69 protein-coding genes and 1 pseudogene (2 of these 70 only partly in view) are annotated in these 56038 nt (G+C 61.8%); 34 read left to right on the plus strand and 36 right to left on the minus strand.

Annotated features, from left to right (window positions below):
• Together R2855_04645 and R2855_04650 are read left to right on the plus strand one after the other, a co-directional pair.
• On the plus strand, positions 1–12 hold the end of the coding sequence (locus tag R2855_04645; GenBank protein ID MEZ4530301.1) for a hypothetical protein. It extends 210 nt beyond the left edge of the window; 12 of the gene's 222 nt are visible here — the last part of the coding sequence; its start codon lies off the left edge, out of view; the stop codon is at positions 10–12.
• Positions 13–897: 885 nt separating this feature from the next.
• A complete protein-coding gene (locus R2855_04650; protein ID MEZ4530302.1) occupies positions 898–1170 on the plus strand; it encodes a formate--tetrahydrofolate ligase in 273 nt (90 codons plus the stop codon).
• A 200-nt stretch (positions 1171–1370) separates the two neighbouring features.
• On the opposite strand, the gene R2855_04655 is transcribed toward R2855_04650, so the two are convergent.
• Positions 1371–1862 carry a hypothetical protein gene (locus R2855_04655; protein ID MEZ4530303.1) on the minus strand — a complete coding sequence of 164 codons (492 nt, stop codon included), beginning with the start codon at positions 1860–1862 and terminating at the stop codon, positions 1371–1373.
• Between the two features lie 2125 nt (positions 1863–3987).
• Here R2855_04655 and R2855_04660 point away from each other — a divergent pair.
• From R2855_04660 to R2855_04680, 5 genes are all read left to right on the plus strand, one after another.
• Positions 3988–4197 (plus strand): thiamine pyrophosphate-binding protein, encoded by a 210-nt coding sequence (locus R2855_04660; GenBank protein ID MEZ4530304.1) that lies wholly within the window; start codon positions 3988–3990, stop codon positions 4195–4197.
• Between the two features lie 418 nt (positions 4198–4615).
• On the plus strand, positions 4616–5149 hold the full coding sequence (locus R2855_04665; protein ID MEZ4530305.1) for a thiamine pyrophosphate-dependent enzyme: 534 nt from the start codon (positions 4616–4618) through the stop codon (positions 5147–5149).
• A complete protein-coding gene (locus tag R2855_04670; GenBank protein ID MEZ4530306.1) occupies positions 5125–5358 on the plus strand; it encodes a hypothetical protein in 234 nt (77 codons plus the stop codon). The genes R2855_04665 and R2855_04670 overlap by 25 nt, the downstream gene beginning before the upstream one ends.
• 1296 nt (positions 5359–6654) lie before the next feature.
• Complete coding sequence (locus tag R2855_04675) at positions 6655–6987, plus strand: hypothetical protein (GenBank protein ID MEZ4530307.1); 333 nt, start codon at positions 6655–6657, stop codon at positions 6985–6987.
• A 70-nt stretch (positions 6988–7057) separates the two neighbouring features.
• Positions 7058–7291 carry a hypothetical protein gene (locus R2855_04680; protein MEZ4530308.1) on the plus strand — a complete coding sequence of 78 codons (234 nt, stop codon included), beginning with the start codon at positions 7058–7060 and terminating at the stop codon, positions 7289–7291.
• Positions 7292–8404: 1113 nt separating this feature from the next.
• On the opposite strand, the gene R2855_04685 is transcribed toward R2855_04680, so the two are convergent.
• From R2855_04685 to R2855_04705, 5 genes are all read right to left on the minus strand, one after another.
• A complete protein-coding gene (locus R2855_04685) occupies positions 8405–9520 on the minus strand; it encodes a hypothetical protein (GenBank protein MEZ4530309.1) in 1116 nt (371 codons plus the stop codon).
• Positions 9521–9913: 393 nt separating this feature from the next.
• Positions 9914–10159, minus strand: coding sequence for a hypothetical protein (locus R2855_04690; protein ID MEZ4530310.1), 246 nt, complete (start codon positions 10157–10159; stop codon positions 9914–9916).
• Positions 10156–10479: a hypothetical protein gene (locus R2855_04695; GenBank protein ID MEZ4530311.1), complete on the minus strand. Its 324-nt coding sequence runs from the start codon at positions 10477–10479 to the stop codon at positions 10156–10158. Before R2855_04695 ends, R2855_04690 begins: the two co-directional genes overlap by 4 nt.
• Before the next feature lie 552 nt (positions 10480–11031).
• Positions 11032–11322, minus strand: coding sequence for a hypothetical protein (locus tag R2855_04700; GenBank protein ID MEZ4530312.1), 291 nt, complete (start codon positions 11320–11322; stop codon positions 11032–11034).
• A 1877-nt stretch (positions 11323–13199) separates the two neighbouring features.
• Positions 13200–13370: a hypothetical protein gene (locus tag R2855_04705; GenBank protein MEZ4530313.1), complete on the minus strand. Its 171-nt coding sequence runs from the start codon at positions 13368–13370 to the stop codon at positions 13200–13202.
• 39 nt (positions 13371–13409) lie between these two features.
• Here R2855_04705 and R2855_04710 point away from each other — a divergent pair, with 39 nt between their 5' ends.
• Positions 13410–13766, plus strand: a complete 357-nt coding sequence (locus tag R2855_04710; GenBank protein MEZ4530314.1) for a WYL domain-containing protein — start codon at positions 13410–13412, stop codon at positions 13764–13766.
• Positions 13767–13829: 63 nt separating this feature from the next.
• On the opposite strand, the gene R2855_04715 is transcribed toward R2855_04710, so the two are convergent.
• On the minus strand, positions 13830–14330 hold the full coding sequence (locus R2855_04715) for a 3-keto-5-aminohexanoate cleavage protein (protein ID MEZ4530315.1): 501 nt from the start codon (positions 14328–14330) through the stop codon (positions 13830–13832).
• A gap of 197 nt (positions 14331–14527) precedes the next feature.
• On the minus strand, positions 14528–14812 hold the full coding sequence (locus R2855_04720; protein MEZ4530316.1) for a hypothetical protein: 285 nt from the start codon (positions 14810–14812) through the stop codon (positions 14528–14530).
• Between the two features lie 872 nt (positions 14813–15684).
• On the opposite strand from R2855_04720, the gene R2855_04725 reads away from it, so the two are divergent.
• From R2855_04725 to R2855_04735, 3 genes are all read left to right on the plus strand, one after another.
• Positions 15685–16014, plus strand: coding sequence for a hypothetical protein (locus tag R2855_04725; GenBank protein ID MEZ4530317.1), 330 nt, complete (start codon positions 15685–15687; stop codon positions 16012–16014).
• A 167-nt stretch (positions 16015–16181) separates the two neighbouring features.
• Positions 16182–16499, plus strand: coding sequence for a hypothetical protein (locus R2855_04730; protein ID MEZ4530318.1), 318 nt, complete (start codon positions 16182–16184; stop codon positions 16497–16499).
• A 15-nt stretch (positions 16500–16514) separates the two neighbouring features.
• Positions 16515–16664: a hypothetical protein gene (locus R2855_04735; GenBank protein MEZ4530319.1), complete on the plus strand. Its 150-nt coding sequence runs from the start codon at positions 16515–16517 to the stop codon at positions 16662–16664.
• Between the two features lie 344 nt (positions 16665–17008).
• Here R2855_04735 and R2855_04740 read toward each other — a convergent pair whose 3' ends face one another.
• On the minus strand, positions 17009–17254 hold the full coding sequence (locus tag R2855_04740) for a hypothetical protein (protein MEZ4530320.1): 246 nt from the start codon (positions 17252–17254) through the stop codon (positions 17009–17011).
• Between the two features lie 936 nt (positions 17255–18190).
• Positions 18191–18394 carry a 2TM domain-containing protein gene (locus R2855_04745; protein MEZ4530321.1) on the minus strand — a complete coding sequence of 68 codons (204 nt, stop codon included), beginning with the start codon at positions 18392–18394 and terminating at the stop codon, positions 18191–18193.
• A 24-nt stretch (positions 18395–18418) separates the two neighbouring features.
• Between R2855_04745 and R2855_04750 the strand changes: the two genes are divergently transcribed.
• The gene (locus R2855_04750; protein MEZ4530322.1) at positions 18419–19051 is read left to right on the plus strand and encodes a hypothetical protein; all 633 of its coding nucleotides are present in this window, start codon (positions 18419–18421) and stop codon (positions 19049–19051) included.
• A gap of 265 nt (positions 19052–19316) precedes the next feature.
• Here R2855_04750 and R2855_04755 read toward each other — a convergent pair whose 3' ends face one another.
• Positions 19317–19658 (minus strand): hypothetical protein, encoded by a 342-nt coding sequence (locus tag R2855_04755; protein ID MEZ4530323.1) that lies wholly within the window; start codon positions 19656–19658, stop codon positions 19317–19319.
• A gap of 589 nt (positions 19659–20247) precedes the next feature.
• On the opposite strand from R2855_04755, the gene R2855_04760 reads away from it, so the two are divergent.
• Positions 20248–20403: a hypothetical protein gene (locus R2855_04760; GenBank protein MEZ4530324.1), complete on the plus strand. Its 156-nt coding sequence runs from the start codon at positions 20248–20250 to the stop codon at positions 20401–20403.
• Between the two features lie 298 nt (positions 20404–20701).
• On the opposite strand, the gene R2855_04765 is transcribed toward R2855_04760, so the two are convergent.
• Entirely contained in the window at positions 20702–20938 is a 237-nt protein-coding gene (locus R2855_04765) for a hypothetical protein (protein ID MEZ4530325.1), read from the minus strand.
• Between the two features lie 1308 nt (positions 20939–22246).
• Here R2855_04765 and R2855_04770 point away from each other — a divergent pair.
• Positions 22247–22573 (plus strand): hypothetical protein, encoded by a 327-nt coding sequence (locus R2855_04770; protein ID MEZ4530326.1) that lies wholly within the window; start codon positions 22247–22249, stop codon positions 22571–22573.
• 421 nt (positions 22574–22994) lie between these two features.
• Here R2855_04770 and R2855_04775 read toward each other — a convergent pair whose 3' ends face one another.
• Together R2855_04775 and R2855_04780 are read right to left on the minus strand one after the other, a co-directional pair.
• Positions 22995–23204, minus strand: a complete 210-nt coding sequence (locus R2855_04775) for an SH3 domain-containing protein (GenBank protein ID MEZ4530327.1) — start codon at positions 23202–23204, stop codon at positions 22995–22997.
• Between the two features lie 792 nt (positions 23205–23996).
• Positions 23997–24431, minus strand: a complete 435-nt coding sequence (locus R2855_04780) for a low temperature requirement protein A (protein ID MEZ4530328.1) — start codon at positions 24429–24431, stop codon at positions 23997–23999.
• 544 nt (positions 24432–24975) lie between these two features.
• On the opposite strand from R2855_04780, the gene R2855_04785 reads away from it, so the two are divergent.
• The 4 genes from R2855_04785 (at position 24976) to R2855_04800 (ending at position 26565) form a co-directional block, all read left to right on the plus strand.
• A complete protein-coding gene (locus R2855_04785; GenBank protein ID MEZ4530329.1) occupies positions 24976–25146 on the plus strand; it encodes a hypothetical protein in 171 nt (56 codons plus the stop codon).
• 313 nt (positions 25147–25459) lie between these two features.
• Positions 25460–25657 (plus strand): hypothetical protein, encoded by a 198-nt coding sequence (locus tag R2855_04790; GenBank protein MEZ4530330.1) that lies wholly within the window; start codon positions 25460–25462, stop codon positions 25655–25657.
• The gene (locus R2855_04795; protein MEZ4530331.1) at positions 25593–26012 is read left to right on the plus strand and encodes a PQQ-binding-like beta-propeller repeat protein; all 420 of its coding nucleotides are present in this window, start codon (positions 25593–25595) and stop codon (positions 26010–26012) included. Before R2855_04790 ends, R2855_04795 begins: the two co-directional genes overlap by 65 nt.
• A gap of 328 nt (positions 26013–26340) precedes the next feature.
• Positions 26341–26565, plus strand: coding sequence for a hypothetical protein (locus R2855_04800; GenBank protein ID MEZ4530332.1), 225 nt, complete (start codon positions 26341–26343; stop codon positions 26563–26565).
• 311 nt (positions 26566–26876) lie between these two features.
• On the opposite strand, the gene R2855_04805 is transcribed toward R2855_04800, so the two are convergent.
• The 15 genes from R2855_04805 to R2855_04875 form a co-directional block, all read right to left on the minus strand.
• Positions 26877–27653: a mannonate dehydratase gene (locus tag R2855_04805; GenBank protein ID MEZ4530333.1), complete on the minus strand. Its 777-nt coding sequence runs from the start codon at positions 27651–27653 to the stop codon at positions 26877–26879.
• A gap of 126 nt (positions 27654–27779) precedes the next feature.
• The gene (locus R2855_04810; protein ID MEZ4530334.1) at positions 27780–27959 is read right to left on the minus strand and encodes a mannonate dehydratase; all 180 of its coding nucleotides are present in this window, start codon (positions 27957–27959) and stop codon (positions 27780–27782) included.
• A gap of 34 nt (positions 27960–27993) precedes the next feature.
• The gene (locus R2855_04815) at positions 27994–28188 is read right to left on the minus strand and encodes a hypothetical protein (protein MEZ4530335.1); all 195 of its coding nucleotides are present in this window, start codon (positions 28186–28188) and stop codon (positions 27994–27996) included.
• Positions 28189–28279: 91 nt separating this feature from the next.
• Positions 28280–28579, minus strand: coding sequence for a hypothetical protein (locus R2855_04820; protein MEZ4530336.1), 300 nt, complete (start codon positions 28577–28579; stop codon positions 28280–28282).
• A 704-nt stretch (positions 28580–29283) separates the two neighbouring features.
• On the minus strand, positions 29284–30186 hold the full coding sequence (locus tag R2855_04825; GenBank protein ID MEZ4530337.1) for a PQQ-binding-like beta-propeller repeat protein: 903 nt from the start codon (positions 30184–30186) through the stop codon (positions 29284–29286).
• A gap of 858 nt (positions 30187–31044) precedes the next feature.
• Entirely contained in the window at positions 31045–31179 is a 135-nt protein-coding gene (locus R2855_04830) for a hypothetical protein (protein ID MEZ4530338.1), read from the minus strand.
• 621 nt (positions 31180–31800) lie between these two features.
• Complete coding sequence (locus R2855_04835) at positions 31801–32382, minus strand: GMC family oxidoreductase (protein MEZ4530339.1); 582 nt, start codon at positions 32380–32382, stop codon at positions 31801–31803.
• A complete protein-coding gene (locus tag R2855_04840) occupies positions 32345–32863 on the minus strand; it encodes a GMC family oxidoreductase N-terminal domain-containing protein (protein ID MEZ4530340.1) in 519 nt (172 codons plus the stop codon). The genes R2855_04835 and R2855_04840 overlap by 38 nt, the downstream gene beginning before the upstream one ends.
• Before the next feature lie 581 nt (positions 32864–33444).
• Complete coding sequence (locus tag R2855_04845; GenBank protein ID MEZ4530341.1) at positions 33445–33816, minus strand: serine hydrolase domain-containing protein; 372 nt, start codon at positions 33814–33816, stop codon at positions 33445–33447.
• A 560-nt stretch (positions 33817–34376) separates the two neighbouring features.
• Positions 34377–34547 (minus strand): hypothetical protein, encoded by a 171-nt coding sequence (locus tag R2855_04850; GenBank protein MEZ4530342.1) that lies wholly within the window; start codon positions 34545–34547, stop codon positions 34377–34379.
• Positions 34548–34551: 4 nt separating this feature from the next.
• Positions 34552–34779, minus strand: coding sequence for a hypothetical protein (locus R2855_04855; protein ID MEZ4530343.1), 228 nt, complete (start codon positions 34777–34779; stop codon positions 34552–34554).
• Between the two features lie 697 nt (positions 34780–35476).
• Entirely contained in the window at positions 35477–35767 is a 291-nt protein-coding gene (locus tag R2855_04860) for a hypothetical protein (protein MEZ4530344.1), read from the minus strand.
• Positions 35768–37455: 1688 nt separating this feature from the next.
• Complete coding sequence (locus tag R2855_04865) at positions 37456–37623, minus strand: hypothetical protein (protein ID MEZ4530345.1); 168 nt, start codon at positions 37621–37623, stop codon at positions 37456–37458.
• A 1074-nt stretch (positions 37624–38697) separates the two neighbouring features.
• Positions 38698–38931, minus strand: coding sequence for a LuxR C-terminal-related transcriptional regulator (locus R2855_04870; GenBank protein MEZ4530346.1), 234 nt, complete (start codon positions 38929–38931; stop codon positions 38698–38700).
• A gap of 579 nt (positions 38932–39510) precedes the next feature.
• Complete coding sequence (locus R2855_04875; GenBank protein ID MEZ4530347.1) at positions 39511–39723, minus strand: hypothetical protein; 213 nt, start codon at positions 39721–39723, stop codon at positions 39511–39513.
• Between the two features lie 452 nt (positions 39724–40175).
• Between R2855_04875 and R2855_04880 the strand changes: the two genes are divergently transcribed.
• The 5 genes and pseudogenes from R2855_04880 (at position 40176) to R2855_04900 (ending at position 44468) form a co-directional block, all read left to right on the plus strand.
• Positions 40176–40472 (plus strand): hypothetical protein, encoded by a 297-nt coding sequence (locus R2855_04880; GenBank protein MEZ4530348.1) that lies wholly within the window; start codon positions 40176–40178, stop codon positions 40470–40472.
• 696 nt (positions 40473–41168) lie between these two features.
• Complete coding sequence (locus R2855_04885; GenBank protein MEZ4530349.1) at positions 41169–41546, plus strand: response regulator; 378 nt, start codon at positions 41169–41171, stop codon at positions 41544–41546.
• The gene (locus R2855_04890; GenBank protein MEZ4530350.1) at positions 41533–42357 is read left to right on the plus strand and encodes a helix-turn-helix domain-containing protein; all 825 of its coding nucleotides are present in this window, start codon (positions 41533–41535) and stop codon (positions 42355–42357) included. The genes R2855_04885 and R2855_04890 overlap by 14 nt, the downstream gene beginning before the upstream one ends.
• 1473 nt (positions 42358–43830) lie before the next feature.
• Positions 43831–44132 (plus strand): annotated as a pseudogene (locus R2855_04895) (beta-propeller fold lactonase family protein).
• A gap of 33 nt (positions 44133–44165) precedes the next feature.
• Entirely contained in the window at positions 44166–44468 is a 303-nt protein-coding gene (locus tag R2855_04900; GenBank protein MEZ4530351.1) for a hypothetical protein, read from the plus strand.
• A gap of 204 nt (positions 44469–44672) precedes the next feature.
• Here R2855_04900 and R2855_04905 read toward each other — a convergent pair whose 3' ends face one another.
• Positions 44673–44912, minus strand: a complete 240-nt coding sequence (locus R2855_04905; protein MEZ4530352.1) for a hypothetical protein — start codon at positions 44910–44912, stop codon at positions 44673–44675.
• Positions 44913–45235: 323 nt separating this feature from the next.
• On the opposite strand from R2855_04905, the gene R2855_04910 reads away from it, so the two are divergent.
• From R2855_04910 to R2855_04960, 11 genes are all read left to right on the plus strand, one after another.
• The gene (locus R2855_04910) at positions 45236–45391 is read left to right on the plus strand and encodes a hypothetical protein (GenBank protein ID MEZ4530353.1); all 156 of its coding nucleotides are present in this window, start codon (positions 45236–45238) and stop codon (positions 45389–45391) included.
• A gap of 8 nt (positions 45392–45399) precedes the next feature.
• The gene (locus R2855_04915; protein ID MEZ4530354.1) at positions 45400–45789 is read left to right on the plus strand and encodes a hypothetical protein; all 390 of its coding nucleotides are present in this window, start codon (positions 45400–45402) and stop codon (positions 45787–45789) included.
• A 339-nt stretch (positions 45790–46128) separates the two neighbouring features.
• The gene (locus R2855_04920) at positions 46129–46608 is read left to right on the plus strand and encodes a hypothetical protein (GenBank protein ID MEZ4530355.1); all 480 of its coding nucleotides are present in this window, start codon (positions 46129–46131) and stop codon (positions 46606–46608) included.
• Positions 46609–46812: 204 nt separating this feature from the next.
• A complete protein-coding gene (locus tag R2855_04925; protein MEZ4530356.1) occupies positions 46813–46950 on the plus strand; it encodes a hypothetical protein in 138 nt (45 codons plus the stop codon).
• Between the two features lie 1523 nt (positions 46951–48473).
• Positions 48474–48695, plus strand: coding sequence for a hypothetical protein (locus tag R2855_04930; protein MEZ4530357.1), 222 nt, complete (start codon positions 48474–48476; stop codon positions 48693–48695).
• 141 nt (positions 48696–48836) lie between these two features.
• On the plus strand, positions 48837–49028 hold the full coding sequence (locus tag R2855_04935; protein MEZ4530358.1) for a hypothetical protein: 192 nt from the start codon (positions 48837–48839) through the stop codon (positions 49026–49028).
• Positions 49029–49189: 161 nt separating this feature from the next.
• A complete protein-coding gene (locus R2855_04940) occupies positions 49190–49312 on the plus strand; it encodes a hypothetical protein (protein MEZ4530359.1) in 123 nt (40 codons plus the stop codon).
• 30 nt (positions 49313–49342) lie between these two features.
• Positions 49343–49555: a hypothetical protein gene (locus R2855_04945; GenBank protein ID MEZ4530360.1), complete on the plus strand. Its 213-nt coding sequence runs from the start codon at positions 49343–49345 to the stop codon at positions 49553–49555.
• A complete protein-coding gene (locus R2855_04950) occupies positions 49491–49775 on the plus strand; it encodes a hypothetical protein (GenBank protein MEZ4530361.1) in 285 nt (94 codons plus the stop codon). The genes R2855_04945 and R2855_04950 overlap by 65 nt, the downstream gene beginning before the upstream one ends.
• Before the next feature lie 200 nt (positions 49776–49975).
• Complete coding sequence (locus R2855_04955; GenBank protein ID MEZ4530362.1) at positions 49976–50290, plus strand: DUF4389 domain-containing protein; 315 nt, start codon at positions 49976–49978, stop codon at positions 50288–50290.
• Positions 50291–51185: 895 nt separating this feature from the next.
• Positions 51186–51341, plus strand: a complete 156-nt coding sequence (locus R2855_04960; GenBank protein MEZ4530363.1) for a hypothetical protein — start codon at positions 51186–51188, stop codon at positions 51339–51341.
• Between the two features lie 689 nt (positions 51342–52030).
• On the opposite strand, the gene R2855_04965 is transcribed toward R2855_04960, so the two are convergent.
• The 6 genes from R2855_04965 to R2855_04990 all read right to left on the minus strand — a co-directional run.
• The gene (locus R2855_04965; GenBank protein ID MEZ4530364.1) at positions 52031–52510 is read right to left on the minus strand and encodes a nucleotide-binding domain containing protein; all 480 of its coding nucleotides are present in this window, start codon (positions 52508–52510) and stop codon (positions 52031–52033) included.
• A gap of 342 nt (positions 52511–52852) precedes the next feature.
• Complete coding sequence (locus R2855_04970; protein ID MEZ4530365.1) at positions 52853–53137, minus strand: four-carbon acid sugar kinase family protein; 285 nt, start codon at positions 53135–53137, stop codon at positions 52853–52855.
• A gap of 245 nt (positions 53138–53382) precedes the next feature.
• Positions 53383–53889 carry a 4-hydroxythreonine-4-phosphate dehydrogenase PdxA gene (locus tag R2855_04975; GenBank protein ID MEZ4530366.1) on the minus strand — a complete coding sequence of 169 codons (507 nt, stop codon included), beginning with the start codon at positions 53887–53889 and terminating at the stop codon, positions 53383–53385.
• A gap of 16 nt (positions 53890–53905) precedes the next feature.
• Positions 53906–54358 (minus strand): 4-hydroxythreonine-4-phosphate dehydrogenase PdxA, encoded by a 453-nt coding sequence (locus R2855_04980; GenBank protein ID MEZ4530367.1) that lies wholly within the window; start codon positions 54356–54358, stop codon positions 53906–53908.
• Between the two features lie 426 nt (positions 54359–54784).
• On the minus strand, positions 54785–54961 hold the full coding sequence (locus R2855_04985) for a hypothetical protein (protein ID MEZ4530368.1): 177 nt from the start codon (positions 54959–54961) through the stop codon (positions 54785–54787).
• Positions 54962–55934: 973 nt separating this feature from the next.
• Positions 55935–56038: the 3' portion of an NlpC/P60 family protein gene (locus tag R2855_04990; GenBank protein MEZ4530369.1), read on the minus strand. It continues 94 nt past the right edge of the window; 104 of the gene's 198 nt are visible here — the last part of the coding sequence; the start codon falls outside the window, past its right edge — the gene reads right to left on this strand; the stop codon is at positions 55935–55937.

Consider the following 56038-nt stretch of genomic DNA (forward strand, 5'->3'; position numbering starts at 1 on the left):
ATGATGCGGTGATCGCGGCGCACATCGTCTGGCGCCGCAGGCTTCGGTGGTGGCTGGACGGCAAATTCCACCCCGCATCTCAGCGAACGCGCTGGGGATCGAAACCAATTCTGGCCGCGGCGATCGATGGCATGAACATCCGCCGCGCGCCACGACGATCGACATCGGTCTGGAGATGTGGCGAACGGTCCTGTTATCGACCTGGCCTTCACCACGGCCGCGAGCGAGGTCGCCAGCCGATCCGGCTGGCTGCCTGGCTGGCGCGCCGATCAGATATGCCTCGGCCGGGCGGTCAGGACGGCGGACTGAAGACGGCCACCAGACATGGAGGATATCGGGATGCTGCCGGGCGATACTGGTCCGACAGGATGCGCTCAGGCCTGCAGCCCGCAGATCGGGAGAGGGTTATCCTGCGCTTTGCGCATGCGGGACCGTTCTGGAATGTGGCGCTGGCTGTCGACCACGTCATTCAGGTAGGCCTGGTCGGCAGACGATCACCAGCTGGCGCCAGGCGCCGCGCGATTCCGGATTTCCGAGAAGTCGGCGACGTGAAGGCACCATGAGCGGCCTTCGGCGCTGACGCAGCGCTGGCAGGTCAACATCTGCGCGTTGAAGCACCAACCATTATTCCGGCAGGGTTGTCCAATGACGATGAGGATCGATGACGAGCATCTTCCGAACCCACAAAGCTGGCTGCACACTTCCAGAAGACCATCATTGAAATGCCGCCCGGTCAGATTCGGCGGTGGTCGCGATTTCAACGTTTCACCACCGAGGCTACGAGCTCAGCCGCCGCAGGCTGGCCATAGCTGCAGGCGCGTTTGGGGTAGCGGTGGCCGACGTCTACGGGACGGGCGGCGAGGACGCGGAAGAACTGGCGCGGTTGGTGGATGGCTGGTGCTGTGCGATCCGTTGCCTGTGCGGCTCTATGAGCCAGATGACTCGCTCCCGGAAAAGATTGCCAAGGTCGCGGCGGCGATGTACGGTGTCGAAGAGATCGACTCACCGGCAGGAAGTGCCTGGCTGCGCTGGCGCGGTACGAAAAAGGCCGGGTTCGGGCAATTGCCAATCTGCGTCGCCAAGTCGCAGTATTCGTTTTCCGGCAATGCCAACGAGGCCGGGAAGGCACGTTCCGGCAAGCTGGTGGTGCGCGACTGCTGCTCATGCTGACCGGGCTACGTCGTGCCAGTGTGCGGCGATCAACCTGATGCCCCCGTCTGGCAAGCATCCCGGAGCGCACGACTGACCTGCTGCCCGATGGGCAACAGCTGGCGACGTAGTTGGTCTGAACCCTGGCCCAATCTGGCATCATTGCGCACGTTCGCCATACGGGCATCCGGCGAATGGGGAAGACGGGAGCATTCGATGAGCTACTTGCCACCGGCGCCTGCGCCGGCGTCTGCGCAGCCGTCGCATCTGTTCTTCGACCGAGTCGCTGGATCGGTGAAGTTGAGTCGGCCGATCTTCGATGAAGTGCGCCGCGATCCGAGCGCCATGACCCAGGCGGCCATCGTCGTCGTGCTGACCGGACTTTCCGGATCTCCCAGTTCGCAGAGCTGCGAGGCCAGACGATCGAGTTTGGCGATGGCGACTCGTACACGGTGACGAATTCGTTTTTCGGGCCGTTGCTCTCGGGTATTGGCGTCGCGATCGTCGCACTCATCTTCTGGGTCATCGCCGCCGTCATCTTCCGCGGTGAAGATGTTGAGGCCTGAAACCGAAATCCAGTGGCGGAAGTCGCTCGTCCGCTGGGGTTTGCCTCCCCGCGCCGGGATTCCCGCTGATCCGATGCCCATTCCCGTGCTCGGGTTCATCATCGGAAGCATCGGGCTCTGGTCGTTCGCGGCGCAGATCGTGGCCATGAGCAGACCTTCAGAATAAGCAAGTTGCGCGCATTTGCCACGATCCTGATCGCTTCGATTGGGCTCGGTATTTCCTGGCCCTGACCCTCCTGCATCTGCATCTTTGCCGTTGCGGCGTTCGTCTGACCGGTTTCCGGAGCGAACCAACCGCCGTTTGGCTGGGACGATTCGGGCGGCGCTCCTCGGCGCGCTCAGGTTGAACGGGGACACGTTTCGAGAGCTTCCGTTCGTGCCGAACGCCTTGCCGCAAGCGATCGCGGTGATCCGGGGCCGCTGGCGAGCGCCATCGTCTATCTTGTCGACGGCGATTCGCCCAGCCTCAGTGTGGACGTCAACTGGAACAGCTATCCAAGTCACCCGGGAGAGCGATGTCCTCGCCGCGCTGGCGGGCGCGGTGCCGATGCCGGATGGGGCCTGGATGATTTGGGCGGTACAGGCAGCCATCATCTGTTTCTTGTGGAACCGGCTTTAGCCGCAATCGGCGGACCTGGCGCTCGATCGCCGCGCCGCTTGGATTTGCCAGTGCCCCGCTCATCGTTTTCGCCCTTCTGAACTCGTGCCGACAGTCGGAAGCGCGCTGGCGTTGATCGGCCTCCTGTGGACATTCGTGGCATCGGTGGCAGCGATACGCCAGCGTCGCTCAGCACCGGGTTGTGGGCGTGCCGTCGTGTTGTTGGTCGTGTCTACGGTGGCGCTCTTCCCGATTCCGCTGGTGATTTCCTGGTTGTCAGTGACAGCGGAGCGGCCAGCCTCCAGGGCTCGAGCTGGTCTGCGAACATGCCCGTTCGAGTGCCGCCGACTGTGCTGCTAGACTGCCATCATGCGAGGACATCGGTCCAGGAGCGCATGCTTCCGCAACTGCTCTAGCAGGTTCAAACCTGTCGATAAAGACTTCCCAGCGGTGCACGCCGGCGAGCTCGAGAATCCCGTAGCGGTACCAGGGATCCGGGTCGAGACGAGCACGAACATCGGCTTCGCTTTCGGCGCGAACTACGATCATCGCGCCGCCATCGTCGGGGAACGGTCCGCCCAGCACGATTACCCAAGGGCTCGACGAGGTCATCGATGAACGCGGCGTGCTCATTCCAGAACGCTTGCTCGCGGGCGCCGATCGAAAGGTCGCGCTTGCTCCTGCGCGTGAAACGACGACGTCAGACTGGACATGGGGATGCCAGGACCAGGCTATCGAGCGGAGGAGGAGTCGCGCGTGAAGATCATTCCCAGTTCCACTCCCACGTTTCACCTCCATCGGCAGACATCGCTGCTCCCAGCGGGCAAAGATGGAGATTTGCCCAGCGGAAGAGCACTTTCACGGGTACGTCATCTTGCAGGTCGCTCCAAGAAACTCGCCGATCCCATTCTGAAAACGGCCAACTACCGGCGGAGCGAGCTGGCCGTGACGAGAATCGGCCCAATAGAGACTCCAAAGTCGGGTCGAAGGATCGAACACTCAGCACGGTCATGCCGACAAGCGGCTGGCCGTCAGGAAACACCGATCGATATTTCGACATTTCCGATTCCACCAAGCACCGCCTCGAACATCCGAAGCTGTGTTGAATTCTCCCATTTCCGGGAACCCACAAGCCTCGCAGTCGCTGAAGACATTCCACGTCCCCAGATAGCACCGAAGTCGTGGCGTCCGTCATTTTCCTGGTCGATTGTGGCGTCCATACCGCTGCAGGTCTCCGGTGATCGCTGGTGGTTTCGCGATCTCCAACTTACGTCGATTTCCTGGACAGAATGTGTCGTGATTCTTCAGCCGAGATGCACGCTGACCACCGAGGATCGACGGCTGGAAACAATCGCACCACCATTACAGCGCCTACCTGTTGAAACGGCCGCATGAGCTCGGAATTGGGCACATCTTCGCGTGCCGGGCGATTGCGGCTCGGATTCATGACTGAGATCGAGTCCAGCCCAATCGAGCTGATCAATACCTGCGACGAGCAGGGAGCCGGGTTCGCGGCGGAATGCGCCGCGCGGCTGCGTGGCATCGGCGTGGCGTGTGTGACAGCTATGGGGTGGGCGGTCTCAAGCTTGCAAATACCACAGGCCAAGCCTATGCCGAACGAGTGCCGGTGGTGGTGATCAGCGGCGGCTCCGAGCATGGCCGAGGCTGCCGGCGCTGCAATCCGATCCACCACAAGGTCCGCTCCTACGACACCCAGCCTGGGTCTTCCAGCAGCTCACGGTGGGGTGGACGGTCTTGGACGATCCGGACGACGCGCGCCGCGAGATCGACCGCGTGCTCGCTCGTGCAAGCGCTACAGCCGGTCCGGTCTATATCGAGCTGCCGCGTGACATGGTCGATGCAGAGATCGAGATCGATGGCTGACGGTCGACGACCGGCAGTTGAGCGATCCGCGCACACTGGCCGCGCGCACCTGACGAGGTGTCCTGGATCAATCGCGCCAATCAGCCGGTCATTTTCTTCGGCGTGGAGCTCTATCGTTTCTGGATTGGAGGGCGAGGCGTTGGCGCTCATCGAATCGAGTGGCATTCCAGCCGTGGTCACCTTTGCTGGACAAGGGCGCGATCGAGGAACGTGCCCACAGTTTGTGTCTACGCTGGAGCGCTCGGGCGGGACGATTTCGTGCGCCGCTACGTCGAGGAGAGCGACTGCCTGATCATGTTGGGCACATTGCTGACCGACATCAACCTGGGTATTGCCACCGCGAAACCTGATCCGGCCAAATGCATTCACACTACGCGCGATCGGTTGTCGGTTGGTCTGCACACCTACGAGAACGTGATTGGACGATTCCTGTGCGGGGACCGGCAGTGGCCGCATCACGCCACGCTTCGACCGGGATCATCCGCACGCGCCGATCTGTTGCGACAGTCGACGTGCCGGTGAGCGTGCTGACGAGCCCGTCACCGTCGCGCATCTCTTCGGACGGCTTGCGTCGTATCTGACCGAAGACACGATCGTCATTGCCGACCGAGGCGATGCGCTCTTCGCGTCCATCGACCTGCCGGTGCAGGAGGCGCGCGCTTTTCTGGCGCGGCGTTTATGCCTCATCCCGGTTTTGCGGTTCCGGCGGCAATTGGAGCGCAGTGCGCGTCGAGGACCGAGTAGATTGGTCTCGTGGGGAGATGGCGCGTTCCAGATGACGGGTATGGAGCTCTCCACCTGCGCAGGATTCGGGCTCGACCCGATCGTGATCGTGCTGAACAACAATGGCTATACCACCGAGCGGCTGATCATCGACGGTGGGTTCAACGACATTCAGCAGTGGAACTTCAGCGCGCTCCCGCGGTCATGCAATCGGGCAGATCGTTCCTGAATTGCCCCACCGCTGCACGCGGCGAACTGGACGATGCGCTGGAGGCCGCGCGGGAGCGGGCCGGCCAGTTCGCATTGCTCGATGTGCGGCTGGACAAGCTCGATTTCTCGCCGGCGCTCAAGCGGCTGGGGGAGGGGTTGAACAAGGCGGCGACCGCAGTCACTAGCGCCCTGCCGATGGTCGAGTTCGCGCACGTCGCCCGTCGTTAAGCTCGCCATGGCTGCGAACCCGCAGGGGGCTTCGGGGAACCGGACGCTATGCGTGGACGAGGACGTGACGAGACGTAAAGAAAACGTGACTGCTCCGTAGTACCTGATAGACAGGCAACGACGTTGGCAGGGAGCACCCGATGGCGGTGGCACAACTTCGCCGATACTCGGCGAAGAGCAGCAACCAGTTGGAAACAAGAGCGATGCCATCCTCGCGCAGGAGGCGACGCACGACCCGAACGCGTTCGCCACGCTCTATCTCCGCTACGCGAACCGGGTGTTCCGTCATTGCTACCGACGCCTCGGCAATCGCGAAGCTGCGGAAGATGCGACCAGTCTCGTTTTCACCAAGACCCTCACCGGTCTCGACCGATTCGATCCCAACGCGGGACGTTCGCGGCGTGGCTCTTCACCATCGCCCATCACGTCTCGGCAGACCATTTCCGGAGCCAGGGCAGATACGTAGGCGCCCAGGAATTCCCTGACCCAGTCGACCCCGCCGAAACACCGGAAGAGATTGCGCTTGCGCGAGACAGGCGAAACCTGCGGCGCGCGCTCGAACAGCTCTCCCCGCGCGAGCGGAGGTGATCGAGCTGCGCTTAACCGGAGTTGAGCTCGGCGAAATCAGCGACGTGCTCGGCTGTCAGCGAAATGCCGTCGCGCAAGCCCAATACCGCGCGATTGGCCGGTTGCGAGATTTGCTTGGCCTGAGGCCGCGCAACGAGGACGAAACGATGTTTAGCCGCTGGAAGAGCGACAAGAGGGCAGCGGCTCTCGATCAACTTTGGGACCAACTCCAGGCAGCCGATGGATCCGGCGCTTTGGAGCGACAAGAACGTCCAGCCGATGCAGGAAACGATTGCGGCGGTGTTGGCGCATGAGCGATGCGCCTTCGATCGATCCAGTCTTTTCCGCCATTTTGCTGAAGGATCTGACAAACATGCACGCGCAACAGAGATTTGGACTGAGCTCGAACGGACATGGTACGGCGGCGATTTCTGCTCAACGATCACCGATCGTCCGGCAACCATCGTGGTTTGGGGAGCAGCATGCCGGGACCGGCCCACGATGGATACGCTTGGCGGTAAGGTTGGCGGTGCTGGCCGTGTTGTTGGCGGTTAGAGCGCTAACGCTCATGCCGGAGCGATCGCCAGAACCCCCGGTGATTCCGGCAGCCGCGGTGCAGGACGAGGGACAGATCAGGTCGATTCGCTCCTGGATATCTCGTTTCCACCGGGCCGGATGCGAGGAGACGAAGGCGCGCGAGTCATTTTCGAACACAGCATCGCGCCTGGGATGACAGCCGAATTCGAGCTCGCCTGCGACTCGGTTGGAGTTCATCCGTTGTATGTCCTCGACGGAACGCTGAGCGTGGATGCGCTCGCCACCAGCTTCGTACTGCGGAGTGGAGCGGCAGAATGGGAAGCCATTCCCGCCGGTGAGCCAGTCGATGTTCGGGCCGGCGATACCTGGTTCGTCGAGAATCCGACAAAGGATGGGGTGGCGAATCTGCGCAACGACGGTGAGGTTCGCTATCTATGGGTTGGACTGCGCGAGAACGCCCCAGAGTGCAGCACAGCACCACCGAGCGGCCAGCAGATCGGCCTGGTCTATCTCGAGGATCAGTAGAGTCCCCATCGACCCAACGCAACCGGTGCGGCTCGTTCTGCGGACGGTGACGGTGCCCGCTGGAAGCGAAATGAGCGGCGAAATCGGCGGATTCCCGATTCCCTCCGTCGAGCAGGAGGCAATGGGAGCGCGTCGGTGGGCAAAAATCTTGTCCGGCGCGCTGGTCGTCGCACGCGAGAACGACGGGCAGGGCGACCCTGTCACGGCAGAATGGGCCGCAAGCACGGTGGCGCAAGATACGATCCGTTCCAGTGACGGATCAGTTGTCACGATCTCGAACGAATCGATCGACCAGTCGAGCTGATGGTGCTCGATATCGTCGTCGGTGATCGGAGGCGCAGGGCGGCGTCACGGCTCCGCCTGCGGCGCCTTCGGAAACGGATGCATAGACGGACGCACGTCCACCGGGCTACATCAACATCGCGAGGAAGCGCGCCTGGATGCCCAGGCGCGCTTCCTCCACGAGTTCGACGCACGACAGGCTGGAGATGCCGTTGCTCGAGTCGGACTTCACGGCACGTCCCACGCTGTGCGCACTCGGTCCAGCGGCATCAGTGCGTCAATTGGAGACTCCCGCCTGAAACCGGTAGATGGTGCGGTCTTGTTCGTCCGAGATATAGACGGTTCCATCGGGGCGATGGAAACTGCAGATGGCGCGAGGAATTCCGCGGTTGTGGTTGGCCCGGCAATGAGACCGATCACCTCACCTTCCGGGTGAAGACTTGTACCCGAGTACCGCCGTAGCCGAGCGTGTTGTACTCGGCGACGTAGAATTGCCTTCGGCATCAGGCGCGATCCCTCGTGGTTCGGCGAGGTACCCCGGTTCGAGCCCGTTCCCGCCGATGACTGCTCGTGGCATTCCGTCTGCTGTCAGATGATGAATGCGCGAGCGAGTGAACTCGACGACGTAGACACTACCGTCGGGCGCGACCTCGACATCGGTTGGCTGGTTGAAGACGCCTCCCGGGCCATCGGCTCCCCAGCGTTCGAATGAACTCCGTTCATGTCGTACACGTTGACCGCTCCACCAGCGTTGCTGGCGACAAAGAAGCGATTGTTTGCTTCGTCGAGCGCGATTCCGGTGGGGGCAAGGAGCATGCTGCGTTCGTTTGGATCGGCCCCAATTTCGGCCAGGGAAGTTCAGTTCGCTATCGAAGATTTGCACCCGGTTGTCAGGCGTATCTGTTACGAAGAGCCGGCCATCTGAGGCAAAACGCGAGATCGTACTGAACCGAAGTACGGGATATCAGGGTGGCTGGAACCGAACTCGCCCGGCCTTTCGCCTGCCTGCCCAAGCGAATCGAGATGCTCTCCCGCGCTGTCGAGGATATCGTGATTTGATTGCGCGAGCCGTTGATAACGTAGACGCCCATCTGACCCAATCAGCGATGTGTTGAGGAAACCTGCGCCGGAGATCTCACCATCGGTCTGGGCGGTGAGAAACGCCTCGGCATCCGGGATCGACCGGTGCCGCAGGGAGTGACCAGTCCGCTGACGGATCGGACGTGGCACTCAGGGGACGAACCGGAACTCCGTCGCTCCATTCGCCCATGTTCAGAAGCTCGTCGGAGTTGCCGAGGGCGTATTCGCAGTTCTTGCCTTCGAACGCGCAGTCGAATAGTCCGCTGGAGACCTTCCACACGCCCCAGGTGGCAAGGGCATCCGGCTGCGAGATCGTCTGGTAGTAGCCGGACAGGAGGTCGATATCCACTGATGAATCCCGTGGGGTGTAGTGCGTGGCCAGGAGGGCGGGCCAACCGTGATCGTCGGAACGGATCTCGATGTAGTTGCGATCCTGTTCGGGTAGGGATTTCAGCGGTTCGAACAACCGCTGTGGCCACTCGACTCCCGGCACGTCGTCGATGTCGAACGCCATGACGACTGCCTTGAGCCCGACTGGCAAGCTGGCGATGTCCGGCACGTCCCAGCAGAAACGACCTTCGCAGGGACCCATGGCGAAGAATGCCTTCGGCACCGGCCAACCGTTCGCCTCGGCAGTAGCGGCATACTCCAGCGCGGCGGGGCTGCCATAGGAGTAGGCCGTCACCGCGAGCTTGTCGAGATCGACGCGAGAATGGCCAGCGTTGTCAAGTTCCTCCAGCGCGTCCTGGAAGCGTTCCACGCTGCTCTTGAGAAGAACGCCATCGCCATAGTCGGCGTAGACCGGGGCGATGATTACATACCCCTGTCGTGCGAGGTGCGTGAACCAGTTGGTCAGCTCGTCCGGGGTGGTGTATCCACCATCTCCGCAGCAACCGTTGAGGTGGAGGATGACTGGCAACGGTTCGGACGCGGCCGGGGTCGCTCCACCCGAATCGTCAGTCGGCTCGACGATCCAGAATCCGGCCGCATTGGCGCCGTAGTGCTGGATTCGGGCACCGGGGAAACGGTAGCTTGCTGCGCTGCCGGGTCCAGTCTCGGGCGGTCCCGGCGGAGTGATGGCTCCAGCGGTCGACTGTGCCAGCATGGTCGACGGCATCAGGACAGAAACGAGAACCAGCACGGCAACAGTCACGCGCGCTAGGCAGGTCATCGAGTGCTCCTTTCGTTTCTTCGCGGCAAGGGATGGGGAGCTGGGCAGCGCACCAGCCCTCATCCGCCCTCGATGCGAACCACATCGATGTGAGTCGCTGATTGTATGATGGGTGACCGGGTGAGGAGTACATCCGTATTTCTTACTGATTCGAAGGCGCAGGCGGGGCACGTCGGCCTCAATGCGGCGGGAGGACGAACGTGAGCTATGGAGATGTGTTGGTGGCAATCAGGCGCAGTTCCCGGGCGCGACGCACCGCGTCCCGGACGAGACGAGACGTCGAGTTTGCGGAGGATATGACCGACGTGGAGTGCGCACGGTGCGCGGACTGATGAAGAGCGCGTCGCTATTTTCGATCAGTGGCGCCCATGGCTATCAGCCTAGATCGCCCCGTCATGTTGGGTCAGTTGCTCGCGCAAAGATCGCGGCCTGGATCGATGCGATGAGCGATTCGATGTCCGCCACACTCGCGCGGGCGCTCGCCGCAGTTGCCGATCCGAAGGCGTGCCGCGACATCGACGCTTCGAGACGGGCGCGCGTCTCCTCGGCGATGGGACGAATGCCGAGGGCAAGCTGCGCTCCGGCGCGTCCGAGGCGCTCGTCCATGACGCCGATCAGAGTAGCGGCTTCGGTGGTCAATCGGTGCTGCAGAGCAAGATGGCTGAGATACGCGGATCTCGCAATTGCCCAGCGTTCATCGATTTCCAGGAAGGCAGATGCTGCTCGGGCGAAAAAGTCGAATGCCTTGCGCTCGTCGCCTGAATCGAGCCAAAGCTGCCCCAGACGGAGCAGACAGAACCCAGAGAGCCGCTCCTGTGCCCAATCTCCTCGAAAATGTCCAGCGCCTCCAGCACATAGCGCTCCCGAAGGTCGCGCTCACCTGGCAACGCGCGAAGCCGCTGGATCATGAGCGCCATGGCCGCATCGGAAGGGAGCCGGAGTTCGCGCCAAATGGACAAGGCCAGCTCGATCCGCTCGATGGAGCGTTCGTGTTTGCCAGCGTCGGCGTCGATGAGCGCCAGCATATGCAACGAGAGCGCGCGCAGTTCGATTTCTCCGATGCGTTCGGCAATCGGAAGCGATTGCTTCCAGGAGCTTCAGCTTCGGCGGTCTACTCCGACACCCTTTCGGGGCGGCTGCGATGCGTTCGAGGACGAACGCGTCGAGAGCGCAGCCTCCTGGCGTTCGAAGGGGAAGCATCGGTTGCTCGGTATCGAGCCTGCATCGGTGCACCCAGGTTCGCTTCCTTGCGCTCGATGCAGTCCGGCGATGCATGCCAGGACCATTGCCGCAGATGTCACCATGACGAAATCGAGCGTACAATCTGGTAGTCGTCCATTGCGGCGATGAACAGTTGACCGTGGCGGTTCATGGAGACTGTGGGTACTCCGCTTGCCCACTATGCTCATTGATAGAGGCTTCGCATGAACGATCGCGTTTCAGCCGAAGCGGTTCGGATCGAGCCTTTGGCGGTTCGAGGCGTACCACGCTACATGCGCGCGGTGCGGTCTTCACGCTCGTGGGGCGGGATCCAGGACATCGCGGCGATGCACGACGCGCTGCGGCCAGGGCGCCCGATTGCTCACGCTCACAGGTGCAGCCGGCACTGGGAAGATCGGCATCTCGCCGTCGAACTGGCGACAACAACTTAGCGCCGGTTGCTGGCGACGAGTATCGCCGCATCGTTCTGCGCTGAAGGCGCCGTTGCCCGTGATGCCGCGCTCGTGCCGAATCTGCTCGGCATCTCGGTCGGTGCGCAGGGCTTCGGACGGTGTGTAGGCGAAAGCCTGCCCATCGAACACCGAGTTCCCTTCGGAACTGCACGGCGCTGCCATTGGTGCAGGATGCGTTCGATCATGCTGCAGGCGACGGTGGCGCGCATCGATGCGCTGCACATTCGCTTGAGGTCACGATAGTCCATGCGACTGATCGTGGTGATCAGCCGCGGATTCATGACGCTGCTTGCACCTCGCGATGGAGAGATGGTTCCGCTATGCTCCGCGGCGAGGCTCTATGGCGATCGGCAATCCGTCGAGCTGGCGGCAGATGCTGCTGCACAGCGCGTGCCAGCGACTGCTATCGTGGATCGAGCGACCGGAACAGAGCTGACGTGGTCGTGATCGATGGAAGAGCCGGAAACCCACTCCTGGAAGCTCTGGAATTGTCCCGACGTGGGCGAAGGCTCGACGGCGAGACAGAGCGACGGGGAAGAGCTCGCCTCAGATAGACTGCAAGTCCAGCGGGATGCGGCTCGGTTGCCAGACCCTGTCAACACGCTTGCAGGCGAGCAGCAGCCGGGCAATGTCGAGTGCCGCTTCCTCCTCATGCGCGACGGTTGTTCAGCAGCAACAAGACTGTGCTGCTCGTGAAGCGGCTCCAATGATTCTCATCAGCAAGGGCGCAGTGTCTGAGCGGTGAAGACTCGCTGACCTGCGTGCCGAGCGTCGAGGGACGACGAGTTCCGGATCGCATCTCAGGAGCGAGGGACACGATGACAAGAGCGTGGACGAAAATGGTCTGTCAGCCCGGTGGACAGCTTCGCGGTCGAGCCGGCGTCATTCGAGATTGCGACTGCGGTCCGGGAACCGTGGGATCAGGCGCTCGGCTGGGTCGAGTCCGCAGCGAGCTGAGCTCGGCAAGGTCGCGGTCACGACCATAGAGCATTCCAATCATCTTCTTGACTCGCCGCCGTACAAGGTCCGGCGAAGCTACTTTCCGGAAATTCGGGTACGTGTGGACGCGGCCCTCGGTTGTCCTGGTGTCGAGGCGGGAATATCGTCCGCTCCCGCGCTACGACTTGGCGATTCGGGTCCCTTGTATCGTGCGCTGGCCGAATCTGGACGTCCAGCCATCCGTACCGTGCCTTCCCGGCGGCCGAGAGCGCGTTGGCGCTTCCGTATTGGTTGGATTCGGCGCGGTCCGCCCAGGTTCGAGAGGAAATGCGCGGACCGGGTACGGTGGTGGTGACCGTCAGCACTGGAGTTGACGTCGCCTCCGTACTCGCAGATTGATAGCGAGCGGTGAATAGAGCTCGCTGCGGGTTGCAGAGGCCTGGGCGATCCAGCCGAGCTGTCGACCTCGCAGCCGAACGATGCCGACCGCGCAGATGATGGCGCGCGAGCGCTTGGTCGGCGCGCGGTTCCAGGAATGCAAGTACCCTGGAGATCAGGCTGGCGTGGTGCATTCCGAATTGCGATCACTCGGAATGCATGGCGGCGCTTGCCGCCACGGGTGATCCGGCGGCATCGGGCTAAACGGGCTGGGGACCTATTTCGGGTCTATCTCGGGGAGCCAAATCTCCGGACCGCTGCTCACGATCGGGAGATGCTTCTATCCTGGGCGCCACAGCTTCGGGCGATCAATTCCTGTCGTCTTTTGTAGGAATGCTGGAACAAATGTACGGCCCTATCGATGCGCACGTGGCGACCGTGCTGGAAGCTCTTGCGGAGTACCACGCCACCATGTGCCCTGCAAGCAGTTGGCGGATTTCATCTGGAGGTGAGCGACCGCACCGCTCCTGCGTTGGATCATGCGCGCGTACAGGATCTGGGGGTTCCGGTCGAATTGACCCGCGGTCCCGGAGGGTATTACCGGCTGAAACCGGGGTTTCGCATACCGCCGCTGATGTTCGATGCTCTATGAGGCGAAGGCGGTTTCCATTGGTCTCGTTGCGCTCGAGTCAACCGGCATGGGCACGAGCGCGGCCAGCGGCGGAGAGCGCCAAGTCGAAATTGAGCGGGTGCTGCCGCTGCATCTGCGCGAGCGTGTGAATGCCGTGCGCAACGACGATGATCGCTGGAGCGGCCACGCCGAAGTTGGTCGACGCGCGATGCTTCGATGCTTTCCACACTGGCGATGTCCGTCTATTCAGCACCTTTTTTGGTCTCGCATGGGCTACCGGATGAACTGGAGTCGCTGGCCTGCGCCACGAGAACGCACCATCGAACGATACGGGCTAATGCTTCACAACGGCCGCCGATTTTTGGGAGTCTATCGACCAGCTTTCGGGCGCGGACGGCGGCTCGTCCGGGTCGACCGCATTGCCAGCATCGAGTCTGTGGGGGAAACCTTCGTGCCTCCGGACGCCATTCGACATGAAAGAGTTCGACTATCGCTGGCTGGCGGAAGCGGACGAGGCGGACTATCCAATCGTGAGCTCGAAGCGCTCTGCCTCGCGGCAGAAGACATGACAGATCTGGAAATTGCCGATGCGCTCTTCATCTCGAAGCGCACGGCGTCGCCATGAACCTGCCTTCACTGGCATCGCAGTATCTCGAGATTCGACGCCCGACGGAGCTCCATGAGGCGCTCAGGCGCATCGCCGATCGTGCGGCATCGGGTCGCGAACCGCCGGTTCGCTGCCCACCCAACGTCTAGAACGCGACGTTGTGCACGCCCTCGTGTGCAGCATCTCGCGAGCCTCGTCCGGGGTCGCGTCGAGCGAGAGCTCGTTGAGAATGCGCACGATCTTGGCGACCTGATCGGCATTGCTCGGCCAGCTCTCCTTTGCCGAGATATTGTCTTCCAATCCCACCCGGACATTGCTGCCCATGATGGCGCCCATCGTGACCAGATTGAACTGCGGACGGCCGCCCAGCACCGACCAGACGGGTCGTCGCCAAAGAGGCGGTCGGCGGTGCGCTTCATGTGCATGAGGTCTTCCGGGTCGGTGCCGATACCGCCCAGATGCCGAAGATCGTTTGCACGAAGAAGGGCGGCTTCGATGAGCCCGCGGTCGACGGAAGCGGGCCAGGTTATACAGATGTCCCACATCGTAGCACTCGACCCGAAGGGAGCGTGCTCTCGCCAAGTTCCTTCAGAATGCGTTCGATGTCGGCCCAGGTATTGCGAAGATAGTCGCGCGAGGCTCTAGATCGGCCGCTTTCCCATTCGTTCTCAGATGCTTCCTTGATGCAGCTGCCATCTGCACCAAGGTTCATCGGATCCCATGTTCAGCGAGCACATTTCGGGAGAGCTGTTTGGCGGCTGCGGTGCGCTCCTCCAGCGTCATGCCCTGACCCTGCCGCCGGTGGTGATGTTGATGATGGCGTTGCAGTGTTCCTTGATCTCGGGGACGAATGCCAGGTACTGATCCGGTTCCGGGGTCGGTTTGCCGGTCCTGGTTCCGGGCGCGGTAGATGGACGATCGCCGCGCCCGCTCCGCGGGCGCCGATCGCCGATTCGGCGATCTGCCGGGCGTGACCGAAGATGCGGCGACTGCGACGGCACATGCACCGCCCCCGTCACGGCGCACAGGTAACGATGACCTTGCGAGCGCCACTTCTTCGCCAATTTGCTTCTCCTTCATCCATTCCCTGCGCCGATCGAACTCTCGTCGCGCAAACGGTACGGTGCGCGCCGATTGGCAAGCTGGCTCGCAATGGACCACGACATCCGGGAAGACACGGCGCTGGGCACTCGGAGGTTCTGGCCAGGCTCTTCGGCAACTGAGCCGACTTACCATCCGTAACCAACTCGTGCGATAATGACGGAGTATTCGATGGTGAACTCAGGTGCTGGTGCTGCCCAGGAGCGCGACGTGGTTACAGCTCCAAGACGGACGTACCAGCCGACGCCGGGTATTACCAGTCCAGTGTTTGGCGGACCTGCGGGAAGCGATCCTGCCGTGGAAAAGCTGACGGCAATACCCCGCTGTTCGGGTTGAGCCGGTTTGCGCAACGTATCGACTTGCCGGCCAGTGACGAACTTTGCCCAAGGCGGAGTGGGCCAAATCTCGGTGTATTCGGCCAAGGACCGGCCAAAGGCTACATCAGTGAGAGGGACTCGCTCGTATCGCCTGCAACGAGCATTGCTCGACGCAACTTTCGCAATACCGGCACGCCACGCCATGCCTGCCAGGTGGCGTTCGTTCCGGTCGTAGAGTTGGTAGTTCCTGAGACCGCTTCCAGCGAACGGCGCAATCCCGGCGGCGTATGGCGCGACCATCTGCGGGCGCGATCCGTACATGAAGACCGAATGGAGCCATTTTGCTGGCACGGGAACTGCTGCCGCGCATCCCGAGCGCTATTTCTACGACCAATACAGGCAACCCGCGTGCCCATTTCGAATCGACCGGTCCTGAGATTTGGAACAGACCGATGGATGGATCACGCACTTCGTGACCGGGTACGACTGCACCATGATGGGCAATTGGGCGTTTTCGCGTGAGCAAGAGATCCGGCGATCACGCCAGCGCATCGCTGAATCAACCACGCAAACGAGGATTGAACACTCAAGCGACCGCCATCGTGCCGTCGATCTACGACGAGGGTGTGCCCGACGTGCAGATCGGCGTCGATACCGACGACGCGTACGCGTTCGCCCGGGAGCTTGCCCGGGTGGAGGGTATCTTCGCCGGGATCTCGACCGGCGCCGCGTTGGCCGGATCGGTGCGCATCGCCCGTGAATGCGCGGAACGGGATGAACCGGCCGTCATCGTTTTCGTAGCTCCGGACGGTGGCGGGAAGTACCTGTCGACCGAGCTGTGGAGTTGAGTGTGAGTCCAGGGTCCAGAGTCCAGGGAAGCTCGCGCTGGACTCTGAACCCTGGACTCTGGACCAGCAAGAACAAGAGAGGAACACCAAATCTATGTCCACCACGACCAACGTGCTCGTGCTGATTCCGGCCCCGCTGCGCCGGTACACCGGCGGTGAAGCCGAAGGTGACCGCCAGCGGTGCGACCATCGCCGACCTGATCGACAATCTGGATATCGCCTATCCCGGCATACGCGACCGTATCGTCGAGAACGACGGTGAGATCGCCGTTTCTGCGAATGCCGTGAATGGCAAACAACGTGCGCAAAAGCTGGACGGCGCTCAAACGGCGATCAAGCGATTACACGAGGTCGTGACGTCAGCCATGGCGGTAGTCGCGGTAGTGCCGGTCGTTCGGCTGCCGGCCGCGACGCGACCTACGCGCACGGCCGAGGAGTATCCGCGCGAATGTGGCTGGAATGATCGCAGGCGTCGGACGAGTTGATCGATCTCTCACCGCATGGTGAACAACCTCGGAGATCGACAAGGCCTACGCCGACGACCCTTGATCGAGAACATCGAAGTTGGCGAGATGATGGACGCACGCGGCCAACTGCCGCTCGTCATCTATCACTCACACCTCGACCGAGGCGTGGGCTTCTTCCACTGACGAACGTGTTGCCCGCGATGGCTTTGGGTGGCCGATTTACATCGTCGCCTGATCAAAACCGACGCTTATCCGTATATGCGAAGGCGTTTCGTATTCCGTTCGATGACGCCGGTCGAAGAGGTCGATCGAGATCGTGTAGCGTTCGACGATAAGCAAAGATTTCGAACGGTAGGATCACCAACAATGCCCGGACCAAGTTCCGCCCGGGCGCTGTTGAAGCCAGCAGATCCGTGTTTGCTGGCCGGCGAGGGCAGGGACAGCAGTCAGACCGGTGTATTCGATGTCAGCGAGATTCATGGGGCTGCTATTCCCGCACATCGGGCAGCTGGGATCGCGGTCGAGGTTCATTCACGGAACTCTTCTTCCAGCGCGTGGCTACGAGCAGCTGAAGCCGAGAGGTCACCGATCCCGAGCGCAATCTTGAGCACCTCGGTCGATCGAATGAGACCGATGATCTTGGAATGCCAGGGCACGCTCTCGGCGCAGCCCGCAAGATCGGGTGGTGCGATCGTGAAGATGCACCTGTAGTAGGGACCGTTTGGCGGATCGAAGACGGTCATCGCCTCTTCGAAGCGGAAGACATGGTACATCTGGCTTGCTGAGCAAGATGCAGTAACGTTGATGAGGCAGCGGGTGGAGAAGCTGTCGCGGTGTCCAGGATGACGTCGTAATCGCCGAAGATGTCGAGGATGCTTTGTCGAGGCGTTCCGGTAGGTACCACCTTCATCGATTGAGCGCCTGATTTGCCATCCGGCGGATTCGACCTGGCATCCTGATCCGCTCCTGGTGCTGGCGTGTGATCTGGCGTGTTAAGCGTGTCATCGACGATGTCATCGTCGATGATGCCAAGGTGCCGGATCTGCGCGCCAGATAGAGCGCCGAGGGAGAGCCGAGACCGCCCGCTCCGATCATGAGCACCTTGGTCTTCAGCAGTTTCTGCTGGCCAGCCTCGCCGACTTCGGCAGCAGGAAGTGCCGGCTATAGCGGCGCCGTTGGTCCTGGGAAAAGGTCGCCGGTTTGGACCACGGGAGGGCGGCGGCTTCCATGCGCTGAAACTGCCGTCCATGCTGGCGACGTCGGTGTATCCGAGGCGTCTTCTCCAGCGCGCGGCTCCGAAAACGGAACGGGCGCCCCCGCGCAGTAGACGACCACCGGCGCCCGACTTATCGGTGGCGATCTGCTCGATGCGGATTCGAGGAATCCTCGCGGAATGCGGGTGCACCGCGCCGTCGATGATCTCGCTCGACCTCGTCCGCCTCGCGGATATCGACCAGGATCGCGCCTTCTTCGCGCCGAGCCTCCAGCTTCCGGCAAGTCGATGTTCTGATTCATTGTTTCGTCCTCAGGAGCAGATCCTGATAGGTAGCCATGTAGCGCTGTTCCATCAAAAGTATTCGGACCATGGACCGCAATTGCTCATTTCTACTAAAGATAATTGAATTATACGTGGGGAGTGAGTTCGGTTCCGTTCGACGAGCGGTGGTCTGTTTCTGGAAAAGTGCGCAACGCGTGGTATGTAAGACTGATCAGCCAGCTGCTTTCGAGCGGTTCGTTCGGAAGACGATCCAGGCGTGCGTCGCGAGGCCGACGCCCCAGTCCAGCAGCACCCATTTGACCCAAAGGTTTCCGGGTGTTTTCTTCAGGTTCACGAAAAGCAGAACGATATTGATGACGGTGAGCACTCCGGCAATGGGCGGCGCAGATAAGCCCGTTTGCGCTCGCTTCTGCACGTCGCTCTTCCTAAAAAGTGGCTGGTGTCCTCCTGGTACTGGCCGATTACAAGGGTAAACGGGGCGAAACCAGGACTCCAGCCCGGGCACGCGGCGGAAAATGAGAATGCGGTGCGGAAATTCCCGCACCGCGTCTTCGTCGAGTATCGCTTCCGTCAAACGCGGAGGCCATTCGCCGAGGAGGGCGTCCCTAAGCTCGATGCCGGCGTCGATGAGGTTCTGGCGTGGACGATTTCGTCGGCCAGTATTTCGCTGCCATTGTCACGAATGGTCGCGCATCAGGGTGCGCGCCCAGGTTTGTTCGAAGGCGACGATTTACCGCGGTGCTCCTGGACGGGAATCTCATCGGCCATTTCGTCGAAGAGCTCTTCGCTGTCGACCAGCTCGATTCCGTCTTCCAGGCTGACTTCAGCGCCGACTTCCATGCCTTTCCTCGCCCGCCGCCCCGAGGCTGATCAGTCCGCCGACCACCGCGCCCAGCAGCGGTCGTCCTGGAAGGAGCTCGCTATCGATATCGATCAGCTCGAACTCGTCCTCGGCAACGCGATTCACGATGGCAACATCGTGATGGTGACTGCCGTCATCTTCCAGCTTCAGGAACTCGTCGGCGATCTTTCCTTCCCAGCTCGGGGTATGCAGGAGGTATTTCGGCTATGAACTGAATTGGGCTGATCAGCACGGGAGGAGCCCATGTGTTGCAGTCCTTTGCGAGCGTCACTACGTGCAACGGAGATCAAACCCCGGAGCATAGCTGCCGCGGCGTGGAGAGTCGTGCTCCGGAAAGGGGTATTTCGCCGTCTGGGACCTACGAGGAGATTGCGCGGCGGAGCGCCTGATCGAGATCGGAGATCGATCCTCCACGTCTTCGATGCCGACCGAGACGACGAGGCTGGCCCGAATGCCGATTTCGGCCTGCTGGTCCTCATCGAGCGCGCGATGGTGACATTGGTGAGACCGCGAGACCGTAGACATCGCCCAGCGACGTGCCTGGCAGAAAGACCTCGAGCGCATCGAGAAAACGGAAGACCTCGTCCTGGCCGGCATTCGCGATTTCGAACGAGACTATGCCACCACGTCGCTCATCGAGGAAGATGGCCAGGTTTCGGACGAGCAGGAATAGCCGGGATGCAGGTGACGCAATCGACGGCGGATGCTGGGCCAGCCAGGCGGCAATGAGATTTGCGCTCCTTTCCGTTGCCGCATGCGCAAGGGCAAGGTCTTCAACCCCGTAACGTGAGCCAGGCCTCGAATTGTCCCATGACACTGCCGGCCAGGCGGCTGGCTGATCGTGCTGAGAGGTTCGATCCGCCTCATGTCTGCGCAGATCACCTCGAGCGACATCGCCGCCTGCCCAGGCTTCGTGGTCGAGTGCATGACAAGATCGACGCCGAACGCCGCGGGATTGACGAGGGCTGGGGACGCGAAGGTGTTGTCGCAATGACCGCCGCGCCGGCTGCATGGGCCATTTCGGTGATGGTAAGATCGGCTACGTTCAAGAGCGGGTTGAGATCGTCTCGAGCAGAACCGCGCGTGGGCGGTGGGTGTCGACGGCGCGCAGCGCGTCCAGATCGAACGGGTCGACGCAGATGGTTAGCACATCGAGCGAATCGAAAATGGCTTGCAGGAGCGCAATGGTGCCGAAGAGCTCGCGCGCGAGGCAACGATCGTCGAGCCTGCGTTCACGCAGCTCAGGATCGCGGCATGCAGCGCGCCCATACCGCTGCCGAAGACGATCGCGTCCTCGGTGCCTTCGAGGGTGGCAAGGGCTACTTCCAGGGCCCGGATGGGATTTCCGTGCCGGGCATAGTTGTGCCCCCGGTTGTTCTCCAGCGAAGACCGCGTCGAGCGACTCCATGTCCGGGTGGATGAACGTGGTGGTGGAGAAGATCGGCGTCGTGGTGGAGCGTTCGACCGGGAGTGGGATGCGCCTCATGCCGGGCATGGACGGCACGAGTGGCCATGCCGCGTTGCCGAAGCGGCTGAGAACCGATCTGATCGTCCACCTGTGATGACCCTGACACCGAAGCTACGCCCTGGCCGCGCGCCCGTCAGCCAGTCCGTGGGAGAGTATAGGAGGAGGCTCCGCGAACGGGTCTCCGGGGCATCGCGATCGGCGCGCTGATTCCAGTTGTTCCGACGATCAGCCAGAATCGAGCTGGAAGGTGTCTGCGGGTATTGAGTTTGGCGACCACCGCTTCCAGCGACGGTATGTCTCAGAAAGACGACCAGATTCCAGTGAGCGGGTTTGCCGGAGTGCCAGTGACGGCACGACGATCCCGTGCGCGCCGCGGACATGGCGCAGGAACCTTACCGTGGCGCGTGCAACCGCGCGGTCGGCAAAGCAACTTGGGTACCTGGAATCGCCAGCCCGTCGATGACAGCAGCGTCGGTGAGATCGAAGACGCGCTCCAGGAGCTCGATGGCGTAGACCCCGTGTTCCCTGCAGCAGAGAGGTGAGTTCGGGATGCCGGTCTCGTTGGAAGTGCGCAGCGATTCGGCCCGCGCGGTTTCGCGCGAGTTCGCGAGCAGCAAAAGTCGGCTCACCGGGGCATTCAGCGCTGCTCGCGCGAACGGCCTGCCAGATGGGTATCGAGCGGCGGAAAGGGTGACTGGGCCGAATCTGCCGGTAGACGACACCATGCCAGGGTTTCGATCGATATCGGCCATTGGTCAGGGGGCCAATGCCGTCGTAGTCCGTCGCCAGGAGCGCGAGCACCGCACCCGATTGGCGGCGTTCGATCAACTGCAACGGTGTCGCGCCGTCGTAGCCCGGCAGCGGCAGAGCGAGAAAAGCGGCGCATCCTGTCGGTGCCGAACACGATCGCTGCCAAATCGACGATCTCGGCGCAACCTCGGCAAGCAGTCTGCGTCCAGCCGCGTCCTTCGCTGGAAGCGAACCTTTCGCCTCCCAGCGCTCGATAGTCTGGCGCTGACGCCGTGAAGACGCGCGCCACCCTCTTCACGGAGAGGTCGAGATCGGCCTGCACGCGCTTGACCTCGTAGGACCTGGTTTGTTCGGTGAGCGTCGTGACTCATCGTCGAAGTATAGACATTTGTCAACTGACAGAATCGGCTGGTGACGCCCACGAATGCGAGATGGGACCATGCGCCGCGCTGGACAACTCCCGGCAACGACGTAGCCGTGAAATCAGTATGTATACCGATGCCAAACGCGGTCATCGGCGCGCAGGACATGCATCGCTGTAGCGCCAACTGTCGCCGTGATGGGGGATCCGGGCGCTTTCAGGCCACGGCTCGTACGATCGAGGCACCCGGGCCACACGCACTGCGGGTGGACAGGACGCCTCGTCACTCGATCACTGATCGGATGTTGTCGTATGGATGACGTATCGAAGCAGAACAACCGCATTTCATCTGCTTGCCTCTGCCTGATCATGGGTGTGCTCAATTTTCTCGCGATGACCCTGTTCTACTCGAGGTGCCTCTGGATCTCGCGTGTCGGGATTTCTCTCTGGGGCAGGTTGTCACGTCTACGGTGCTGTTGAGCGCCGTTCTCGCTGGTGATCGGTCCGATTGTCGCGGATCGCTGCGGCTATCGTCTACCGCCGACCACATCGGGGTTTGCTGCGTCGCCATCAACGTGACCGGCGCTGGGCTGGCTCCTTTTCCCTGGTTGCTGAGCATCAGCCTCGTCGGCGGCTCGCGGACGCGCTGACGTTTGGCATTCTGTTCGCTATCGTGGGCGCTATCTTTTCGCCGGATGATCGGAAAACGCCTCAGCTGGCTGGTTGGGTCGATGACGTTGGCGGGATCATCGATCCCAAGGCTCACTGTCCTCGGCAGCGCCACCAGCTGGCGGGTGGCCATGATTGCGCTCGGCGGAATCGCGGTATGCACGGTGGTGCCGACACTATCGTCATTCCCAAAGACCGCCGCCGGTCTGAAATCCCTGAGTCGGCGTTCACGGCTGCCTATGCTCCCCGTGCTGGGTCACGCTTCGACAGTCCGCCATTGACGGCAACCGCAATTCGCCTGATCTTGCTGGCTTGGGGTGCTCACCTACCTGGGAGTGTGTACCTGGGTCAGAACATGATTTATACCAAAGGGATCGGGCTCGTCTACTACATCGGCGCGACCGGCTATGCGTTCGGGGAGCTCGCTGCGGGACGATTGATCGCACGTGGCGGCGCGGATCGTCGGGCATCATGTGCGTCGTGACCGCGCTTGCCACGGTAGCGGCGGGTCAGGCCATCACCGGGCTTCGCGGTCGGCCCTGATTGTGGTTATGGCGATGGCAAGCGCTGATCGCAATCGGCGTGACCCTGTTGCTGTCGACCGGAGAGCCTGGGCGAGCAAGGAACCACGATGTTGCTGAACGGGGATCGATGGTCAATTTTGGCGGGGCCGCTGGCGCGGCGATTGGCGGAGGTTTGATCGCTATGGGCGGGTATCAGGCGTTTGGCCTTGGGCTTTCTGCGTTTTCCTGTTGGGAGCGGTGTTGGAAAGCTGGTAGGGCCACAACGCCGGGAGCGTGATGTGCACACACCGTTGCACCCGGGTGTTGCAACTGAGGAGCCGGAAACAGCGGCGTCGATTTGACGTCGCTGTTTCCGGGTGCGGTGTGCTGGCGGCTTCTTCTTTACTGCAGATAGTCTCCGACCCAGCCAGTGCCGTAGGGTCGTGGAGAGACCCGATACCAGCCGTACGTGTTGGCAAAGATCGGGCCGGAGATGATCGTTACCACCGTGCCAGCGGGGAGGATCGCGATGGTGCCGTAACCGGTGCCAGCGCTGGCGCAGCCGCAGTGACGTGGTGGTGTGCGGCGTCTCACCCGGGACGAAGCTGACATTGTTGTCCTGGAAGGCGAGGTAGGTGCTGATGATGTATCCGGCCACCGTGCCGTACTGGACGTTGTACCAGCCGTTCGAGGTCGGGCCAGACAGTACCGTCACCGGCCCATTTCTGGGAATCACGAGCAGCACGCTGTAGCTGGTGCCAGCCCGCCGTGGCAGATTCACCGCCGTGGTGGCGTACCCCAGGCCGGGTAGAGCAGCATGGTCAGCGAACGCGTAGCCGTAGGTCGAGCCGTAGCGGACGCGGGCATATCCGGTAGCGCTGATACCAGTCCGGGTACCAACCGGGGTCGACCCGGCTGGCATCACTGCCAACACTACCGAAGAACTCGAGGCCGTGAAGCGCGCAGATTGAGGCTCTGGGTCACATGGGCGTGCCGGGCACGGGCCGCACGATTGCGCGCTTGCCTGTTGCGGCTGTTGCACGGCGCTAAGCGCCATCGCGGCGAGAAGGAGTAACGCGAGGAATCCTCTCTTCATTGCACATTCCCTTTGTCGTTGCCCGGCATACGCCAGTTGCGGGTTGGCGCATGCTCCCGGTTTCCACAGCGTGAAATCGCCGTTACCGGCGAGCGCATAATTCGACGGTACTGAACGCGTGCCCTCACGTCAACTTGAACGTACGACCAATGGAGGTGTGGGATCGATCATCAGGCGTCATTCGGCGCGTGGGTTGACATAGATGCCGGCATTTTGTCGATTCGGTGCGGTCATCCTCAAAGGAAACGCTACGGAAACGCTACGGAAACGCCCAGGTTCGGCGCGAAGTATGGGACGGCGCTTCTTGTCTACTCGGCACGGACAGCCGATCTGCGCAGTTCGCTCGACAGGTCCGAAACGGCGACCGCCAGCAAGACGACGACTGCCGCGAATGCCACGTCGGGTCGGGTACGACCCTGCACGACGAGCATGAGTCGATCAGCAAGACGATGGCCTGCCTGCGCGCGTGAGATGCGGCCGAACATCGTTGCCTTGTAGAGCAGATTGCCGAGCAGGAAGAAGCGCAGGTCCCCAAGAACGAGGACTGTCGCCCGGCCTGCCGTCTCGTCCGGATGCGCGAGTGAGAGTTCGTCGCCGGCGGCGGCGACGATGATGCCGGCGACCGTAGCCCACATGTGATAGAAGGTGTAGGCGAGGACGCCCAGGCGTCCTGGATCGGCTGCCGTGCCCATGCGCGCTCGCGCCAGTTCGATGGTGCGGTCGAAGAAATGAATCCACCACATTGCGAAGCACTACCGACAAACGCCACGGTGAAGGCGGTCCAGGTCTCACGGGAGTGGGGCAGCTCCCGAAACCCCGCGCCAGTGATGAGCACCGATTCGCCAATGGCCAGAATGATGAACAGCAGGCACCGCTCTGCATGTGAAGACCGGTAATCGATGTAATCGGTTGTGCGGCTGCGTCCCAATCCAGGCAGCGGAAAGCCGAGGTAGATGACGAAGATCCCGATGACCACGGAGGCCAGAAGCCACATTCGAGCCGCCAATAATCGTCAGCAACAGCGCCGGCCAACCACAGGATACCTACGAGCGCATCCCAAACCGCCACCCGAACAAGACACCATCCGGAGCGGGTGGGCAGGCCGACCGCCAGAAGGCCGAGAACCGGAGCGCCAACGGTGAGGACGACGACCGCCGCGGCGAACAATCCCGCCCGTTCCCCGAACGCTTCAGGAATCGAGGAAGCGAGCTTTAAACCGAATGCCGCAACGAGCACCGCCGGCCGGACCGGCCGCGCGCGGCTACGTCGAAGTAGTTCGAGATCCACGTGATGCAGATCCAGCCCGCCCACACACCCCAAAGCAGCGCCAGCAGCGTCTCCAGCACCCTTCCAGCTGAGCGCTTCGAGCAGGTGATGGGTCAGTTGCGTGACCGCGAGCGCGTAGACCAGATCGAAAAAGAGCTCGACCGGCTGTACCTCGCCGGCATGCCCTCCTGACGGGCGCAACCACCGGCACCATGCGGGGAAGCGAGTTCGTCGGCTTCGTGCATCGCGTCGATCCCTCCCTTTTCCTGACAATGCGATTGGCGGTACCCTGCCGGTTGCGCGTTCGCTCTGATTGGGCGCTCGCACGCGCCTTGTGAATGCGATTAGTGGTTTCCGTCGTAGTGAAGAGATTGCAGGATGATTCACCGTTTGAAAAGTACCTATTGCGCGGTTCTGGTGATGGTTCTTGGGTCGATCGTTGAGTGGAGGCGGCGCGGCCGCCAAATGGCGTCCCCGCAACTCAGCTGGCGGTACGCATTGGCCGATGGCGCCGCGTACGGTCTCGATATCTCCAGATGACGGCGCGACATTGGTCGCAGTCATCGGGATTCCGGACGATCCCGGCGGCCAGATCGTTTCGCTCGATCCCGCAACTGGCGCGGTGCGCTGGACGCACGATGTGCCCGAAGAGGCGCGTCTGCCGATCCGATCGTGGTGGATGGAGTTGTCTACGCAGAGATAGGAAGTCTGGTCGGCAGCGGCGCGTTGTCTATGCCGTGGACGCGAAAACCGGCGATGAGCTTTGGCGGACCGATGTCGAAAACCGGGAGCTCCCGGCAACGCCGATCGATGCGGTCACCTATGCGAATGGCACGCTCTTCTTCGTGAACCGGGGCGATGCTGTCCTGCTGGCACTCGATGCAGCCAGCGGCGCGATCGCGTGGGAAGTCGATCTGCAGAAACCGTCGCGCGGTGCGCCGTTCGTCGAAGGCGACACGGTCTTCGTGTCCACCGGGTTCGATGGCGGGCGCATTGTCGCAGTCGATGCCGCCACTGGGGAGAACGATTGGGTGTCAGAGGAGCAGACAATCCCGTGACTGGTCCGGTGGGGGCTGGAGGAGGCGTGCTCTACGTTCCCTTCGCGTGAACGGGCAGATGGTTGCGTACGACCCTGAGACAGGAGCAGAACGCTGGCGCGCTTCGATGGGCGAGCAGGACCCGGGGACCGGCACGTATCCCCCGACGGGATTGCCGTTCGTAGTCGACGGAACGCTCTACGTGAGCAGCAACGGATTCGGTGGCGCCCACCGCAGCGCTCGATGCGCTGATTGGGGAGATGCGCTGGAGTGTCCCGACGGGTGATTTCTCGGCAGGAGCGCCCGATGGTCGACGGTGTACTTCTGGTGGGCAGCGACACCCGTCTGCTTGGTCTCGATCCAGTCACCGGCGCCGAGCTTTGGCGAGTCGCTATCCCCGGGAAAAATCGACCTCGATTTGAACCAGGCGACGCCGCCATTGACCGGCAACGGTTGGATCTACACGCGAGACGAAACCGGCGGAGTCGCCGCGCTGGATAGCTACGATGAGCTGACTGCAGCGGCGAGCCGCGGCATGGTCTGGAAGACGCACCGGTTTCGCGCCGGCGACTAGAAGGGGTAGCCCTGTTGTTGTTGCAGCCCTTTGATGCAGGAGATCTCCCCGCAGTGCGCAGCCCCATCCGTAAGGACCTGATTCAGGATGTATGACAGCGGTTGTTCCCCGAATCCGATGGCCGTAGTCCGCGACGACTGCAAGCTGATCGTCGTCCAGTCCAGCGAGATAGCTGTCCGTGTTGGCATAGACTGCCTGCGCGCAGACACGCGCCGCGTCCAGATCGACGGGTCAACGACCGCGCCCAGTTATCCCAGGGTCCGGAAACGGCATGGGCCTGGATACCCGCGGCGGGCTCGCCCACTCGCCCATCAGAAGAGGGGTGACACCCGCAGGCCGAAGTTGATGATTGCGTCTTCGGCGGTCAGGTGGTGAATGTAGTGCCCGGCTATGGGCACCACCCGGCCCAGGGGTTGCCAGTGCGCCTGCTCCGGCGTGACGTCGCCCATCGTTCCTTGAGCCGAAGCCAGACATTCGCGAACAGATCTCGATAGACCTCGATCTTGGGTTGTCGACATCAAGCACTCCCGAGCGCGGACAGGACAGAAGGAAATTGCACCGAATGCTCGGAAGCATGATACGGCACTCACGCCATTTCTTCGTCCGCCCTCCGGTGAGCGGCGGAACTGGACGATCCGCGTGGGCGGTGAGATCAGCCGGTCTGTTGACCCTTTCATCAAGCTCTTTGGCAGCCGGGCGGCATAGAGCCGGCCCATGACGTCGTAGCCAGGTGACAGATTGGCCTCGCCGGCCAGAGTGGGAATGTGGTCGACTCGAAATGGGCCAGACCGGCAATCGCGCCAGGTATGCATGGTTTCGAACATATCGGTTTGCCCGGCGTCGTGGAACGTTTCGCGGAACTTCGCCGGATTGCCATCGACATCGCGGAAGTGGATGAAGAAGACCTTGTTCTGACCGGCGAAGGCGGATCTCTTGGCATGTCGACCACCATGGTCGAGATCGACCCCGCAGAAGGTAATGCCATTGTTCGGGCTGGGAACGAGATCGATGACCTGTTGCAAGTTGTCCGGACTCGTCAGGATGCGGCCAACGCTGCGCACCGGAGAGATCAGGTCGTCGGGATGCACTCGCCAGCTTGACTCCGGCTTTTTCAGACAGGCACGACCCGCTTGAGGAAGATTTCCATCCGCTCCCAAAGCCCGTCTTCTGGAGATCTCGCCGAATTCGCTTAGGCCGCCGCGCGTTGCACGGTCTCACATTGGCAGCTGCACCAATGCGCCGTCGCGTCTGGGGAGCGCCATGGATGTGCGCAGCCAACCGAGCCCGGCCATGAAGTTGTGGCACATCACTGGAATACCGGCGCGGCCCATGTTGTCGATCATTTCGCAGAAGCGGTCGAGCGCCCAGTCGAACTGGTCGGTGCCCTGTTTGATCGGTCTCCATGATCACGGATGCAGCGGGGATCGATCACTTGCAGATCGATACCGTCGTCCGCGAAACTTGCTTCAGCCGCAGCAGGGCTTCGAACTTCCAGACCGGTGGATCGTCTGGCCTTTCTGGCATGCTCACGACCGCGGCGGTAACCCCGGCTTGCTTGGCCAACTGCCACAAGATGGTGCGCTTGGCGGGCAGAATATCGGCGATGGTGAGACTCCAGGTCATTGGGTGCTTCGCTCCTGTCAACCTGGGTCGTTTTACATGACATTCTCGCAGTTTTCCGCCATCGAACCCGGGAAGGATGAAGCACGCCGACTCACGAATGCACGCCATCCGTGGGAACCAAGCGCAAGAGCAGCAGGACCCGGGCTACCTCGGGATCACCGGAAGCGCTTGGCGATGGTTGCGCACCGGTAGCGCTCGCTGTTTGCGGAGAAAGATCGAGCACGATCGAGGGGACGTCGTCCGCTACAACCTCCGGCTGCGCATCGGACGGTGAGACGATCCAGGTTGGCTGGAGCGTTGCCCAGCCCGAACCGGAGCGAGCGGTGCTCTGCGTGGCCGATTCGATCGAACCGAACCAGGTCTCCATCGATGCATCCGCTGTTGCGATCATCGTCGTCAGATTCCCCGGAGCGGACCGTCCTCCTTCGGGCTCGGAGGGTTGGTGGGTGTTCAGCGAATCGACTGCAGCAACGATGAGGTGGGCTGGCTCGCTGGAGGTCATTGTCAAGACTGCGTGTCCGCTTGCGATGGAAAGCAGGTCTCCAGGCCCGACCTACGACGGTTTGATCCGCTCCCAACGCGCGCCACCGGTCGCTGCCCCTGGCGAGCACGGAGTAGGCGCCCGGCGCCGCTGACGCGCAGGCTTCCGTCTGCGGCAACGACCAGCTCCGGGGCGTGAACTGCCAGATACCGCTCGCCATGCTGGTGGCGGGTGTCAATTCGATCAGAGCGGCGACGAGCGTCGCGGACGCGGATATGCGGAACGGAGCGTTGGCGTCCGGCGGTCAGGGCAATGGCGCCTGGTGCTGATGAACCGGCCCGAACGACGCTCTGTTTCATCGAGCTCGATGAGGGTGCCTGGTTCGAGCGGCGGATCGGTCGTTGTTTCCTCGAGTCCGGGCAGGAACGAACGGCGCGCCGTCGTTCTCTTCGATGTTCACGAGAAAAGCGTCGTCGCTGGGCTTCGACGCCCGTCAGTGACACGCGGAGGTTGGGGAAGGTGGCGCGAAACGCCAGCGCCGCAATGTCCCGCTGTTCGAGATCGACCGCCGGCCAGGGATCGAGCCTGTGTCCGAACCTGGCTGGTCGAGCGTTTCAGAGGTCGTCCAGATTGCCGTCGATCATGAAGCGGTCGACGCACGCCAGGCAGGCGCGCACGCTGGCGAGAACCTCGCTCGGAACGGATCGGTGAACGGCCGCCCAAACAGGGTCCTGTGGTGCGATGCCGTCAGGCAATCGCAGCCACGGCAAGCAAGCAGAGAACGCGGAGTTTACAGCGACATGGCGACCCTCCCGAACATGCTGGGCGATGAACGTGTTGGTCAACTGAATGAATGAGCCTGGCTGGGGCGATCGCAGCGCGACGAGCTTCCCGGTGTCTTTGACTCCACGAGGGTGGCAACGAATGTCTGGTCTGAAATTATGAGGGGGCTGATCCCCAACTATGCACGGAGACTGGGCAATGACCAGAGCGTTGACTGATCGGTAGATCGAGCCGCAATCTCGGAGTAGGCGCCTGCCACGCAACGTCCCCAGAGATAGGCACTGACGATCGCCGAAGACCATCGATGGGCCGGAAACGGCATTCTCCCTCCACCGAATCTCGCCATTGCCGCGATCGATTCCGACCACGACGCCTGACACAGTGGCGACAACGACCAGATCCGACGTAACCGAAGGGGAACTGCGGCCATCGAACTCATCGGTCGATGCCATCTTCGCCTGCCATTCCTCACGGCCCGTGGCAGCATCGAGCGCAATATCACCCGCGCGGACGTGCTCTCCGTAGAACACAGTTCCATCGACGTACGACGGTCCGAGAAACGCCGGTGTCCCCGGATGGGTCCACGCGACCGATCCATCGGCGAGCGAAAGCGCGAGTGCTGCCTCCTGCAGGTCCGCGTGGCCGGTGGTTTCCCAGCGCACGGTGCCATCGTCTGGTGAGACTGCATAGACGTGCTCTTCGCCTTCCACCCATTCGTCCGAGGAGCGCGCCACGAAAATGTTCCGTCAACAGCAGCGACCGACATCGGCGACCCGCTCGAAACGACCAGGTTCCGTCCGTCCAGCGAGCGAGCCGTACCACGGCATCGATAGGCTCATCACTGCGAAGTGGGTTCGCCAGCGTTCGTCTGGCGTAGGAGTCGAGGGCATAAAGCGACTCCGCCACGACCACGTAGATCGAGCTGGGTCGAGGCCGCTGAATCCGCTGATAGCGTGTGCTCAGTCGGCGTCGACCAGATGAGCTCGCCGTCGTTGGCGCGGACCGCCAGCACCTGCTTGGCTTGTTGGGAAGGTGCGAGGAGGAGCCAAAGCAGGCGACCTCGTCGACAACGATCGGAGCCGCGCCTAATCGTTCCGCTCACCGGGTATTCCCAGGCGATCGTTGGCTGGCGTTCGATGCCCGGACCGGGTCCGCATTGGATCGGCCGGGGTCGATGCTGCATATCGGGACGTCGCCCAGTCGATCGGACGCCGCCGGGATGACGTGCTCGTTCTCCGACGCTGACCACGCCAGATCGAGCGCCCGACAAACCAGAGCCCAGCGCCAAGCAGTTGGAATTCAACAGCATCGCCGCTGCCAAACCACCGATGGCTCCGCGTCAGACTCGCCGGCAGGATCGACTGGCTTCGGGAGTATGAGCGCATCCCGGAACAACAACTGACGCTGCGTCGATCTCGGCCGCTTCGTGTCAAGAATGCGAGCTCGTGCACGTGCCTTTGCCTGATCTGATGCCGGACTGGGAAAGAGACGCTCGATGGCCAGAATGAAGCGGTCGTCGGGCTCGCTGTGCGGGATTGCTGTTTCCGGAGACACCACGCCGGTCCCAGTCGGCAGATCCATGGGCGAACTGCTCAGGCATGGCGCATCACCCCATCGGCCGAGGAGACATCGAACCGCGCGCGCAGCGATCGGATCAGGCGCGACTGCGCTTGCCGCACCGCGGTTTCGGATTTGCCCAGTACGACGCCAATTTCGGCGGCGGTCAATCCAGCGGCGCGCAGCTTCGATGAGTTGCCGCTGCTCGTCAGGTAAAGTCAGGGAGCAACTGCTGGAGGAGACGGTTTTGATACCTGAATCCAGCGCCGCATCTTCCGGAGACTTTGCCGGATCCACGAGTTTCGCTTCGCTGAGTTGGACGCGGTGGGGTGCCGATGTGACAAACGATGCATGTCTCGAGTGGTGTTTCGGGCAATGGCGAAGAGCCAGCAGCGAAATGACGATTCGTCGATTCCTTGAAGCGATGCAGATTGCGATGCGCGCTGAGGAACGCTTGACTGGCCGCGTTCGGCAGCTGCTTTATCGTTCCACTGGACCAGACAGAAACGCAGCACGGACTCCAGTACCGATCGAAAAGTGTTCGAATCGGCACGAATCGATACGCGCCTCCGCCACCAGGACGTTGTCGCTGGGTGCGGTCGGCTCTGAGGCAGTTCCGGTATCGGACGACCTGTGAGCCTGCATCGGATCGTCGCCTATGCGTTCGCGCCACTCTGGAAAGAGAGACGGTTGGAGCGGGAGAAAAGCGTGACATCATGTTCGGCTCGCTTCCGAACGGGTGGTTATGGGGATCCCGATGTGCTCGATCGCCGATGCGTTGGCGGAACGCGCTAGGCGTCGGCTGCAAGCTCTGCGGCAATCTTCTCGGCCGCGGCAACGATGGGGCAATGCAGGTTCACGCGGGGCCCCGTGGGAAAGATCGAGGCATCCACCACCAGCAGGCCATCCACACCGTACACCCGGGCGTGTGCATCCACAACGGCCATCGGGTCGCTTGCGGGACCCATCCGGCAGCTACTGGATGGGTGGAAGGTGGTGCCCACCTGGGAGCGAACCTTGCGTTCGAGCTCGTCTCGCGACGACCAGGTGAGTGTGCTCTCCGGCAACGGTTGCACGATTTCGGCCAGGGGACCGGTGGACACCAACCGGTTGACCAACTCCACACCGTCCGCCAGCGCGGCGAGATCGGCCGGATCGCTGAAATAGGCGTGATCGATGTCCAGAGGCGCCTCTGGGTCACGCGAGGTCAAACGCAACCGGCCATGCGAGCGGGCGAATTGCAGCGAGATCGAGAGCCAGAGCCGCCATTGACCGCTCGATTCGTCGAACGACTGGCCCTGGTAGATATGCAGGTCGATCTCGTCGCTCACCTGGCTACTGCGCGCCTTGATCAGGAGCGGCGTGAATGTCACCGCATCGGGCGCCGCGCCCGGCGCAATTGGCGCATTCCATGAGCCCGTTGACGAGTGGATGGTCCATCAATCCAGCGCCGACCCCGGGCAGATCCGCGACGACCGGAATCCCCAATGCCATCAGATCGGCGCGCGGTCCGATTCCCGATCGAAGCAAGATCGCCGGAGAACCATAGGCGCCGGCGGACAGAATGATCGTGCGTCCCGAGATCGCTGAACCGCCGCTCGTCATAACCCCTGAGGCGCGGCCATCCTCGATCACGACGCGGTCGATGGTCGTGTTGGGGAGAATCGTCAGATTCGCGCGCTCGCGAACGGGAGCGAGATAGGAGAGCGCGCCATTGAACCGGACCCCGTCGCGGATGTTCTTTGGGGTCGGACCAATGCCGGGAGACTGCTCTCTGTCACCATTCAGATCGGCGATGGTTTCGAATCCCAGTTCGTTTGCCGATGCGATCAGCGCACGGTCGAGCGGTGTCACTGTGATGCGGGCACGCGAGAGTCGGAACGGGAGCCGTCTGGGCCATTGCAGTTTTCCGCCGAGCGAGATCAGCCTCGGCTTTCTGGAACCAGGGCAGCAAGTCGTCGAACCCCCAGCCGGGATTCCCCATCGACGCCCAGTCGTCATAATCTTCGGCCGATCCGCGCATCCAGATGCACCCATTCATGGTCGACATTGCCTCCGACCACCCGGCCGCGCGGCAACTCGAGCTGATGGTCGAGCGTCTCTGTTGTGCTCGTACCCCCGGGTGGGAATCGGTCAGGACGTCAGCGGGTTCAACAGTTCCACCGGCCAATCGGCGAGATCGGATCCGTAGTCTGGACCGGCTTGATCAGCAGCACCGAACGGGCTGGGTCGGAAGAAGGCGATTGGCCAGTACGCACCCTGCTGGTCCCGCGCCGACGATGATGAAAGTCGTAATTGGGAAGCTTCGTCATGGAGGGATCCTGCGCGGTGTGGTCGAAACGACATCTGCGCCATAGCGGTCCGCGCCAGGGAGCGTGTGCCGCTCCCGAAGAGCGTTCGTGCCAAGGAACGCACTTCGGATCGCGTCTGAAAGGTCACGCCGGGCGATTGCGCCCGCCCTTGTCACGTCGTATGCCGTTCGTCAGAAACGCCACGGCCAGACCCATGTCGCGGTCTCCCCAGCAAACTGACGATCCCATGCCACCATGCCAAAAGGTCCGGAGTGTGCTGGTTGCTCCCGGCCAGTGCCGGCGTGGCTCGTTCAGGCCGCCAAGTTCGAATCCGTAGCATCGGCGCACGGGAAGGTCGAACGATGGATCGATCTCGTCCAGCACGGCCACCTCCAACATCCGTTCAACCGTCTCGGGGCGGAGGATTTGAGCGCCATCGATAGCGCCACCGAGCGCGATCGCGGCGTAGAAGCGCGCCATATCGGCCGCGGTCGATACCAGGCTGCCACCAGGCACGACCGCGCATTAGATCGGATCATCGTCCATCGAGCGTATGACCTCGACACCCCATTCGTCCGTGCCATCAGTGGCATGAAGCGACGCAACGCTCTTCCAGATCGGGAGAAACCACGATATGACTCTGCTCGAGTCAAGCGGGTTCAGAATCTCCTCGCGGAGATAGGACTGGTACGTGCGGCCATCGACGGTGCGGATCAATTCCGCAATCACCCGAATACAGGTGAAAGTGATAGCTGCTGGTGACGCCGGGGCGAGTTTCCAGCGTGAGCGTTCCGAGGATGCGATTCACGTGCTGCGCATGGTCCCAGGCTGCGCGCGGTAGCGGCTCTGGGGTCGACGGAAAGCCGCGGTGGCAGAGAATGTGCCGAACCAGAACCACGTCTTTGCCGTTGCTCCCGAACGCCGGCCAATGATCGGCCACCCGATCGTCAGCGAAAGACGACCCTTCTCGGCTTGCTGCCACAATGCCACCGCACCGAGCGGCTTGGAACCGGAGAACATTGGGAAGAGCGATTCCGCGTCAACAGGTGTGGCCCGCTGTGTATCGGCGTACCCGATCACCAGATCGAAGCACCACCACAGCCACTGACCGAGACCGCCAGTGCTGCTCCTGAATAGAGACGCTGCTCGTTCACCTGCGCGCGGAACATCTGCTCGCTGCGACCTGTTCCAGGGGCAGGCATTGAAACAGGACGCGCGGCGTCTTGAACACCGGCCAGCGCGATCATGGCGCTACACCAATACCGGCGTTGGCTGCCGGTCGCGGGCGATCAACTCGCGACGCAAGATCTTGCCAGATGGTGATTTCGGAATGACGTCGATGAACTCCACCATGCGCACCTTCTTATATGGCGCCACCCGTTCAGCCACCCAGGCCATCAGTTCATCGGCTTCGACCGGCGCTCGGGCGACCACAAATGCTTTGGGAATCTCCCCTGCATCATCGTCTGGATAGCGCACGGCGGCGCGTCCGCTACCGCCGGATGAGTCAGCAAGATGGCTTCCAGGCTCTGCCGGAGCGACCTGATAGCCCTTGTATTTGATGAGTTCCTTGAGCCGGTCGACAACGTAGAAATAGCCATCTTCGTCGGCATAGGCGATATCATACGTGTGGAGCCAGCCATCGGAATCAGGGTTGCCGCAGTCGCTTCAGGATCGTTCAGATAGCCCGACATCATTTGAATCCCGCGCATCCAGAGGCTCGCCGCGCTCGCCAGTGGGAAGATCCTGACCGCTTTCCCGGATCGACGACCCGCGCTTCAGTTCTGGATGTGAGCTTACCGGCGGATCCCTGTTTCTCGAACGGCGAGGTCGTTGGGACGAATCCAGCGTTGGCACCCTTCGCTCATGCCATACCCCTGTTTGACGAGGCAACCTTTGCGTTCCGGACGAGTTCCTGGACATCTCCGCCAAGTGGAGCCGCCCGGAAAGGATGAACGCGAGCGACGATGGTCATAGTTGTCGACGATAGGGTTCTTTGCCAGATGCACGATCAACGGTGGCGGCGTAAGACTTGGTCATGCGATAGGTCTGGACGAGCGAAACCGTTCGAAATCGAAGCGGGAGATGATGACGCTGGTCGCGCCGGCCATCGGGCCGGAGGCAGATTGATCAACACGCCAAAGGCATGGAACAGGGGAAGCTGTCCGCCAGGACATCATGCTCTGGACACCTTCGAGCACCGCGCCAACAGCGCCGGTGGCGACCAGCGCTCGATGACTGAGCATGACGCTCTTGGGCATGCCAGTCGTTCCGCTGGAGCAGAGCAGTGCGGCGATGTCCGCTCCGGATCGATATCGACCACGGGAACCGATGCGGTGCTGGCCAACGGTTCGTCGAATGTCCTCAGCGTTGGGTGCTCGCCAGGAACAACGATCCGGTCGTTCGTCAGCAATGGGGCATTCGCCGCCTGCACCGTATCGAGCAGCGCCGCGGATGTCGTGAGCATGAAGCGGGCCGATTGGCGCGAGAGTTGGGTTCCCAGCTCGTTGGCTGTCCAGGTCGGATTGGCGAGTGCCGCGATCGCTCAAGTGAGGTGATGGCATAGAACGCGATGGCATAGTCGATGCTGTTGAGGCGAACATCGCGACCACATCGCCCTTTCGCACCCTCGTTCATGCAAACCGGCGGCGGCGCGATCGACCTGGTGGCGAAGTTCGCTTCAAAGATCACGATCCGTCCGGATTCGGCATCGATGAACGCGGGCTTATCCGCGAGACGAGTGGCGTTGCGCAGCGCGACGGTCGGAAATGGAGCATTCGGGATATCGACGTCTGGAATGTGGCTTCGGTAGTTCATCGTCGGTCTCCTGTCGTCAGGTGGGGCAAGCGCTTGTCGAATTGCCATCCCGGTTGGCTTGCCGGGGTTACTGACATCCTAGGTTCCCGCGGTTCGATGGTCGTCCGCCGATCGGCGGATTTCACGCCCGACGGTGTCGCCTTCCCATCCATACGTAATGACGTATCGGTGGTAATAACGTGTCAGACGATCTCCAGTTCGACCGCTCACGCGGCAGCCGCCAGCCGTTATTGACGTCCGAGCTTGGCGAGAATGTGCTGTACGTGTGTCTGCGCGGTGCGCTCGCCTGACGAAAAAGCTGTTCGCCGATTTCCCGATTGGAGCGGCCGTCCCGAACGAGGCCGGAGGACTTCGATCTCACGTGGGAATCAGACCGAACTGCGGTCCATTGGCGTCGGATGGAACGGGGTATGCTGCCGGTGGCGCGAGTCGATGCGCAGAGTTCACCAACGATCTCCTGCAGTAGTGTAATGGCTCCTGTTCGCCAGAGCGCTTGCATGCGCTCTTGTCCCATCTACGTGCCGAGTCGCTCGGCTTCTTGGTCGTAACGACTTCGATTTGGAGGAGGGATCGCCCCAATCAGGCGGCTTAGGCTGATCGGCGCCCGGTGTGACCGCTGCCCGCTCGTACGAGCCGGACGCGGCGAAGATGCGGCCCAACCCTCGAAGGCAATAGCTGTTCCAGGTTGTCGCCCAATTTCCAGCGGAACGCAAGGCTTTCCCGATAGAGGTTGTTCTGCCCGTTGAAAATCGCCGCGACTGCGCGCGACCTTTGCCAGATGGGACAGCACCATTCCCTGCCCAAAGTCGTTGCCATCAGCACGCGTGAACACCAGCGCTTCCTCGAACTGTTGTTCCGCGAGGGTGATCTTTACCTTGCTCGAAGTTGGCATGCCCAAGCCCCTGCAGTCCCTGGACGATCCAGAACGGCGGTTTGCTCGACGATAGTGCACCATCGATCGCTCGAACGCATCTACGCAGCGGTTCGATCCCCCCATCCATGCGTGTCGGCGCTCCCATGACATGAAGTGTCTGCGCGACAAGAAGAAGTCGTCACCTTCAGCGACGCTCATCGCGAGCAAGGGCTCCCAAAATATCCGCTGCGCGTTCGGCTCTCTGGTTAGAGAGCTGAGCCGCTACGGACAGCAACCATCCGCGCAATGGACCCGGGCTTGATCAGATCGTCGAGCACGAGCACCTGCTCCTTGGGAGCGTGATTCGGTGAAGTTCCTTTCGTATACCAATGGCGCGCGGGTGCGATGGCAAGATGGCTGGCCCGCTCGAGATCGCGTTGTTCAGCAAGAACGTGAGCGCGGATCGCACGTTGTCGATTTCGGCATCAGAAGAAGGCGGACCATTCCGCCTGCTTGGGACCGAACTTCTGTTCTGCCAGACGCCTAGTCGGTCGATGAACCAGCCATTCCGCCAGGGCACTCATGGCGGTGTCTGCCTCGTCGTGGAATGCGAGTTGCTCCAGGCCATAGGCTCGCACGGTTTCGAGCGTCAAATCGCGATTCGCCGGATGGTTGATCGATCTGCACTAGGGCTCTTGTCGACCAACGATATGATCCCTTCAGACGGTGCGAACTCTGGTTCGTTTTCCATTTGGCCAAGGACAGCAGCCGCCGATTCGGTAGTGCGGCCGCCGGGAAAGACCGCGAGCCGGCGAAAAAGCACACTTTCGTCGTCAGACAGAGGTCTGCTCAGGCGACGGCATCGCGCATCGTGCGCAGCCGGTCAGGCACATCGCGCCCTTCCCGGTTGAGGCGCCAGCCGGTCGACCAGCCGTGCCTGGATTGCCCGCGGGAGAGGAACTTCACCCTGGAGCAGCGAGCTCGACCGCCAGCGGGAATCCATCGAGCCGGATGCAGATGTCCGCGACCGTCGCGGCTGTCTCTGGTGTGACGGAAAAGTCGGGATCAGCCGCTTGGGCGCGTTGCGTGAAAAGCCGGGCCGATTCCGAGGCAACAACTGATCGACCGTGGAATGTCGCGCGGGAAGCGACATGGTGGGCACAGGGAATTCATGCTCGCCGGCGATGTGCGGCGGCTCGCGACTGGTTACGAGCATGGTGAGGTTTGGACTGTGGGCCAGCAAATCGGAGAGTTCGGGCGCAGCCGCCATGACTTGTTCGAGGTTGTCGATCACAGCAAGAAGTTGCGCCCAGCAAGATAGGCCAGCAAGCCGTCTGGGTGACTACTCACAGACCGTCAGCAAAGCGCTTGCGCCATGGCAGGTAGCACAAGTTGCAGTTCGCGGATCGCAGCCAGCGGGAGAAATCACATTGCCTTCGAACCTATCGACCAGATCGGCCGCGATCTGCAACGCCAGACGGGTCTTGCCGGCCCCCGCCGGGACCAGTCAGGGTGACGAGCGGCACATCGTCTCGTAGCAGAAGCGCGGCGATGGTGTCGCGCTCCCGTTCGCGACCGATCAGTGGCGTGCGTGGCAAAGGAATATGGAGCTCAATTGTCGAGATGCTCCTTACGATCCGGCTCCGAGTTGGCTGATTCGCTGACCGAGGCCATCATCATGATGCTGCTGTTGCTTGCCGTCAATTTATGGTCAAACCGGCAGGTAGCTACTCTATTCCGTGTTCCACCGCAAGCGCGGCAGCAGCAGCGCGTGTGTTGACGTCCATCTTGTCGAAATGCTGCTGGACGTGTGTTTGGGCTGTCCGCTCGCTGACAAAGAGCGCCTCTGCGATCTGCTTGTTCGAGCGGCCGATGCGAAATGTGCCGAAGGACCTCTCTCTCACACGGTTTGTAAGGTCGAAGGCTTCCTGCGCAATTTCGATTGGCCGAGCGGCAGTCACGTCCAGGTCCGGTTCGAACGACCGTGGCGACCTCCTCAAGGGTGTTTGTCTGCCGTGTTCAACAGGCTGCGAGGCGATCGTCGCCCAGGTGTCTGCAGGCTGTGGTGCGCGCCTGCGCGTGGCGGGGTGCGGACCTGGCAACTCTGCGCCAATTGCCTCGCGCAGCGCATCAGCTGCGCCGAACAGCTGAGCCGCTTCCTCGTGTCGCCCTACCAGCACTTCCGATCTGGCCGAGCCCGCGTAGACATCCCTGGCCCAATTCGCTCTGGTGCTCCCAACGAAGCGCAAGGCTCTCTACGAAGAGACTACGGGCGTGCCTGGGATCGCCTCCAGGCTCGGGCGATCTTGAAAGCGGTTGTCAATATCATGCCGGCATAAGCGGAGTTGCCGTCCTGCAGGAACACTGACAGCGCTTCGTCGAGAAGTGCCTTTCGGCCTGGTCGATATTGCCCAGTTCGAGAGTTCGCATGTCCCAGGCTGTTGAGCGCGAACGCCTCCCATGGCGCGATATCCGGCCGAGCGTGGGAAATCCCAACGCCGCCTCGAGTGAGCGACCGCGTCGTCAGATCGGCAAGACTATCATCGATAAACCCGGGTGGCGGCATTGGGCGGCGATGCCAAGGGATCGCTCAATGCGACGTTGGCTCGTGCACGCACTATCAACAACATCGCCATTGCCCGATCGATTTCGCCCATGTGAAACAGGAACCACTGCCACTGAGTTCCAGGCGGTGCCGCTTCGTCCCGATCAATCGCATCTCCCAACACGAGGGCTCGTTCTTCTTCGACCATCCTTCAAAGTTTCCACGTATGTACCAGCAGCGCGACGCATTGGCGATCATCCAGCTTGCACCGTCGACATCGCCCCTGTTCGAGCAGCCAGGCGATAACTGCCCGGAGATTGCGTCGACCTCAATTCGAAGAAGGTCGTCCAGGTTCGCTGGTTCGGCCCCACTGCTCATCAGATGCGGTCGTGGTTCGATCGATGAGCCATGCTGCGAGAGCGTCTCAGGTGGCGTGAGCCTCGCCGTGGGCATCGAGCTGTTCGAGGGCATATGCTCGGGAGCTGGTCTCCCGCCCATGCAAGATCTCAGTTCTCCCGCAGTCTGATCGACCTGGACGAGCAGGTTCTTGTCCAGCAGGAGGGACATCTACCTTCGAATAGGTCGATGGGCTGGGCGACATCGGGATTGGCAAGGAGACTTGCAGCCATCTCGGTGGGTACACCAGCGAAAACCGAGAAGATGGCGAAACAACGCGCGCTCTTCATCGGTGAGAAGGTCATAGCTCAACCGACCGCGTCGCATCGTGCGCAACCGGTCAGTGCATCCCGCCCATCACGGCTGAGCAATGCGAGCCGGTCGACCAGTCGAGACAGAATCGCCTGGGGAGAGGATCTTCACTCTGGCGGCAGCGGCTCGATGGCGGGGAGAAGTCCGTCCAGCCGGATGCAAATCTCCGCCACCGTTTCGACGTTTTCTGGTGAGATCAAGAAATCGTTCCGTACCCTCGCCCGTTGCTCGAAGCTGCATCGACTCTGATTGCCGCACCAACCTCATTAGGTGAGGGACGCGATGGAACAGCCAGCGGAAGGATCAGGAACTCATGCTCCCTCGATGCGGAGGGGTTCCCGACTTGTTGCGAGGATTGTCAGCTCAGGGCGGTGCGCCAGAGCTCCTGATACATCAGCGGCTGCCGGCATCACCTGTTCGAAGTTGTCGACGATGAGGAGCGAGAGACGACCGGAGAAATAGCGCAATAGTCCCGCCAAAGTAAGCGTCTGATCGCTCAAACCGACCAGACCGACGCTGCAATCGTAGGAGAACCAGCTGAGGTTCTCATGTCGTCGCGAAGGTGGGATGAATCGAACGTTTCCTCGAAATCCTTGCTCAGATCGGCGGCGACTCGCAGCGCGATAGGTCTTCCCCGCCTCCAGCACCGTTGAGCGTCACTAGCGGCACATCTGGACGCGCAACAAGAAGCACCTGACCTTCGTTCGCTATCGCGGCCGATCAAGGGCGTACAGTACCAGGATCATGATTCGCTCGATATGGTGTGCGGTTGGGCGACCGTGTCGTCCTCTGAGCAGTGTGAATGGCGCGAGCGTTACCCGATATCATCTTGCTGTTCGGACATAACGTCAACGGTCGGGGCAGATCCTCCATTTGCCTCCACGACCGTTCACAATTGGCCAGTATGTGAAAGCCATCAGATGGACGCCGTGGCATAACAGCCGGATGGGGATCGAGTGTGACAGCCATTCTGATCGAGGACGGCCGAAATGCAACTGGTGCGGGATTATCTCGGCCAGGCCGGATGCCAGCACGTCCGTCGCGCAGGATGGCGACGCGGCGCTGATTGCCGCGCGCAATGGGCGCCCCGATCTGATCGTGCTCGATCTGGGATTGCCCAAACGGGACGGGCTCGATGTCATCAGGGAAATCCGCACGTTCGCCCGCATGCCGATCGTGATCCTGACCGCGCGCGGCGAGGAGACCGACCGCATCGTTGGGCTGGAGCTCGGCGCGGATGACTACATCGTGAAACCGTTCAGCCGCGTGAGGTGGTCGCGCAGGTGCGGGGCAGTCTTGCGGCGCACGAGTGCTCGAGGATGACGTTCGTGTTGCGCCGCGGCACGATGGAGATCGACGTGCCTCGCATGCGCGTGGCGTGGATGGGGCGCCGGTCGAACTGACCGCTACCGAGTTCCAACTGCTCGCCACCATGGCGCGCCGCCCGGGACAGGTGTTCACCCGCGGGCAGCTCCTCGATGCCGTGCGCGGCGATGCGTTCGAAGGATACGAGCGGGCAATCGATGCGCATATCAAGAACATCCGCCGCAAGGTCGAACCCGACTCGGCCAAGCCAACCTACGTTCAGACGGTCTACGGTGTGGCAGGATACCGCTTCGCGGAGGGGTATCGAGGTGAGTTCGACACACAGGAACCGCCACCCTGGTGGCCGGCAGACGAACCATGGCCACCCGACGACTGGAAGATGGCAGCGACAATTCGCGCCGCGTATTGCCGCGCTCATGCTCGGACCCCGGCCTCCTGGTTCTGGCGTCGTGCGTTCTCTCCATGCTGCATCTATTGGGACGTTTGGAGGAAGCGTCGACCGGGCCGGCAGCGACAGCAGGCGATCGTGCCATTCAGCGGTCTTGTCGTCCTCATCCTGCTGGCGTGTGCTCGGCACGCGCAGCTTTCTCGCGCGCCGCAATGCGCTGGCGCTCGACGAAGTGGCAGTAGGCGTGGACCACATCGCCGCCGGGGAGTACGACATCGGGCGCCGAGCGCGGGTGGCCCGAAACGCAAGATCTACACGGTCGGTGATGCTCCGCTGGCGGCCCGGCTGCGCAACGCCGAGGTACAACGTGTCGCGCTACAGGCCGAGATTGCGCAGACTACGCACACCGCTTTCCCGTGATTCGAGACCTGAAGAGGGATGCTGGATGGGTGTATCCCCGAGACAGTGATCATCTGCATCTGATCGTGCGGCGTAGCCGAAATGATGGCGAGTTGCTCGAAGACTTCGCACCGTCTCCTGCCGAGGCTGGCGCGCTGCGGCTGCACGGGGAACGGGTCGATGTTGGCGCGCTGCTCGATGGGGTTGGTGCAGGACTATCGCGGAAAGCGAGGCTACGCGGACGAAGTCGGTTTGACGCGCGCGCCAGGATGCCCGAAGCGCCGGCGAGGTCGATCGGTGCGCCTGATGGAAATCCTCGACAATCTCTGCGCAACGCATTGCAGCACCACACCGGAGGCGAGATCGAGATCGGGGTCGAACGATCGCCGGACGAACGCTGTGCTCTGGGTGCACGTGGCGTTGAGATCGCCGCCGATCGAACTTCGTTCGTCTTCGGTCGGTTTACGCGAAATCAGCCGACTCGAGCAAGGGGCTTTTTGAGGTTGGGATTGGCGTCGCGAAGCGCTGGTCGAGGCCCACGGCAGGGTGATCGGCGTCGAGCGTGGAGAACGGCGCAACGTTTACGATCCGCATCCCGCAACCGTGACAGGCGCTATGCAGGTGTCATGCCCCCGAGTTCGAGATCCGCGGTGGAGCGAATTCGCGAGACCGCATTTTACTCACCGGCAGAATTTGGGAAGATGAGCAGACGTGGGCGAGGAACGGCGTTCTCGACTGTGCTGGCGCAATCTGAGGCGAGCATCGCTATACGGGAGCCTATGCCGAGGAGCGGTTGGAACATGCCAGCGGCATCAGGTATGTGCAGTTCGATCCTGCGTCCGGGAACCTTGCTATTGCAGGAGAGGCAGGGCGCGCAATCCGTCGTTTCTCGCGCTCCTCTTCCGATGGTACGCGGCTCTATGCGGTAGACGAGCTCGAGGAAGGCGCGGTGGGCGCGTTCCGGCGCGATCCTACGTCCGGCGCGCTCAAGCAGATCAATCGACCGGCGGCGCGCATCCCGTGCTACCTGAGTCTGGACGCCATGGGCCGGTTTCTGCTGGTTGCCAACTACACCGGGGAAGCGTGGCGGTGTTGCCCTTGCAAACGATGGCGCGATCGCGCCAGCGGGTCAGGTGCTGGCGCACGAAGGGTCGAGCATCGGTCGATCGCCAGCAGGGTCCTGCCCGCACATGATCCATCCGTCGCCCGACAGCCGGTTCGTCTACGTCACCGATCTGGGAACCGACCAGATCGTCTGTTACCAACCTCGACACAAGCTCCGGCCAGCTCATCGACGTGGCATGCACCGATGTCACCCCGGAATGGGACCGCGCCATTTCGCCTTTTCTCCCTGTTGGTCGAACGTTGATGGTGATCGGTGACTCGACTCGACCCTGAACAGCTTCGCCGTCGAGCGTGACGGTACGTTGACAGCGGTCTCGACGGTGTCGACCCTGCGAGAAGGTTCGATCGACCGACCACCTGCACGCGCATGTGCTCTTCTCGCCGGATGGCCGCTTTGTCTACGGTTCAGATCGTGGGCACGACAGCATTGCAGTGGCGGCTTTCGATGCCGATTCTCGCGTGCTAGAGATCGTGCAGATCATCGAGACCGGTGGGCGGAACCCCGGAACTTCGCGATCGATCCCTCAGGCGCCTGGTTGTTGGTGGGAAATCAGAACAGCGACACGGTCACTGTGCTGGCGCGGGACGCGGCAACCAGTCGATTGACCACCACCGGCAACCGCATCCGAAACCGCATCTCTGGTGTGCTTGCTCTTCGTCGAGGAGCGTAGGATGGAGACCGTTACGTCTCATGATCGTCAGCTGTGGGGATGGGCCGGCGGCATCTCGCCGGATTGGCCGAGCTGGAACGCTGCGTCGGTCACGTGGTCGAGTTGGTGGCCGTCTGCGATCTGAACGACGCCAATGCGAATGATCTGGCGGACGAAGCAGACCAGCTCCTGGGATATCGGCCGTTGGTGTTCACAGGCATCGAGGCGATGGCCGCGGGCGCCGATGGACTGGAAGCCGCCGATTGCACGACCGATTCCGGTTCGCACCATGTCAATGGCAACCGCGTTTGCTCGGTGCCGGTTGGCACACGATGGTCGAGAAACCGCTGGCGTTGACCATTCGCGGTTGCAATCAGGTGATCATGGCCGCGGAGCGTTCCGGGAAGATCCTGTCGGTGGCCGAGAATTTCGGCGCGATCCGATGAACCGTCTGGTGAAAGCGGTCATCGATTCGGGATGCATCGGCGCTCCACAATCGATCCTGAAACCAGCGTGCATAGCCGGGATCACATCCTTATCACGCCGTGGCAGCACATGAAGCTAAGCGGCGCAATCACGCTCGATGCCGGGGTGCACAACGCCGATATCCTGCGCTACTACTTCGGTCCGGTGGAGTCGGTTTTTGGGCAGGCGCGCATCTTTGAACCGGTTCGGGTGCGCGCCGACACGCTGGTCCCGGCGGGTACTACGGTAGGCAACCAACATGCCCGAGCGGATCAGAAAGCCAACCGGCGAAGATGCGCTTTGTTCGGAATTGCTGACTTTTGCCAACGGCGCCATCGGGCAGTACGTCGACAATCACGCGGGCATTGGCGCGCCGATGGTCGGTCGGCACGTTCGGCACGCGCGGTTCGATTACGCCTCCGGGTAACCGCAATGGACGCCCAGTTCAGGTGACATTGGACGACGGAACCGAGGTGTCCAGGCGATGCCGTGCTCGATCTGGTGCCCGACTGGCGGCTCGATCCTGCCACCGCCGCGCGCTGTTCGGGAGCGAACGGCCTGGAGGGCACGATTTCGACTTTGTCACCACCGATCGCGAGCTGCTGGCCGTGGGAATACGCCGAACTCATGCCTGCGTACGCACCGGAGCCAGGCCGGAAGTGGACGGCGCGGTTGGACGAGATGCGGTGGCGTTGATTTGCGCGCTCTTCCAGATCGCAGGTTGCCGGGCGCCCGGTGACGATGGCGGACGCGTCATTTCTAGTCAAATCGATGCGTATCAACGGGAGATCGATCAGCATTTCGGACTCGTGTGAGGCAGACGATGAAGCTTTCCTATAGCACCTGGGGGATGCAGACTACTCCGATCGACGACGCCGTGCGGCATTGCGCCGCGCTCGGGTTCGATGGACTGGAACTCACCATCATCCCGGGTTGGCCGACTGACGCGACCACGATGACCGGCGTGAACGGGAAACGCATCCGTCGTCTCTGTGGTGACGCCGGGCAGAGCTTTGTGGGATCTCAGGAAATGTCGATCTGTTGGCGGGGCGATGCAGTCGCGAACGAGGCTCGATTGCGCAGCTATCTGGATTTCGCAGCGGAGATTCAGCATCCCGGCGATGAGTTGATCATCCCACGACGATCTCAGGCGCCACGCCGGGCGAGTGGGATGCCCGCAGGGGCAGACTCGTCGAGATCGTCAGCAGGTTGACCGGTATGCCCACAGGCAATGGCGTGATGGTTGGTATGGAACCGCATGTGGCCCACGCATTGTGCATGCCGGACGATGCCGTCTGGCTCATCGAGCAGGTCAGTTCTCCTGGCGCGACGATTCACTTCGATATCAGCCACTTCAATGTTCAGGGTATTCCGATGGAGAGATCGGTCATGAAGCTCTTGAAGTCTCGCGGCACACCCACATCAAGGACGGGCGTGGGCACTACCCGGAAGCGAGTTTCTGATTCCTGAAGGGAGATGGACTATCCTGGTATCTCCGCCTGATGTCGGAAGGCAGGTTATGACGGGCACATCGTGGTGGAAATCAGCCCTGATGGTGCAACGGCGCCCAGACTACGATGCGTTGGCGGCCACGACCCAGACCTACGACGTGCTTTCCCGCGCCTTCGAAACCGCGGGTATCGACCCGGAGCCCTGCATGAGCAATCAGCCTCGACGTGACCTGGACATCAGTCGCGCTCGGCTCGATCGCGGCCAGATCTCCCCGCCAGACAATCGCACCCGTGTGACCGAAGCTGGTCGCTCGTCCTTGGTGCAGAGCCGGATCCAGCCCACCACCGCCCTGCCTTGCGTTCCAGAAGCTCGGCGGGAAGCTCGGGTTCATTTCCGCCTGGGACAGGACAGGGTCGGCGAGTGGATCCGCCAATCACTCGGCGGAAGGGGTCGACACCTCGGAGGTGCGTGCCGTCCCTGGGCAGCTCCGCCGATCTCGCTGGCCAGCGTCGACGCGTGGCGGAAAACCTTTGCCTACTATCGCTTTCCGGCGTACAGCGAACCGCTGGGCACATTATGAAATCAGAAGAGTTCCGGATGCCTATCTGCGGCAGCGGTCGGAAGTCTTCGATTTGACAGAAAGCAGCCTGCGCTCGCCTGATTCGCGCAGAGAGTTGGGTTTGGAGCTCGCGCGGCGTTGCCGCGCGACAGAAGTACGCGTGTGCGTCAATCAACTTCTGCGGCCAACCGCATGGAAGGGCGAGCGGCCTGAGGAGCGGTCCGCGTGCTGAAGGAAGCGATGCGCCTGGCCGATCTGGCGATCATGAACGGGAGGAAGCATCGCCTGATCTCGGGTGAAACCGATTTTGACCGGGCCATCATGTGGCTGGCGGTCAATGGTCCGGGACTGGTTGCGCGGTGACGCATGGGGAGCTGCCGGCGTTGATCGTCGATGGCCGGGTGAGCGAGATTCCGGCGGTGCCGTCCAGGGTCGTTTTCGATATTGGCGCCGGCGATACCTTTCACGCGGCGTTTCACAGCCGCTGCTACACGGCTGGCAACGATCCAGCGGCAGAGTGGACAGTTCGCCGCCCAGGCAGCCGCGCTCAAGATCCAGCGCCCACCGCTCATCGATCAACTCCCGACGAAGGCGGAGGTGTTGGCTGGTTTGGGCGCGTAACCGCTCGAGGCACAGCAGACGATCTCGATAGCCCTGTCACCGAGATCAGGCCCTGCATGCGACCAAGATCAGACGGATGAGTGACGCTGCCGGGAGACTGAATCAGGTTGTCGGCGGCGATCTGACAGACCAGGATGGTGCTGTCGAAGATCGGTATCGTCACCGGTTCGGGTCCGTTGGCTGATGCCTCTCAAGCACTGATGGCCGCAATCGCGTCTGCCATGCAGGCGGAGGGGATGAAATGTCTGAAGTCAGCGAAGGACAGACGGAGTCAGCCGATCGATCGACGTGTGAGCGTGCTTTTCACGACTGGCGGACACCGTTCTCGAGTCTCCGAACCAATGCATCCCCTTCCCGCAGATCGAGCTTCGCTGCGGAGTTCGATCAGGATAGTGGTCCGCCTTGCGGGTCGCCGTTGAATGGTATTGGCGATGGACTGGCACGCAACGTTCCCCAGTTGAGAACTGATCGATTGGACTCGGCAGAGTGTACTCCCCACGCGCGGGAAGGAGTATCTCGGGAAGCACGGGACGAAAAAGCCTCCATATGCTGCTCTCAGCAGTTCAGGGAGCTGCCCGATTTCCATCCGAACACCGCATCGGCGATAGGATGGTTTTCGCGACACCAAAGGAGTCATCCATGCCATACGCCAAGCTGGCGAGCTTCGCGATTCGGTGCAACGTGTGCTGCCCCGCACGCACAGGGGATCTACAAAGGAAGCCTTCAACCACGCATGGGACGAGTATGGGCACGACGAATCACGCGCCCACGCTATCGCATGGAGCGCGGTGAAGAAGCACTATCACAAGAACGAGGAAACTGGCATGGGAAGAGGGACCATCCGGGCCGTGAGCCCAGACCCATTCTCCACCGATACGCCCTCGGCGAGCATCGGGCCGATCTGCCATTCTGTCGCAGCGTTTCGTGCTTCGCGAGTGAGATTTTGCATGCTCGTCGATATCACACCAATTTCGAAGATCGACTGGGAATCGCAAGGCGCGCGCCTATTCGGTTCCGTTTACCTCAGACGGCATGTGGGCGCGCACGCGCATGCCTCTCTATGTGGCGTCCTCGGGCAAACCGGGCAAGACCATCGTTGCCATTGGCGGCACGCACGGGGACGAGTACGAAGGTCGAGTGGCGCTCAAGTCTGGTCACGAGCTTCGATGGGCGGTTGACGTCCGGTCGCCTGATCGTGATTCCGGTCTTCACCGTTTCGGCGTTCTATGCCGACCAACGCGCCCTCGGCGGAGGACGGCGTCAACATGAATCGCGCCTTTTCCGGGCAGAGCCGACAGGTCGATCTCGTACCGCATGGCGCGCTTCACGGCGACGAGGTCCTCTCCCGCGCGGACGTCGTGATCGATATTCACTCCGGTGGCCGGGGCTATCAGATCGCTGTGATGTCGTTCCATGCAGTCGACGACCCGCAATTGCGACAGCAGTTCAAAGAGACGGCGTTTCTTTTGGGACGCCGTTCACCATGATCTACACCAGCGGCATGGGGACCGGGTTGCTGACCGAGGAAGCGGAGATGGGCAAGATCACGATCGGCGCTTGAGCTTGGATATGGTACGTCGACTGATATCGATGGTGTCCGCTGGGCGTATCATGGGGTCCAGAATGTCATGCGCCACTACGGCCTCATCGACGAGCCGGTGGAGGACCTGACCCTGGAGAAATGGGGCAAGACACAACGCTTGATTCAGAACATCGACATCGATACCTGGATCACGGCGCCGATTGCCGGGAATTTCGGAACCGCTTGCCCCGTTGGGGAGTTACGTGACTGCTGGCACACCGGTGGCGCGGGTGCATGACTTCTATCGATGGGACGAGCCGGGGGTCGATATCCTGGCCGACCAGGATGGCTACGTGCTCTGTCGCAAGTTCCGCTCCAAGACCGAGCAGAGGCGAGGTCGTCATGGTGATTGCAAGAGAGGTCGACTAGGCGTCAGCCTGTCAGAAAGCGAGTTCGAGGATGGATCGACGAATTTCTCGCACGGTGCGCTCTTTGCTGGCCGCAGTCCTGGCGTGCCTCTTGCTCGGCCCGAGTGGCGTTGCGTTGGCGCAGGTGTCGAGTCCAACTGCCAAAGGCGATTAAGCCTACGTCGATCCTACGAACCGGTTCGCGGTGCGGGTTCCGACCAACTGGGTCGCTGAAGAGCACGATGGCTACGTGCGCGTTGTCACGTCGGACGACAAGATCTGGAGAATAGCAGCCGCGATCGTGAAAGCGGAGGGAGCAACACCCGGCATCGATGCCTTCATGCATCTGCTCGATGAGGAATTCGAAAGCTCCGGCGCTGGACGAGTTGCTGGCGACCCCGACTACACAAATCGATAGCAGCGCGCTTTACACCTTCGACGACGGGTCCGAGAGCGGGCAGCTTCTCCAGGGGCTGGGACGCAAAATCAGCGAGAACGAGGTGTTCGTGCTGGTCCTGCAGGGCGATCTCGAAACCGTAAAGCTGCGCCGGGTGCAAGTAGACAAGATCTTCGACGGCATTCTGATCCGCACCGGAAGCGTCCGCTTCGCCGGTCGCGTCACCCGTGTCCTGAGATGAAACGATGGCTTGGAATCAACACTGTCCGGTTTGCGGCAAGCTCGGCGACGACGACCGCTTCTGTCCGAATTGCGGGAGTACCCAGATCGGCCCTGCCTATCTCTCGTCGAGCGAGTTGGCGAGGATTCAGCCGCCAAGCGACGTCGCTCTTCGGCCATCGGTGATCCCTTCTTCAGTTCGAAATCGACTACCCCGACCGGTTGTCCCGTTGGAAGATCTTCGTCAAGTGGCTGCTGGCCATTCCCCATTACATCGTGCTGGGAATCTTCAGCATCATGGTCAGCATCATCGTCTGGATCGTTTGGTTCATCTCGTCTCTTCACCAAGCGCTATCCGGAAGTCTCTTCAAATTGGTGATGACCTACATGCGGTGGACGGCCAACGTGAACGCATACGTGATGCTCAGCTGGACGAGTACCCTCCATTCAGAGAAGGACCATACCCGCTTCGGCTCGATTTGCCGTACCCGGCAGTGTCTCTCGCTGGCTCATCTTCATCCAAGTGGTTGCTGGTGATTCCGAATCTCTTTGTCTACTACTTCGTGTTGCTCGCATTATTGTGGCGTTGTTCATCGCCTAATTAGGCCATCCTGTTCACGGGGAACATGCCGCGGGGACTGTTCGATTTCATCACCGGCGCGACCAGTGGGGATATCGATCTTCTACCTGCAACATGACGGACAATGCCCGCCATTCGGTCTAGGAATGTCCTTCCGCTATCAGTCGCCAGACGTGGAGAAGGGCTGCCGGTTTGCCCGGCAGCCCTTCGTGGTTTCCCAATCATCGCTCGATTGCAGGCGCGGAGGTTGTGGCGACGAGGCGCCATAGATGATCCAGGCCAGCCGATACAGGGTAATGATCCAGACGCGCGGTTGAACATCCAGAAGGAGACCGGCAGGCCCGAACGTGAACAACGTGATCCCATAGGCCGCGAGCGACTGGATCGAACCGAACCACCAGCCAATCAACACCAGCCAGGGGGAGCCGGATCAGCCACGAGCGTTAAGACGACTTTGTGATCTTCGCTGCCGTCATGGAAATCATCCACCTCCACGGCGGGAGCCGCAGCGTCATGATCGTGGCAGCCGGTCGAGATAATGATATGCCGATGGGGAGGATACATTCAGATCAGGCGCAGATATACCCGACCCTGGCCAAAAACCGAGCCACCAGCCGATCAACAGGAACCAGAGAGCATGACAAGAGATTCGGATTGTTCCGTTTGGTTTCATTCCTCGATGGGCTGGTCGATGGTGGTCCAATGCGGTCATGGCGTTCCTTTCTGACAGGTATTCGAGCGGGAAAAGTATAGTCGGGCGGCTGAACGTCTCGAGTTGGTCATAGAGGAGAACAGGTCATGTCCGATCCCCGCATTGCCCGTGGGCCGATGTGCTGACTGGTTACTGCGTCGATGTGCAACCGGGTCAAACTGTGGCAATCGGCGGTGGGAGTCGCAGCAGAACCGTTGCTGCGGGCGATCTACGCCAGTGTCGTCGAGCGCGGAGGATTGCCGGTGCTCATGCCGGAGTTCGGCGGTCTGGGCATTGCTGAGCCATGGCGACGATGAGCAGCTGCGTTCATCGCTCCCTGAAGACATTCATCAATACCGAAGCGGATTGCTCGATCCGCGTCATGGCGGAACAAACACCCGCAACGCCAGCGGGGTCGATCCGGCCCGTGCGGCACGGTTCACGAAGGCGCGCGCCGAACTCCGGCAAAGCTCTATGGCCCGGGCAGGAAAGCGGAGACTACACGTGGAGCCTGACGCTCTATCCAACCGACGCGTACGCGCAAGATGCAGAGATGAGCACCGATGATTACTTCGAGTTCATCATGGGAGCTTGCCGGTTGGACGAACCCGATCCGTGGCCGCCTGGGTGGCGATGCGCGGCAGTTTCAGGCAGGTATCGTCGATTGGTTGACACCCCGGCGGAGCTCGTCTGGTCGCGCCGGGGACCGACTTTCGATGTTCTATCGAGGCCGCAGATGGATCAACTCGGACCCGGAAAGCGCAACTTTCCGTCAGGTGAAGTCTTCACCGGCCCGGTCGAGGATTCAGCCGAGGGTGAGGTGCGTTTCTCGTTTCCGGTGGTGACGCAAGGGCGGCTTGAATCAGCGATATCCGGCTCAAGTTCGAAGCGGGTCAGGTGGTCGATACGAGCTATGCGAAGAACGAAGCTGCCTTAAATCGAGAGCGACGAAGGCGCCCGAGGCTGGGAGAGATTGCGGTGGGCCTGAACTTCGGGATCACCGCGTTCACCGGCACCAGATCTTGCTCGGCGAAAGATCGGTGGCACGGCGCACATGGCGCTTGGGGCGGGCTATCCGGAAACCGGGAGCACGAACCGCTCGGCCATTCACTGGGACATGATTTGCGACTTGCGCCAGATGGCCGAATCGAAGTCGATGGCGAACCGCTGCTGGTCGACGGTCAGTTTGTCCTCTGGTGAGAAACCGCACTGCGTCGACCATTGCGCGCTCATCGCCGAAACTGCCAGCCTTGGTCGTACGATAGGGGAGCCCGGCGCGTTTGCCGCCCGAAAGCGTGCCCCAGGGAATAGCCGGGAGCACTTCGCCCCCAGGCAGATGGCGCTCTGCTTCCAGGCGCGCGCAAACGGCGCCTGCCACGTCGCCACCGGTGAGCACCATGGCATCGTAGCGGTCGAGCACGCGGGGGATCTCTGTTGCAAGAGCGGCAAGCGCCCTGGGCGATTTCGTCGCCTGGGAGCGAGGAATTGAGCGTGTCGGAGGTGGTCAGGGTAAACGACCGACCCTCGTCGAATGCGCGGCGCATTCGCTCGATCATTCGCTCGGTAACTGCCGGGTCGAGGTGGCCGAGCTCGAAGCTGAGCCGCAATGTTTCCACGGACGCTTCCAACGCCGCCACCTGCGCGGCTGAGGTGGCATGCCGGCTGCCGGCAACGGTGAACACGTTCCGAGCAAAAGTGCCCAATCCATCACGTGCAGTCTTGCCATCGTGCTTGGCAGGCTCCGCCGCGATCTGCTTGGAGAACCCTGCCGAACCTGCCAGCAGATGGGTTTGGTTGCCGACCACGGTTTCGGCCAGGGATGGACAGGTCACTGTTCGATTCCGCGTCGATCACGACGATTGGCCGCACCACATGGTCGATGGCGGCGCGCAAGGATCGGTTCCGCCCGCACCGTTTCGAGACCGATCGAGCGGCCGAGATCACCCGGAAGCCCCAGGAGCTCGACGACGGAGGCGCCGAAGCATCGCCCCACGCCGAGGGGCGATTCGGTGAGCAGCACATCGTTGACATACACATTGCCATCGACGGTCATGCGCGCCTGATCTGGCAGCGCCGGCGCAATGATGACGGCCCGGCGTCCGGTCTGCCGCATGAGAATGGCATCTGCGGACCAGGGTGGCCGCGGAAGACCGAGTCCACCTTGGCATACCAGACCGTGTGATCGTCGGTTTCCGGAAGCAATGCCATCGACTGCTTGAAAAGCGCTGATACGGTCCGCCGAGGCGTCCTGGTCTCATTGGAGAGCGATGACCTCTGCGTCCGGCGGGGTGGCACGTAACGGAACCGCCGTGGCGAATCCGGCAGCGGCAAATGGCGCGCCTGCATCGGCGGCGCCGGTCAAATCGTCGGCAACGACGATCGCCCGTGGTGGAGTCGATGCGCCGCTCGCGTTCCTCGCTCGGACCATCTGGACCGCGACGTCGATTGCGGCCAGCATGCTCTCTTCCCGGGCAATCCCCGCCCGGCGATGTCGAATGCGGTGCCATGATCGACCGAGGTGCGGATCACCGGCAAACCAAGACTGACGTTGACGCCCGAATCGAACGCCAGCAATTTCATGGGAATGCCCCTGATCGCACAGCATCGCCACACGATGAGGATGTCGTACGCCCCTGGCTCGTGCAGGAAGACCAACCGGGGCCAACGATCCGAAACGTCCATACCGCGCGCGCGCATCTCGTTGATGGCCGGTTCGATAGCGGTTGCTTCTTCGTTTCCGAAGAGACCGCCTTCGCTGGCGTGGGGATTGAGTCCGGCGACCGCGATGCGAGGCTGCGCGACGCCAAGCGCGCGGCAGGCATCGTAGGCGATCTGGATCACGTCCATGACGCGCTGTTTGGTCACGCGCGCGATCGCGCCGTCAAAGCGCGACATGGGTGGAGACATGCACCACTCGGAGGTTGGGACCGATGAGCAGCATTGACCTTTCCCGCGCGGGTGCGTCGGTTAGCAGTTCGGTGTGCCCGGCGATGCGAAAGCCCGCGGCAAACATGGCGGCCTTGTTCAGCGGGGCGGTGACGATGGCGTCGACCTCGCCGGCCATTGCCATGTCGCAAGCGCAAAGATACTCCACCGCTGCTTTGCCGCTGGCGGGCGAATGACTCCCCAGGGACAATCGGCTGGATTGGCTGTTCAGGTCGATGAGGGTTGCTGTGCCCGGCTGGAAGACTGCGGTTGCGGGTCCTCCAGCGTCGTCGATGTGGAGCGGGTCGATGTTCAGCTCGATCATCGCGCGGTCGAGAATGCGACGGTCACCGATGACGAGCGGGTTGCATTGCCCGTATACGGCTGGATGCGCCAATGCCTTCAGCACGACCTCGGGTCCAATACCTGAAGGGAAGCCTGCCCATTGTGATCAGCCAGACTGGTTTTTGCGCGTCCATTTCCCGCCTTCCTCGTGTGGACGGCATCGTACCGCGAACCGAAGTTCAGAGTCCGGAGCCCGGTCCTGAAATGATGCGAGCCTTGTCAGCCAGTCCCGGTGCGACGTTGCACCACGCTGGGGAGCCGACCGCACCGCGGCGGCCATCGTGACGCAACGCACCGAACCGCCGGATGCCTCGATGAAATACTGGACCTGCAGATTGACGATCGAGCCGTGGTTGTCCCCCGCCAGGCGAAAGTCGGTGCGGGAGCCCGTACGTGTCCGGCTTGCCGAGCGCATAGGCGTAGCCGATTTCCGCGGCTGTGCCGGAGTCGACGTCGACGCCATCGAGGATCGCGACCATGTGCCACCAGCTCAGTGGATCGATTCGTTCGCGCGGCCGAGCTCGGTGTTGATTTCAGCCAGCGCCGCGAACGCCTGGGCTCGGCTGTCGACTCCGGCGATCTGCGCGAATTCGTCAATGAAGCGCACGTCGTCCTGTGGGCTCATGATTCGAAGAGTGTGGCCGAGCCGCTCGACCAGGTCCGCCATGAAGTGCCGGGTCGAATCGGCGAAACCAAGTGGCGAAGCGAGATAGATGCTTACCATTGCAGGACTCGCGCTTCACGCCCAACACGGTTTCGTGTTGCGGCAGGGCTTCGACGATGTGCTCGTCCCAGTACTCCCAGGTGTGGCCGCCGGTGGCTGCTGGCATAGAGATGCGCGATCCCAAGATCGTCCAGCAATCGATGAAAGTCACGGTTGCTCTCGATCAGCTCGTCGTCAGACTCCGACCGAACGAGATCACTGGCAGATCGGTGCGGCCCGCGAGCTTCGGGGCGAGATCGGGGCAGACCGCGTCCTCGATCTGGGCCAGATTGAGCGCGTAGCACGATATCGCCGATCACGATGCCGACGAATGCGCCCAGATGGAGGCGAACTTGTCCGGGTGCCGCAATCCGAGACGCATGGCGCCGTAGCCGCCCATCGAGAGTCCAGCCTGATGCCCCATTTCCGGTCATCGACATGGAAGTCCTTGATGCAATTTCAACGGCGAGATCTTCCGATCGCTGCTTCGAATAGCTGGCGGTTGAGGCGTTCGGCAAGGTTTGAGTTGGCCAATCGAGATGGTGCGTCGGAGGTTCCCCGTCGGGAGCAGAAATGACGATCAGCTGCAGATTCGCGAACGTGGTGGACCATCTTAGACTTGTGTATCCATTGTTGTGATCGTCGAAGAGTCCATGGAGCTGTAGCAGCACCCGGAAATGGGCCAGTCCTGTATCCGGCAAGATGGCGTCATACGTGGTGCGCCGGCCCAGCGCATGACTGTAGAACTGAACCGTCGCAACTCCCCATGGTGTCCGCCCTTCCCTGCGCGTCGCCAATGCATCGTGGGCGTTACGGTAACGGTGGCTTGCGTCGGATGTCCAGTGGGGATCGGGTTCAGGATCTGTGTTCGGGAGACGAAACCGGGGAAAAGCGCTCTCCCGGTTCTCTCTGGCGACTGACGACTGATGACTGCCGACTACGTGAGCCGTCTCGCGCCGAGATAGCGTGTCGAGTAGTAGTTCGAGCTGAGCGAGCTGATGCGGACTCCGGTGTTTTCGTTCTCGGCGTGGATGAACTGGT

This window comes from Thermomicrobiales bacterium (assembly GCA_041390825.1).
In the GTDB taxonomy this organism is placed as follows: domain Bacteria; phylum Chloroflexota; class Chloroflexia; order Thermomicrobiales; family UBA6265; genus JAMLHN01.

Coding starts and splice junctions, on each gene's coding strand:
- R2855_04655 (MEZ4530303.1), bottom strand. CDS start 1,862: ATGGCCACGATCTGCGCCGCGAACGACCAGAGCCCGATGCTTCCGATG.
- R2855_04670 (MEZ4530306.1), top strand. CDS start 5,125: ATGCAATCGGGCAGATCGTTCCTGAATTGCCCCACCGCTGCACGCGGC.
- R2855_04675 (MEZ4530307.1), top strand. CDS start 6,655: ATGACAGCCGAATTCGAGCTCGCCTGCGACTCGGTTGGAGTTCATCCG.
- R2855_04680 (MEZ4530308.1), top strand. CDS start 7,058: ATGAGCGGCGAAATCGGCGGATTCCCGATTCCCTCCGTCGAGCAGGAG.
- R2855_04685 (MEZ4530309.1), bottom strand. CDS start 9,520: ATGACCTGCCTAGCGCGCGTGACTGTTGCCGTGCTGGTTCTCGTTTCT.
- R2855_04710 (MEZ4530314.1), top strand. CDS start 13,410: ATGGGCTACCGGATGAACTGGAGTCGCTGGCCTGCGCCACGAGAACGC.
- R2855_04735 (MEZ4530319.1), top strand. CDS start 16,515: ATGGTGAACAACCTCGGAGATCGACAAGGCCTACGCCGACGACCCTTG.
- R2855_04740 (MEZ4530320.1), bottom strand. CDS start 17,254: ATGTACCATGTCTTCCGCTTCGAAGAGGCGATGACCGTCTTCGATCCG.
- R2855_04760 (MEZ4530324.1), top strand. CDS start 20,248: ATGTCCGGGTGGATGAACGTGGTGGTGGAGAAGATCGGCGTCGTGGTG.
- R2855_04770 (MEZ4530326.1), top strand. CDS start 22,247: ATGCACGGTGGTGCCGACACTATCGTCATTCCCAAAGACCGCCGCCGG.
- R2855_04775 (MEZ4530327.1), bottom strand. CDS start 23,204: ATGTCAGCTTCGTCCCGGGTGAGACGCCGCACACCACCACGTCACTGC.
- R2855_04780 (MEZ4530328.1), bottom strand. CDS start 24,431: ATGTGGTGGATTCATTTCTTCGACCGCACCATCGAACTGGCGCGAGCG.
- R2855_04790 (MEZ4530330.1), top strand. CDS start 25,460: ATGGCGCCGCGTACGGTCTCGATATCTCCAGATGACGGCGCGACATTG.
- R2855_04795 (MEZ4530331.1), top strand. CDS start 25,593: ATGTGCCCGAAGAGGCGCGTCTGCCGATCCGATCGTGGTGGATGGAGT.
- R2855_04815 (MEZ4530335.1), bottom strand. CDS start 28,188: ATGACCTGGAGTCTCACCATCGCCGATATTCTGCCCGCCAAGCGCACC.
- R2855_04820 (MEZ4530336.1), bottom strand. CDS start 28,579: ATGATCGCAACAGCGGATGCATCGATGGAGACCTGGTTCGGTTCGATC.
- R2855_04850 (MEZ4530342.1), bottom strand. CDS start 34,547: ATGATCGCGCTGGCCGGTGTTCAAGACGCCGCGCGTCCTGTTTCAATG.
- R2855_04860 (MEZ4530344.1), bottom strand. CDS start 35,767: ATGCTCACGACATCCGCGGCGCTGCTCGATACGGTGCAGGCGGCGAAT.
- R2855_04875 (MEZ4530347.1), bottom strand. CDS start 39,723: ATGGTCGAAGAAGAACGAGCCCTCGTGTTGGGAGATGCGATTGATCGG.
- R2855_04880 (MEZ4530348.1), top strand. CDS start 40,176: ATGGCGAAACAACGCGCGCTCTTCATCGGTGAGAAGGTCATAGCTCAA.
- R2855_04885 (MEZ4530349.1), top strand. CDS start 41,169: ATGGGGATCGAGTGTGACAGCCATTCTGATCGAGGACGGCCGAAATGC.
- R2855_04905 (MEZ4530352.1), bottom strand. CDS start 44,912: ATGGCGCCGTTGGCAAAAGTCAGCAATTCCGAACAAAGCGCATCTTCG.
- R2855_04915 (MEZ4530354.1), top strand. CDS start 45,400: ATGAAGCTTTCCTATAGCACCTGGGGGATGCAGACTACTCCGATCGAC.
- R2855_04920 (MEZ4530355.1), top strand. CDS start 46,129: ATGGTGCAACGGCGCCCAGACTACGATGCGTTGGCGGCCACGACCCAG.
- R2855_04930 (MEZ4530357.1), top strand. CDS start 48,474: ATGAATCGCGCCTTTTCCGGGCAGAGCCGACAGGTCGATCTCGTACCG.
- R2855_04935 (MEZ4530358.1), top strand. CDS start 48,837: ATGCGCCACTACGGCCTCATCGACGAGCCGGTGGAGGACCTGACCCTG.
- R2855_04940 (MEZ4530359.1), top strand. CDS start 49,190: ATGGATCGACGAATTTCTCGCACGGTGCGCTCTTTGCTGGCCGCAGTC.
- R2855_04950 (MEZ4530361.1), top strand. CDS start 49,491: ATGAGGAATTCGAAAGCTCCGGCGCTGGACGAGTTGCTGGCGACCCCG.
- R2855_04960 (MEZ4530363.1), top strand. CDS start 51,186: ATGTGCAACCGGGTCAAACTGTGGCAATCGGCGGTGGGAGTCGCAGCA.
- R2855_04970 (MEZ4530365.1), bottom strand. CDS start 53,137: ATGCGGCAGACCGGACGCCGGGCCGTCATCATTGCGCCGGCGCTGCCA.
- R2855_04985 (MEZ4530368.1), bottom strand. CDS start 54,961: ATGGCGGACCTGGTCGAGCGGCTCGGCCACACTCTTCGAATCATGAGC.